Raw genomic sequence first — 55,309 nt, forward strand, 5'->3', positions numbered from 1 at the left:
AAGGTGCAGGCTGCCAATACCCGCCGCGTCGCGCAGCGCGACATAACCTGGGAAGACACGGTCTGGATCAGCTTTCGCGAGACCGCAGGCGTGGTCCTGACCGAATGAGGCGCGCGCTTCTCATCCTCGTGCCCTATCTGTGGCTGCTGGCGCTGTTCCTGGTGCCCTTTCTCATCGTGTTCAAGATCTCGTTGTCGGATATCGCGCTGGCCATTCCGCCCTATACGCCGACGCTTGACTTCTCGAACGGGTGGCAGGGGATCAGGGACTTCGTCACGCGCCTGGATTTCGAGAATTTCATCTTCCTGACAACCGACGATCTGTACTGGAAGGCCTACCTGTCATCCGTGCAGATCGCCGTTATCGCGACGGTGCTGACGTTGCTGGTCGGATACCCGATCGCCTACGGCATGGCGAGCGCACCGGATCACTGGCGGCCGACGCTGATGATGCTGGTCATCCTGCCGTTCTGGACATCGTTTCTCATCCGGGTCTATTCGTGGATGGGGATCCTGTCGACCGAGGGCTATCTCAACCAGGTTCTGCTGGGTCTCGGCGTGATCTCGGCCCCGCTGACGATCCTGAACACCAACGTCGCGGTCTATATCGGGATCGTTTACACCTACATGCCCTTCATGATCCTGCCGATATACTCGACGCTGGAGCGCATGGACGGCTCGCTTCTGGAGGCGGCCGAGGATCTGGGATGTTCCCGGATCAAGGCCTTCTGGCTGATCACCGTGCCGCTTTCGAAATCGGGCATCATCGCGGGCTGCTTTCTGGTCCTGATCCCGACCATCGGCGAGTTCGTCATCCCGTCGCTTCTGGGAGGGTCCGAGACGCTGATGATCGGCAAGGTTCTGTGGGAAGAGTTCTTCAACAACCGCGACTGGCCGGTCGCAAGCGCCGTGGCGATCGTGCTTCTGCTGATCCTGATCATCCCCATCGTGCTGTTCCAGCGCAACGTGGAAAAACAGCGGGAGACCGAAGGATGAGGCGGATCACATGGTTCAACGCGACCTCGCTGACGCTCGGGTTCGCCTTTTTATACCTGCCGATGATCATCCTGATCGTCTACAGCTTCAACGCATCGCAACTGGTGACGGTCTGGGGCGGGTTCTCGACGCGCTGGTATGTCTCGCTGGTCCAGAACGATGCCTTTCTCGATGCGGCCTGGGTGACGCTTCAGGTGGCCGTCGTCTCTTCGACAGTGGCTACGGTGCTGGGCACGATGGCGGCGCTTGTGCTGGTACGGGCGGGGCGGTTCGCGGGCCGCACGCTGTTTTCGGGCATGATCTACGCCCCGCTGGTCATGCCCGAGGTCATCACCGGCTTGTCGCTTCTGTTGTTGTTCATCGGCATCGGTGTGGATCGCGGCATCTTCACCATCATTCTGGCACATACGACATTTTCCATGTGCTTCGTCTCGGTCGTCGTCTCCTCGCGACTCGTCAGCTTCGATCTGTCGCTCGAAGAGGCCGCGCGCGATCTGGGCTGTTCGTCCTTCGATGCATTCCGTCTCGTCACCCTGCCGATCATCGCGCCGGCCGTCATTTCGGGCTGGCTTCTGGCGTTTACCCTGTCGCTTGATGATCTGGTGATCGCGTCGTTTACGGCCGGACCCTCTGCCACGACCTTGCCGATCAAGATCTGGTCGTCGATCCGTCTGGGTCTGAGCCCCGAGATCAACGCGCTGTCGACCATCATGATCGGGATCGTCGCCGTGGGGGTGGTCAGCGCCTCGCTGATCACCAAACGCGCCAGCCTGCGCCAGCAAGCCGACGAGCTGGGCGCGGCCAAGGGATGAGCCGTATCTATCCAGCCCATACCTACGGCAACGGCCCGCGGGCGGACTGCTACTGGCCGGACACGGTCACGGCGCCGGAATATCCGGCGGCCCGAGGCACGATATCATGCGACGTGGCGATCATCGGCGCAGGGTTCACGGGGCTTTCGGCGGCACTGCACCTTGCCAAGGCCGGTCAGGATGTGCGCGTGTTCGAGGCGCAGACCCCCGGCTGGGGGGCGTCAGGGCGCAACGGCGGCTTTTGCTGCCTTGGTGGATCTGCCGCGTCGGACACGATCCTGCGAAAGCAACACGGAGAAGAGGCGCGCCGCGACTACCGCCGCAGCGAGGTGGCAGCGGCCCGCTTTGCCCGCGACCTGATCGCGCGCCACGCCATAGAGGCCGATCTGCATTCCGATGGTGAAACACTGCTGGCCCATACCGAACGCGCCGCGCGCGGCCTTGGCGCCCGCGCGGCACGGATAAAGGCCGATTACGGGGTCACGCCACAGTTGACCCCCGGCCCGGAGCTGGCGCAAATGGGCATGAACGGGCCGTTTCACGCGGCGCTGACCACACCCGTCGGCGTGGCGCTGAACCCGATGAAATACACGGTCGGTCTGGCAGAGGCGGCGACGCGCGCAGGGACACGCATCCATGCGCAATCCCCCGTCACCGCGATACGTCAGGCCGGGAAGTTCCATCTTTCCACGCCAGAGGCACGGATCACCGCCCACCGGCTGATCGTGGCCACCAACGGCTATTCCTCGGACGACCTGCCGGACTGGATGCGCGCGCGCTACCTGCCGACGCAATCCAACGTCATCGTCACCCGGCCCATGACCGATACGGAACTTGCCGCGCAAGGCTGGACCAGCCGGCAGATGTGTTACGACGACCGCTTCTTTCTGCATTATTTCCGCCTGATGCCCGACAATCGGATGCTGTTCGGCATGCGTGGCGGGCTGTTCTCGTCACAGCACTTCGACGCCCGCATGCACCGGACCATCCGGACCCATTTCGACGCGATGTTTCCCGCGTGGCGCCATGTCGAAACACCACATAGCTGGAATGGCCTGTTGTCCCTTTCGCCCGACCTCACGCCCTATGCCGGGCCGATCCCCGACATGCCGGGGGCCTTTACCGGCCTCAGCTACCACGGCAACGGCGTGGCCATGGGCAGCTATTCCGGCGCGCTGCTGGCCGATCTGGCGATGGACCGGACCCCGCGACATCCCTACCCGCAGATCCTGCGCACCCCGCCGCGCCGCTGGCCCCTCGGGCGGCTGCGCCGCGCGATGCTGTGGCCACCTTATGCGCTTGCGACGCTGATGGGGGGATAGGGGTCTGACATTGGCCTTGAGCGGTCGTTGGAAGAACCGGAGAAACGCCGCGCAGTGGTGCCCATCCCCAACGCCCGCCAAAGATCGGTCCCGTCCCTATTCCGGTGTCCGGGCGGACCGTGCCTTGTTGCGCCGGATACCCAGTTGCCGCTCGCGCAGGATGATGAGGATGCCCGCCAGGATTACCAGCGTCGCCCCTGACAGCATCGCCACCGTCGGCACCTCGCCGAAGACGAAATACCCGATCCCGAGCGCCAGCAGGATCGAGGCGTAATCGAACGGCGCCACCACGCTCGCATCGGCAAAGCGGTAGGACGAGGTCAGGAAAATCTGTCCCAACCCGCCCAGCAATCCGGCCAGCATCAGGAACCCGATCTCGGGGGCGGTCGGCATCACCCAGCCGAACGGGATCGTCAGCAGCGACAGCCCGGCGGCGGTGATCGAGAAGAAGAACACGATGGCGCTGGTTTCCTCGGTCTGCACCAGCTTGCGGACGTAGATCTGCGCGAGGGCCGCGCACATCGCGCCGGTCAGTGCCAGCACCGCGCCAACGGCCTCGACGGTTTGCACGGTCGGCCCGCTCAGTGCCGTCAGTCGCGGGGCCAGCACGATCAGCACCCCCGCAAGCCCGAGCGCCACCGCGCCGATCCGGACCATGCCCACGCGTTCATCGAGGAACATCGCGGCAAACACCACGACCAGCAGCGGAGCGGCATAGCCGATCGCTGTAACGTCTGGCAACGGCAACAGGCCGAGGGCGGCAAACCCAAGCCCCATGGCCGCCGTGCCCACGAAGCCCCGCCAGAAATGGTTCATCGGCGACCGCACCTTGAGCCCGGTCCGCAGATCGCCGCGCAGCGCCAGCCAGATCAGGATCACCGGAAGGGCGAGGAACGACCGAAAGAACACCGCCTCGCCCGCCGGCACATGGCCTGACGTCGCCTTGATCAACGACGCCATGGTGATGAACAGCGTGACCGAGCAAAGCTTGAGCGCGATGCCCGTCATCGGTCGTGTGCGCTCTGGCGGCGCCATGGTTCAGGCGTCCGTCTCGGCCCCCTTGCGCGGCAGGACCCAGTCAGGGCGCGGGAAATGGCAGGTGTAGCCGTTGGGCACCTTCTTCAGGTAATCCTGATGCTCGGGCTCGGCCTCCCAGAAATCGCCCACGGGTTCGACCTCGGTCACGACCTTTCCCGGCCACAGGCCGCTGGCCTCGACATCAGCGACGGTCCGCAATGCCTCGTCCCGTTGCGCGTCCGAGCAATAATAGATGGCCGAGCGGTAGCTCATGCCCACGTCGTTGCCCTGACGGTTCCGCGTGGTCGGGTCGTGGATCTGGAAGAACACCTCTAGAATGCGCCGATAGCTGATCTTTTCGGGATCAAAGATGATCTCGATCCCTTCGGCATGGGTGCCGTGATTGCGGTAGGTCGCATTGGGAACGTCGCCGCCGGTATACCCCACGCGGGTCGAGATCACACCGTCGAGCCTGCGGATCAAATCCTGCATGCCCCAGAAACAGCCGCCGGCCAGTACTGCACGTTCGCTCATGTCACATCCTCCACCTGATCGAGATACGCGCCGTATCCCTCTGCCTCCATGTCGTCGCGATGAATGAAACGCAGGCTTGCCGAGTTGACGCAATAGCGCAAGCCCCCCCGGTCGCGCGGGCCGTCGGGAAAGACATGGCCGAGATGGCTGTCTCCATGCGCGCTCCGGACCTCGGTGCGCATCATCCCGAGCGAGGCGTCACGCAGCTCCTTCACATGCGCCGGCTCCAGCGGCTTGGTGAAACTCGGCCAGCCGCAGCCGGACTCGTACTTGTCCGCGCTCGCAAAAAGCGGCTCGCCGCTGACAATGTCCACATAAATGCCCGGCGCCTTGTTGCTCAGGTATTTACCCGTGCCCGGGCGCTCCGTCCCGTTTTGCTGGGTCACCCTGTATTCTTCGGGCGACAGGGCGGCGACTCGTTCGGGGTCCTTGCTATAGTCGGTCACGTCTCGACGTCTCCTTTTTGCCTCTACGTAACAGATGGGGCGCACGACGCGAAATCAAATAGGGCGCGAGAGTGATCCAATCCGCAGCGCCCGGCGTATTTTTTACATAATATTCGGAGGATAAAATGCGCTTTATCGTGATGCTTATAGCCAGCATGGTTGCGCTGCCCGCAGCCGCACTCGACCTTGCCACGCCATTCGGCAACATCGACGGGGGCGAGTTGCGACTGGACGACTGGCAAGGGCAGCCGGTTCTCGTGGTCAACACAGCGTCGCGTTGCGGATTCACCCATCAGTATGACGGATTGCAAACACTCTACGACACATATCGCGACCGCGGGCTGGTCGTGCTGGCCGTCCCCTCGAACGACTTCCGGCAGGAACTGTCCAGCGAAGAAGAGGTCAAGGACTTCTGCGAGGTCAATTTTGGCATCGATATGCCGATGACCACAATCACCTCGGTACGCGGATCACAGTCGCACCCGTTCTACGCATCGCTCGCCAGCGATGCGGGATTTGCTCCGTCTTGGAATTTCAACAAGGTGCTGATTGCCCCCGATGGCCGCGTGGCGGGCACATGGGGCTCAGCCGAGCGTCCCATGTCGCAGGCCATTACCACGAAGATCGAAGATCTCCTGCCCTGAGAAACGTGATCGCGCGGGCCTGATCTGCGATGCCACGTCTTTGCGCGGCCACCTTGGGACGTGCGCATGCCAAAGAGACAATGCGCGGCAGGCCCAGCCTTACCAATCCATGACGATCTTGCCGGAGTCGCCCGAGATCATCGCGGCGAACCCGGCCTCGAAATCATCAATGCCGATCCGGTGGGTGATCAGCTCCGACAGGTCGAGACCCGATTGCACCAGTGCGATCATCTTGTACCACGTCTCGAACATCTCCCGGCCATAGATGCCCTTGATATGCAGCATCTTGAAAATGACGGCGTTCCAGTCGACCGCGAACTCGGTCGGCGCGATCCCCAGCAGGGCCACCTTGCCGCCATTGTTCATTCGCGCGATCATCTGCTGCATCGCCGCCGAGGCCCCCGACATTTCGAGGCCGACGTCGAAGCCCTCGGTCATGCCGATCGTGTCCATCACGTCGCGCAGCTGCTCTTGGCCGACATCGACCACGTGCTGCACCCCGACACGCCGCGCCAGATCCAGCCGGTAGGGATTGATATCGGTGATCACCACCTTGCGTGCCCCGGCCTTCTGCGCGACCAGCGCCCCCATGATGCCGATGGGCCCCGCGCCGGTGACCAGAACATCCTCGCCCACCAGATCGAAGCTGAGCGCGGTATGCACGGCATTGCCCAAGGGATCGAAGATCGCCGCGATCTCGTCGGGGATATCGTCGGGAATGGGCACGACGTTGGTTTCGGGCAGGCGCAGGTATTCGGCAAAGCTGCCGGGCCGGTGGACACCGACCCCCTTGGTGTTGCGGCACAGATGCCCGCGCCCCGCGCGACAGTTGCGGCACGCCCCGCAGACGATGTGCCCCTCGCCCGAGACCCGCTGGCCGACGCGGTACTTGCGGGCTGCCGCACCGCATTCGACGATCTCGCCTGCGAATTCATGCCCGACGACCATGGGCACAGGCACGGTTTTGGCGCTGAACGCGTCCCACTTCCAGATATGCACGTCGGTGCCGCAGATCGCGGACTTGCGCACCTTGATCAGGACATCCGTCGGCCCCGGCTCGGGCACGGGAACATGCTCCATCCACAGCCCCGGCTCGGGCCGCGATTTCACCAGCGCCCTCATCTCGTTGGTCATCGGATCACCCCCAGGTCCCGGCCCACGACCTCGAACGCATTGATCGCCCGGTCCAGCATATCGCGCGTCACTGCCGCGCTCATCTGCGTCCGGATCCGGTCCTGCCCTTTCGGCACCACGGGAAAGCTGAACGCGGTAACGAAAACCCCATGATCGTTCAACCGCGCCGCCATTTCCTGCGCCAGTTTCGGGTCGCGCAGCATCACCGGAATGATCGCATGCGCGCCGGGCAACAACTCGAACCCGAGCGCCCCCATCCGTTCGCGGAAATAGGCCGCGTTGTCCCACAGCCTTTCGCGCCGCTCCGCGCCATCCTCGAGCATGTCGAACACCCGCAACGAGGCGCCCGCGATCACCGGCGCCAGCGTGTTGGAAAAAAGATACGGCCGCGAGCGTTGCCGCAGCCAGTCGACGACCCGGCGAGAGGCCGCGGTATAGCCGCCAGAGGCCCCGCCAAGGGCCTTGCCCAGGGTGCCGGTCAGGATATCGACACGGTCCGTCACCCCGAAATGCTCGGGCGTGCCGCGCCCCGTTGCGCCGACAAAGCCGGTGGCATGGCAGTCGTCCACCATCACCAACGCGTCGTACCGCGCCGCCAGGTCGCAGATTTCGTCCAGCGGCGCGTAATAGCCATCCATCGAGAACACGCCGTCGGTGGCGATCATCCGGTGCCTTGCGCCCTGCGCCTCGCGCAGGCACCGCTCCAGATCGGCCATGTCGCGGTTGGCATAACGGTACCGCTGCGCCTTGCACAGCCGCACCCCGTCGATGATGCTGGCGTGGTTCAGGGCATCGCTGATGATCGCGTCCTCCGGGCCCAGCAGCGTCTCGAAAAGCCCCGTATTGGCGTCGAACGCGGCGGCATAAAGGATCGCATCCTCCAGCCCGAGGAACCCTGCGATCCGCGTCTCGAGTTCCTTGTGCTCTTCCTGCGTGCCGCAGATGAACCGGACACTGGCCATGCCGAACCCGTAACGATCCAGCGCCGCATGCGCCGCCGCGATCACATCGGGATGATCGGCAAGGCCGAGGTAATTGTTGGCACACAGGTTCACCACCTGCGCCCCGCCTGCAAGCTGCACCTCACCCCCCTGTTTCGAGGCGATCACCCGTTCCGTCTTGTAAAGACCCTCGTCGCGCAAACCGTCGAGCCGACTGGCAAGATCCGTATCGAACCGATCCATCGCTGTCATGACAGCATTCCTTTCCTCGTTTGGGACCGCATCGCCTCGCATCCCGTTTCCATATGTCCGGGGGTCGACCGCGCCACCCGCGGCCCATCAGGTACCAAGCCGCATGACCGCCCACCGTGCCGCGTCCCGAACCGTCGCATCCGCGTCCTCGCAATGGCCTTGCGCCACCTCGCGCAGCGCCGGGTCCCCGGAATTCCCGATCGCGTACAGCACGTTGCGCACGAACCGGTCGCGCCCGATCCGCTTGATCGGGCTGCCGGAAAACCGTGCCCGGAAACCGGCGTCGTCCAGCGCCGCAAGCTCGGCCAGTGGCGGCGAGACCAGATCGGGGCGGGCGTGATACTTCACCTCGTGCGCCTCGACCGCGAACTTGTTCCACGGACACACCGCCAGGCAATCGTCACAGCCATAGATCCGGTTGCCCAAGCCGGGGCGCAGCGCCTCGTCCACAGGACCCTTGTGCTCGATCGTCAGGTAGGAGATGCAGCGCCGCGCATCCAGCTGATAGGGGGCCGGAAACGCGTCGGTCGGACAGACGTCGAGGCAGGCGCGACAGGACCCGCAATGATCGGCTTCGGCCGGATCGGTCTCAAGCTCCAGCGTGGTAAAGACCGACCCGATGAAGAACCAGCTTCCCAGTTCTCGGCTGACCAGGTTGGTGTGCTTGCCCTGCCATCCCAGACCCGCGGCTTCGGCCAGAGGCTTTTCCGGCACCGGGGCGGTGTCGACGAAAACCTTCACCTCGCCACCGGCCTCGGCGATCAGCCACCGCGCCAGCCGCTTGAGCCGTGTCTTGACCACGTCATGATAATCACGCCCGCGCGCATACACCGAAACGTTGCCTCTATCCCGCTGCGCGAGACCGGCCAGCGCGTCGCCGTCGGGCGTGTAGCTTTCGCCCAGCACGATCACCGTGCGCGCCTCGGGCCACAGGACCTGCGGTGCACCGCGCCACTGGCTGCGCGCCTCCAGCCAGCCCATCTGGCCATGATAGCCGCGCTCCAGATAGGCCGCCAGCCGCTCTGGCACGTGCCCTACATCCCAAGGGCGGCACAGGCGACAGGCATCGAACCCCTCGGCCCGGGACTGCGCCTGGAGTTTTTGTTTCAGCCCGTCTTTCATCTTTCCCAAAATACTCCGGGGTGAATTGGCCGCAGGCCAAGAGGGGCAGCGCCCCTTCGACCGGCCCGTCGCACATGTTCAAGACGGACCCACGCTGGTCCGGCCTTTGGGCACCCTAGCCTAGAAATCCAGATCCGCATAATGCGCCGGCGGCGGAAATCCGGGCACCTGGTCGGCCAGGATACCGCGGAACGCGGGCCGTGACTTGATCTTGGCATACCAATCCTTGACCACGTCGCTGCGCTGCCAGTCCACGTCCGAGATGTAATCCAGCGCGCTGAGATGTGCCGCGGCGGCGAAATCCGCAAGGGTCATCACATCGCCGGCAAGCCAGCGACGACGGTCCAGCAGCCACGCCATGTAATCAAGGTGATACTTGATGGCGCGCGCGCCGTCCTTGACGTTGCGACTGTCGGGAAAACCCTGCTTCATGACCTTCTTGTTGACCCGTTCATATAGCAGCTTCGACGTCACCTCGTGATGGAACTTGTCGTCGAACCACGCGACCAGCCGGCGCACCTCGTAGCGCGCGGTGGCATCCTGCGGCATCAGGGCGGGCTCGGGATATACCTCTTCAAGGTATTCGCAGATCGCCCCGCTTTCGGCCATGGTCCGGCCATCGACCCGCAGGACCGGCACCTTTCCGGCCGGGTTGCGGCGCAGGAAATCTGGGTCCTTCTCCCAATAGCGCTCCTCGGCCAGCTCGCACTCGATCTTCTTCTCCGCAAGGCTCAGCCGCACCTTGCGGCAGAACGGCGAGAGCGGAACGTGATAGAGCTTGGCCATCGTCTGCGGCATCCTTCGGTTTCCAGAACGATCCTTCAATGCCTCCTTTGACGGCGGGTTTCAATCCTCGAAACACGCGGCGCGCCCGTCGCGCGCGATGGTCGCCGCCCCGTCGAGAATGTCCGCGGCACGATTGCGCAACCACGCCGAGGGCTGACTGGCGGAACGCCCCTTGGGATCGGGCAGCACCGCGGCCAGCCTGGCGGCCTGCACCGCGCTCAGCCCTGCCGCGTTCACCCCGAAGTAATGCCGTGCCGCCGCCTCGATGCCGAAGACACCGGTGTCGAACTCCGCCACGTTGAGATAGACCTCGACGATCCGCCGCTTGGGCCAGAACGCCTCGACGACGGGCGTCATCAGCGCCTCCAGCGCCTTGCGCGGCCAGTTGCGCCCGTGCCACAGGTAGACGTTCTTGACCACTTGCTGGCTCAGCGTCGAGGCCCCGCGGCCCGATCCGTCCGCGATGGCGTCGCGGATGGCGGACATGTCAAAACCCCAGTGCTGGCAGAAATTCGCGTCTTCCGCCGCCACCAGCGCGCGGGCCATGACCGGCGCGATCTGCGTCATCGGCACCCAGTCGTGACGGATCTCCGTCAATCTGCGCGCCTCCTGGCCCATGTAGAAGGTGCGCGGCGGCTCGATCACGCGATGCGCGGCGATCACGCCGACCACCACAAGGGCCGAGATCACCACGATGCGCACGGTCCAGCCCCACAGGGCGGCCGGCACATCAACCCGCACCGCGCCGCGGGACGTCTTCGAAGATTTGCGCCCTTTTGCCATGACCCGCCTATAGCGCCGCAATCGGGGCGATAAAACCGATTTGGTGCCGCCATCCCCGCATCGCGGCGACATCCGGTTGTGCAAGAGTATCGCGGATGCGGCACAGCCTGGTCATTTCCCGCAGCAATTGCGCGGGTTCGACGTGACATGCAACCGGGGCCTTGTTACGGCACGCGGGTGGAAACAATACCGGAGGATGCGCGTGCAGGTTCTGACAACCGAATTGCCGGGTGTGCTGATCATAGAGCCGGCACGATTCGGCGACAGGCGCGGGTTTTTCAGCGAAAGCTGGAACCGTCGCCGCATGGCCGAGGCCGGGATCGACATCGACTTCGTGCAGGACAATCATTCACTGTCACACGAGGCGGGAACGCTGCGGGGTCTGCATTTCCAGACCCCGCCACATGCGCAGGCCAAGCTGGTGCGGTGCGGACGCGGCGCGCTTTACGACGTTGCGGTCGACATCCGTCAGGGCAGCCCGACCTTCGGGGTCTGGACGGGCACCGAGCTGAGCTTCGACAACGGCCGCCAACTGCTGATCCCCGAGGGGTTCCTGCACGGCTTCGTCACCCGCGAGCCCGATACCGAGATCGTCTACAAATGCTCCGATTACTACGCGCCGGACTGTGATGCGGGCGTACGTTTCGACGACCCCGATATAGGCATCGACTGGGGGCTGGACACGCCCCCGATCCTGTCGGACAAGGATGCCGCCGCCCCCCGGCTGCGCGACCTGCCGACGTATTTCGAATGGAAGGGCTGAGACCATGAAACTTCTCGTCACGGGCGGTTGCGGGTTCATCGGGTCCGCGGTGGTACGCCTTGCCGTGGCGCGCGGACACGAGGTTATCAATCTTGACGCGCTCACTTATGCGGGTCTGCCCGCCAACGTGGCCGAGGTCGCCGACGCCCCGCTCTACCGATTCGAGCATGCCGATATCCGGGACCGCACGGCACTCGACCGGATCTTTGCGGACCATGCGCCCGATGCCGTCATGCATCTTGCCGCCGAAAGCCATGTCGACCGCTCGATCGACGGGCCCGGCGATTTCGTCGAGACCAACATCACCGGCACCTACAACATGCTCGAGGCGGCGCGCGCCTACTGGGCCCGCGCAGGTCATCCCGACGACTTCCGGTTTCACCACATCTCGACCGACGAGGTCTACGGCTCGCTCGGGGCCGAGGGGCTGTTCACCGAGGACACGTCCTACGATCCGCGCAGCCCCTATTCGGCCTCCAAGGCGGCCTCGGATCATCTGGTGCGGGCGTGGTTTCACACCTACGGCCTGCCGGTGGTGCTGACCAACTGTTCCAACAATTACGGCCCCTACCACTTTCCCGAGAAGCTGATCCCCAAGGTCATCCTCAACGCGCTGCACGGGCTGGAGATCCCGGTCTACGGGCAAGGCGAGAACGTGCGCGACTGGCTGTATGTCGAAGACCACGCCGATGCCCTGCTGCTCGCCGTCACACGCGGCGTGCCGGGGCGCAGCTACAACGTGGGCGGCCATAACGAGCGGCGCAACATCGACCTGGTACACACGATCTGCGACCTCATGGACACGATGCGCGGCACCGCGGCGGGTGGCCACCGCGACCTCATCCGGTTTGTCAGCGACCGGCCGGGGCACGACGCGCGCTATGCCATCGACCCCGCGCGCATCAGCCGCGAACTGGGATGGCAGCCATCGGTCACGGTCGAGGAAGGGTTGCGCCGGACCGTCCAGTGGTATTTCGACAATCCCGAGTGGTGGACCCCGTTGCTTAAGATGGACGGGGTCGGCAGCCGGGTTGGCACCGCAACACGCGCAGGCACGGGCACATGACACTACTGGTCTTTGGTCGCACCGGACAGGTGGCCACGGAACTGGCCCGCCGCGCGCCCGACGCCGTCTGTCTGGGCCGCGAGCACGCCGACCTCGAGACCCCCGAGGCCTGCGCAGCGGCAATCGCGCAACACCGTCCCGAGGCGGTCATCAATGCAGCCGCCTTCACCGCCGTGGACCGTGCGGAGGCCGAGGAGCCGCTGGCCACCCGCATCAACGCCGACGCGCCTGCGGCGATGGCCCGCGCCTGTGCCGCCGCAAACATTCCGCTGGTGCATATCTCGACCGATTACGTCTTCGACGGCAGTGGCACCACGCCCTTCGCCCCCGATGACGTCACCGGCCCGCTTGGCGCCTATGGCCGCAGCAAGCTTGCTGGTGAAGCGGCCATTCGCGATAGCGGCGTCGCGCATGTGATCTTGCGCACGGCGTGGGTGTTTTCCGCACATGGCGGGAATTTCCTCAAGACCATGCTGCGCCTGTCGGAGACCCGCGACGCGCTGTCCATCGTCGACGACCAGATCGGCGGCCCGACACCGGCGGGCGACATCGCCGACGCGTGCCTGACCATCGCCGCGCATCTGCGCGACGACCCGGCGCGGGGCGGCACCTACCATTTTACCGGGGCACCGGATGTCAGCTGGAAAGGCTTTGCCGAGGCAATCTTCGACGCCGCCGGCCGCAAGGTCGCCGTGACCGGCATCCCGACGGCGGATTATCCCACGCCCGCGGCTAGGCCGCTCAATTCCCGCCTCGATTGCCGCAGTACCGAAGCGGCTTTCGGTCTGGCCCGTCCGGACTGGCGCACCGCCCTGCCCCGTATTCTCGACCAGCTTGGAGTATCAACGACATGAGCGATCGCAAAGGTATCATTCTTGCAGGCGGGTCCGGCACCCGGCTTTACCCGATCACCATGGGCGTGTCGAAGCAGCTTCTGCCGATCTACGACAAGCCGATGGTTTATTACCCGCTGTCTATCCTGATGCTGGCCGGCATCCGCGAGATCGCCGTGATCACCACGCCCCACGATCAGGACCAGTTCCGTACGGTTCTGGGCGATGGCAGCCAGTGGGGTCTCAGCCTGACATACATCACCCAGCCCAGCCCCGACGGCCTGGCACAGGCCTATACGCTGGCCGAGGATTTTCTTTGCGGCGCGGCATCGGCAATGGTGCTGGGCGACAACATCTTCTTCGGGCACGGCCTGCCGCAGCTTCTGTCCGGTGCGGATGCGCGGGCGACGGGCGGCACGGTCTTCGGTTATCACGTGTCGGATCCGGAACGCTACGGCGTGGTGGGCTTCGACGCCGAGGGCCGCGCCCGCGAGATCATCGAGAAACCGGCGAACCCGCCCTCGCGCTACGCCGTCACCGGGCTTTATTTCCTTGACGGGGATGCGCCAAGACTGGCGCGCGAGGTGCAACCCTCGGATCGTGGCGAGCTGGAGATCACGTCACTGCTGGAGATGTACCTTAAAGCCGGCACGCTGCACGTGGAGACGATGGGGCGCGGCTATGCCTGGCTGGATACCGGGACGCATGCCAGCCTGCTCGATGCCGGCAATTTCGTGCGCACGCTACAGGCACGTCAAGGGTTGCAGACCGGCTGCCTTGACGAGATCGCCTATGGCAAGGGCTGGATCGACGCGGGCACGCTCGCGGACCGGGCCGAGACGTTCGGCAAGAACGACTACGGCCGGTACCTGAAGACTCTGCTGGACTGACCGGCAGATCCGTCCCCGCGTCTCAGTGCCACTTGGCCAGCGGGGGCAGGCTCATCAGGACGGCATTGGCATCGTGGCCGGTGGCCAGCCCGAACTTGGTGCCCCGGTCATAAACAAGGTTGTACTCGGCATATAGACCGCGATGCACAAGCTGCGTCTCGCGGTCCGCGTCTGACCAGTCCTGCACGCGGCGTTTCTCGACCAGCGGCAGATAGGCCGGCAGGAAGGCCCGGCCGATATCCTGCGTCAGGGCGAAATCCGCCTCCCAGTCGCCGGTGTTGCGGTCGTCCATGAAGATGCCGCCGACGCCGCGCGCACGGTGACGGTGCGGGATATAGAAATACTCGTCCGCCCACGCCTTGAGCCGGGGATAGATATCCGCCCCGTGCGGCGCCAGATGCGCCTTTTGCGTGTCGTGGAAATGGCCCGTGTCCTCGTCATATTCGATGCACGGGTTCAGGTCCGAGCCACCCCCGAACCACCACGCGCCGGGGGTCCAGAACATCCGGGTGTTCATGTGCACCGCCGGGGCGTGCGGGTTCTGCATATGCGCCACGAGGCTGATCCCCGACGCCCAGAAACGCGGATCGTCCGCCATCCCCGGCACGCCGCGCGCCGCCATCGCCTTTTGAGCGGCCTCGCCCAGGTGTCCGTAGACCTGCGAGACGTTGACACCCACCTTCTCGAAGACGCGCCCACCACGCATCACGCTCATCAGGCCGCCGCCGGCATCCGATCCATCGTCGCTGGCGCGCGTGGTCTCGGTCACCTCGAACCGGCCGGGGGCCGCGTCCGATAACGGGCCGGTGGTGTGGCTGTCTTCAAGATTTTCGAAGGCCGCGACGATGTCGTCCCTCAACTGCCGAAACCATGCGGCGGCACGGGTTTTCTTATCGGTAAAATCTTCACTCATCGGTCATTCCTCGGCGCTGTCCGACCCCTTAATGCGCCGGGGCGGCGACAGGATCAAGCAGGGTGCGCCCACCATCCATGGTCAGGATCTGTCCGGTCATGAAGCTGGACCCCTCGCAGGACAGGTATTGCACCGCCTCTGCGAGTTCCGTGGCCGACGCGATACGCCCCAGCGGCGTATGGCATTCGATATCTTCACGGTAATCGCTGTGATCGCGCAGCGTATCCTTGAGAGACGCGCTCATGACCGACCCGAAAGCGACGGCATTGACGCGGATCCGGTGCGGGGCGAGCGCCACGGCAAGGCTGCGGGTCATCTGATCAAGAGCCGCGGACGAGATGGAATACGCCATCAGGTCCGGATGCGTGCGCCGCGCAGCGATCGACGACAGGTTGACGATGGTGCCAGCCACAGTGTCGGTATCCCCGTCGCTTTGCTTGATCATGCGCCGTGCGACCATCTGGCTCATCCGCAGCGAGGTCATCAGGTTCTGCTGCAACAGCATTTCGACCGCGTCATCATCGGGGTTGAGCGGATCCGACGGCACCACCTGGCGGCACGCGTTCACCAGGATATCAATCTGGTCAAAGGCGTCCAGCGTCGCCGACAACAGGTTGGCCTGCGCCAGCCTTTCGCGCAGATCCCCGGCGAAATAGCGGACGTTGTCGGCCTCGGCGGCCTTGCCCAGTTCCGCCTTGAGTTGCGCCTCGTCCTTGTCGGCGAACATCACGTTGGCGCCCTTGTCGGCAAAGTGCCGCCCGATGGCGAGACCTATCCCGTTGGCACCGCCGGTGACGATGGCTGTCTTTCCCGCGATGGTGAATGACATGACATGAGCCTTTCAAGCTGGTCTGTTGTGACAGTGGGCGATTCTACCGGGGCTGACGCGACGGATGACGCGCCCGCAGGATCTTGAAGCGGGTGTCGCCCGCGATCTCGTCGACATGCCTGAATCGCTGGGTCAATGTCGCCTCGTAAAGCAGATGGCGGTTGGCCACCATCCACAGCGTGCCGGATGGCTTGAGCGCGCCCGCCGCAGTGGCGATGAAGGCACGGCCCAGATCGGGATCGGCCGCGCGCCCGGTGTGAAACGGCGGGTTCATCACCACGGTGTCAGCGCGCGTGTCGGGCTGCCATGCCGTCGCATCCGCCCAGTAGAACGCGGCGCGCGGATCGGTGACGTTGCGGCGTGCGCAATCAAGAGCGCTGTGATCGGCCTCGACCAGATCCAGCCGGGCGAGTGTGTCCCGCTCAAGCGCGCGCGACGCAAGGTATCCCCAGCCGGCCCCGAGATCGATCACATGCGCGCCAAGCGCAGCCGGCAGACACTCGGCAAGCCACCGCGATCCGGGATCCACCCCATCGGCCGAGAAAGCCCCCGGCAGGGTGACGAACCCGCCTTCGGCCACGGCCCCGTCCCGTGCGCGCCAGTCGGAAAAATCGGCCCCTGACGTGACGGTGAAGATCTTGCCATGCGCCTTCGACAGCGGCGTGTCCGCCGCACCGCGCCGTCGGCATTCCTTCAATATCGATTCCACGCCGTCGGTCTTGTCGCCCTCCACGATCACGGGGCCATCCGTCAGCTCCGCCGCCGACGCGATCAGGGCACGTGCCAGCGGTTTTGCACGGGGCAGACAGACAAGCGTCGCCGCGTAGCGCCCGTCAGGCGCGACCGCACACTCATACCCGCGCGCCGCGAAATGGTCGAAATCGGGCTTGATCGGTGTGATGACCTGCACACGATCCGCGTGCAGGGCCGACAGGTCCATGCCGATACGCGGGTGAACCACGGCGATCCGCCCCGAGTGAGGCAGATCGACGGCTCGCGTCTCGACGGCAAGCGACAGGCGTGACGGCGCGGTCACGCTATTCCTTTTCCATCGTGCATTGCAGAGGGTGTTGATGCCGGCGGGCGAAATCCATGACCTGCCCGACCTTGGTTTCGGCGATCTCGTGGCTGAACACACCGACGACCGCCACACCCTTTTTATGCACGGTCAACATGATCTCGAACGCCTGCGCGTGCGACATGCCGAAGAAACGCTCAAGCACGGCGACCACGAATTCCATCGGGGTGTAATCGTCGTTGAGCAACAGCACCTTGTAAAGCGGCGGGCGCTGCGTCTTGGGACGTGTCTTTACCCCGACAGAACTCTGGCCGTCGTCATCCGCATCATCGCCCGGACCCGTCATCATGGGAACCTGCAGTGTCATCATTTACTGTCGTACTCTCGTTGCGGTTCGGACCATTTCGTCGCGTATCATATAACCGAAGCGGACCATGAGAAAAGGGGGGTGACAGAGGATTCAGCAGCGATGCGCCTCCCCGCGCCGACGCGGGCGCACACGCGTCGCGATAAGTCGCGCCAGTGCCCTGCCCTGCACCCCGAGATCGCGCGCACTCACACGTAAGTCATCTCACAGGATAGTTAGGTTCATGTGACCACACGCTCTGCCACACTTGTTTTCGTGAACACGTCGAATTTCAATCAGCAGACCGGAGATCGGCCATGACCTTGCGCGCCCTACTCACCATCGCGGCCCATTTTGCGGCCGGCCTCGCATTCACCGTCCCGGCCACGGCCGCATGCAATGTCGAGGCGGACACAGCGGCGGAGATGACGGAACACCAGATCACCGCATTCTATGACTGCATGCAGTCGGTGATGATCGAAGGATATACCACAGGCGACAATGACGTGGCACGGGCCTATCGCGACTGGACCGTGACCTCGACCCGTCCCGCCGTCGCCGGCGCGCACGGATCGCGCTTTCTTCAGACCTTCGCAAACGACGTCGCGGCGGATGACTACCTGACCTTCGCATCCGGGGGCGTGGACATGCCCGCCGGGTCGGTGCTGGCAAAGGAAAGTTTCTCGCTCAAGGATGGTGCGGGGGTTGTCGGACCGTTGTTCATCATGACCAAGCTGGGGGACGGCGACTCACCCGAAACAGGTGACTGGGCCTACAGCGCCGTCACACCCGCGGGCGCCATGATGGGCGTCAGCCAGAGTTTCTGTCACGATTGCCACGTCGCATGGGAGGCCCAAGACATGCTCGCCTATCCGCTGGACGAGGTGCGCGTGTCGAACTGAGCGGCCGTGGTCGTGCGGATGGCCTTTCGCCGCCGGTCGCATTTGATGCTTGCCCGGCCTCTTGCGAAAAGGGCCGGGTTTCCCTTTGCAAATTCGATCGCTTTGGGCCATTGACACGCGCATGACCGCTCATGCACGTGCCCTTCTCGTCCATCTTCTGACCGCCACCGGCGCGGTGTTCGCCATGCTGGCCATGCTTGCGGCGATCGATCGCGAATGGGAGATGATGTTCCTGTGGCTGGTCGTGGCCTTTGCCGTGGACGGCGTGGATGGTCCGCTGGCCCGCAAATACGATGTCGGGCAGTACGCACCCCGCTTTGACGGTGTGCTTCTCGATCTCATCATCGACTATCTCACCTATGTCTTCATCCCGGCCTTCGCGCTGTTCTCGTCCGACCTGCTGCCCGGATGGACCGGGTGGGTCGCCATCATCGTGATCACCTATGCAAGCGCCATGTATTTTGCTGATTCGAGCATGAAGACAAAGGACAATTCGTTTCACGGCTTTCCCGGCTGCTGGAACATGGTTGTCCTCGTGATGTTCGCCGTAAAGCCGGATTTCTGGTTCATTCTCGCGCTCGTCGCGGCGTTGTCGGTCGCGATGTTCCTGCCGTTGAAGTTCATCCACCCGGTCCGCACGAAACGCTGGCGGTGGGTGTCGCTTCCGGTCGCGTTCGCGTGGACATTCTTCGCGGCATGGGCGGCGTGGGTCAGTTTCGACCCGCAAAGCTGGGCACATTGGGGGTTGGTCGTGACCAGCATCTACCTGATTTTCGCCGGCATCGCACAACAGATCATTCCCGAGAAAAACGCGGGCACGTAATCGGCGTACCCGTGCGATCCGCTGTGCGATCCGGTATCAGTCCGCGCGGATAGCCTCGAATTCCAGCATGATGTCCACCGTATCGCCGACCATGGTGGGCAAGGCGTAGGTGCTGCCGAACTCGCTGCGCTGGATCTCGGCCGTCGCGGAAATCCCGAGCGTTTCCTTGCCGTGGCCGAACGGATACTCCGCGCGCTTGTTGAGCGTCACGTCCAGCGTGACGGGCTGTGTCACGCCCCGGATCGTCAGATCGCCGGTGACCGTGCCTGTGGTCTCGGACGTGGCCGTGCCGCCATCGGCGGTGAAGGTGATCATCGGATGATCGCCGGCATCGAGGAAATCCTCACCGCGGACATGATTGTCGCGCGCCTCGTGATCGGTATCCACGCTTCGCGCCCCGATCTCGACACGCACCTGCCCAAGCGACCGCGTGTCAGGATCGTAGACGAAGTTGCCTTCGATCTGCGAAAATCGGCCCAGAACCTTGGCATAGCCGATATGCATGATCGTGAAGGCCACCACGGTATGCTCGGGGTCGATCTGCCACGTGGCGGGCGCGGCCTGCGCGGGCTGTGCAAGGCCAAGGGTGGTCGCGGCGCACAGGCCGGCAACGGCTGTCAGGCGGTCGAGTTTCATGCGATCTCTCCTCTCTCTCGTTACGTCGTCAGGCGCTGTTGGCACGTATCGCCGCGGCGTCCGGTGCCGTCGGCTGTCGATCCTCGGGGATGTCGAACAGGCCACGTGCCATCGACCAGCGGCTCAGCGCAGGCATGGTCGAGACGACCGCGATCGGGATCGCGCCCACCATGGCCACAAGGATCGGCGCCGCGAAGACCAGCGCCCACGGCGCGACCGCGCCAAGCCACACAACCAATGCCAACCCGGTCAGGGTCTGCGGCCACAAGGCGCCCGCAGCGTCGTCCCACCGCAACCGGTCGCGGCTGCGCTGCTGCGCGTTCCAGCCGATGCGTTGTCCGACGCACAGGCCGATCGCGAACCGGGTAAGCGACAGGGCCACGATCGGGGCGACAAGCATCGACATCAGGATCTCGGCAAAACCGCCCAGGATCACACGTCCGCGCCCGCCATAGGCGGCACTGCGCCGATTGTCGGTGAGGACCTGGGCCAACCCCATCAGCTTGGGGCAGAGACTGAGCGTTATCAGTAGCACGAACAGCAACACACCCGCCGTCAACGACACCGCGCCGGGCTGCGCGGCGCCGGCCGCCAGGCCTGCACCGGTCAGGATGAACGCCATCCAGGCGGGCGCGCTGACATACATCAGGATAGCCAGCACCAATTGAATACGGCTGACCGGCTTCAGCCCCGGCATCCCTAGAAGGCGGACATATTGCAGATTGCCGTTCATCCACCGCAGCTCGCGCCGGATGAAATCCACCAGGCTGGGCGGGTTCTCCTCGTGGCTGTCGCTTTCCTCGGCCAGCACCCGCACCTCGTATCCGGCGCGCCGCATCAGCACCGCCTCGACCTGGTCATGGCTGAGGATCGGCCCCGAAAGCGGCCCACGTCCCGGCAGTACCGGCAGCATGCAATGCGCACGGAAGGGGGCCGTACGGATCAGCACGTTATGCCCCCAGTTCGGCCCGCAATCGGCTTGCCACCATGCCGATCCCAGTGTGTAGGACCGCATGCCGTGACGCATCCCGAACTGGAACGCGCGGGTGAAAAAACTGCGCGACGGCAGACCCGTCACAAGGCTTTGCAGCATGCCGGTCTCGGGGCTGGCCTGCATCACCCGGACAAGACGCAGGACGGTGTCCGCGCCCATCTCGCTATCGGCATCAAGCGGCAGGAAGAAATCACACTCGCCATCGGGGCCGTGCAGGAAGTCGGCGATGTTGCCGGACTTGTAGCCGGTATTCTCGGTCCGGCGGCGATAGTGTATCCGCGCCTGCGGCTGCTCGGCGCGCCACTGGGCGATCCGCGCCTCTTCCTTCAGGGCGATGCCTGCGTTGTCGGTATCGCTCAGGACATGGAACGAAAATCTATCCGCGTAGGGACCATGCGCAATTTCGCGCTCCAACCGGCGCAACCGCGCGATGGACGCGTCCGGGTCCTCGTTGCGCAGCGGCATGACGACCGCCACGCGCGCCGTGATCGGCTCGTCCCCACTGATGCGCGCAAGTGCGGGGGTCACGTGCGCGGCGGCGCGTTCGCCGTACCGGCGATCCAGAAGGAACCCCAGCACGCTGTTCCACACCCCGATCGACAACCATGGCAAGGTCAGGCTGAAGGCCACGAGCATTCCCGCCTCGCCCAGGGTGATCCCGCCCGGCGCGAACAGCGACAGCATTGCGCCGAACAGCGCACCCACGGTCACGACGTTGAGCGCGAGCACCAAGGTGCGCCGCGCAAAAATCGTCATGCCGGGCCGGCCGCTCAGGGCCGCTCCGTAGTGACGCTGGTCTTCAAGATCGCGTGTTGCCTCGATTGGTGCCACGTAATGTCCTTCCGTCGCAAGATCCGTCCGACGCGGGGACCTTAACGAACAATTCCGGTTCAATGAGGTAAACATATGGTCATTGCCGCGTGAGGCCAACCGAAGTTCCCGAATGTGCGGAGTTTCGCCTGCCCGCATGTGCCGCTTGACCGCATCCCGAAGCGTGATACCTCGCTGCGGATGGATAAATGAAAGGCTTAGAATGTTTGCCGTTGAAGTTCGCGATCACATCATGATCGCTCATTCCCTGCCGTCACCCGTTTTCGGCCCGGCGCAGGGGGTGCACGGGGCCACCTTCGTGGTCGATGCTGCGTTTTACACCGAAGACCTCGATTCCCATGGCTTGGTGGTCGATATCGGGCGTGCGACGGATGCGCTGGCACGCGCGCTGGAACCGCTGCGGTACGGCAATCTTGATGAAAATCCTGAATTCGAAGGCAAATTCACGACAACCGAATTTCTGTGCCACCACATCTGGACAAAACTGCGCGATGCGGCACAGACCGAGGGGCTTGGCGATGACGGACGCCTGCGCAGGATCCGCGTGATGCTTCATGAAAGCCATGTCGCGCGTGGCTGGTACGAGGCCGATCTTTGAGATGGGGTTCGATGCCGAATGGCTGACCCTGCGGGAAGGCGCCGATGCGCGGGCGCGCGACCCCGCGCTTCTTGACCGGGCCGTGCAGATCGTCGCACCACACGCAACCGTGCTCGATCTCGGATGTGGCACCGGGGCGTCGGTGCGCGCGTTGGCAAAAGGCGGCGCCCCGCATCTCGACTGGCGGCTTCTCGACAACGACCCGGCGCTTCTTGAAATTGCCGCGGACTACCATCCGCAGGCGGCGACATATCACGCCGATCTGGGCGACATCGACGCCTTGCCGTTTGATGGTGTGCATCTGGTCACCGCCTCTGCGCTGCTCGATCTGGTGTCGCGGGACTGGGTCGCGCGATTTGCCGAGCGACTGTGGCGCGCGCGCATCGCGTTCTACGCCGTCCTCAGCTACGATGGCCGGATGCGGTGGCACCCCGCCGATCCTGACGATGGCCGTGTGACCGATGCGTTCAACAGGCATCAGCAGGGCGACAAGGGGTTCGGCCCTGCCCTCGGACCCGATGCGGCCGACACCGCGGCAGGGCTGTTTCGCAAGCAGGGGTTCGACGTGACACTCGGCAACAGCCCGTGGCGTCTGACCCCCGAGGACGCGGCATTGCAGGATGCACTGCTGACCGGCATTGCCGGGGCCGCCACAGAGGCCGGGTGCGAGACGGCAAGCGACTGGCTGGGACGACGGCGACAGGATCTGACGCAGACTCACGCCGAGATCGGGCATGTCGATCTGCTGGCACGTCCGCCGGCATGACGTGTACGTGGATGACTTTTCCCGAATAGCGCCTATCTTTGCGGGATGTGCCGGCTTGAAAAGCGCCATCGACCAAGGACATCGTGAACGGAGTTGTGGATGCAGAGTGCCGATTTAACACCGAGGGTCTGGGAGCGGATCCGCGCCGCACGCGACGGCGCGGCCTGCCTGTGCTGCGGGACCTGGACACAGGGCGAGAGGGCCGCGCTCGGACTCTACGGGTCGATGATCGCCGCACCGGGCACCCAACATGTTGTTGCCCAGATCGGGCAGTCCCTCGATGGGCGCGTGGCCACCGTCTCGGGTGACGCGTCGGATGTCTCGGGGCCCGACGGGCTTGCGCATCTGCACCGGATGCGCGCGCTGGTGGATGCCGTGATCGTCGGGGTAAAGACGGCGCTGCATGACGACCCGCGCCTCAGCGTGCGACTGGTGCCGGGCCGGTCACCGGCCCGCGTGGTGATCGATCCGTCGGGACGCCTGCCGAATACTGCGCGACTTTTTGCCGAGGATGGCGCGCGCCGGATCGTTATCCAGACCGTTGACACGCCCCGCCCGTCGGGCGTCGAGGTGATCCGCCTGCCGCGCGGGACATGGATCGACCCTGATGCCATCGTCGCCGCGCTGCATGGCGTCGGCCTCGATCATCTGATGGTCGAGGGGGGCGCGATCACGATCGCCCGGTTCATGGAGGCGGACCTTCTGACCCGACTTCATGTGGCGGTCGCGCCGCTGCTGATCGGCGCGGGACCGCAGGGTCTGACCACGCGGCCGGTCGCGCGCCTCGCACAGGCAAGACGGCCGGAAACGCAGGTCTACGGGCTGGGGTCGGATGTCGTCTTTGACTGTCTGCTGGGGAAAGAATCCGTCAGTCATGTCTGGCCACACACCATGGCGGCCACCGCGCTGCACGGATCATGACATCAGCGACCGACACCCGCGCCCTGTGGATCACCGGCCCCGAACATGCGGAACTGCGCGCGACGCAGGTCGCCGCCACAACCGGAGATCTTGTCATCGACACCCTGTTTTCGGGTATCAGCCGCGGCACGGAACGGCTTGTCTTCGAAAACCGTGTCCCCCCGTCCGAGCATCAGACGATGCGCGCCCCGTTTCAGGAGGGAGAGTTTCCCTACCCCGTGAAATACGGCTATGGCGCGGTCGGCCGGGTCGCCGACGGTCCAGAAGCAGGACAGGTCGTGTTCGCATTGCACCCGCATCAGGCCAGGTTCGCCTGTCCGGCCACGGCCGCGGTTCCGGTGCCCGCCGATGTGCCGGCCGCCCGCGCCGTGCTGGGGGCCAACATGGAAACCGCCCTGAACATCCTGTGGGATGCCCATGTCCAGCCCGGAGACCGGGTTGTTGTCATTGGGGCCGGAACCGTGGGCGCATTGGCGGGATATCTCGCCGCGCGCATACCGGCCACGCAGGTAAGCCTCGTCGACGTCGATCCGGGTCGTGCCGCGCTTGCCGCGCGCCTCGGCTGTGATTTCGCGGCGCCGGACAATGCGCCGGGCGACGCGGATGTCGTCATCCACGCCTCTGCCACCGATGCAGGTCTTGCCACCGCGCTATCACTTGCCGGGCGTGAGGCCACGGTGATCGAGGCCAGCTGGTTCGGCACCGGACACAGCCGCATCCCGCTTGGCGGCGCATTTCACCAAAGGCGCCTGCGCCTTGTCGCGTCGCAGGTCGGGGGTATCCCCGCCGATCATGCCGCCCGCTGGACGCATCGCCGGCGGCTCGCGACGGCACTGGGACTGTTGGCCGATCCGGCGCTTGACGTGATGATCTCGGGCGAAAGCGCGTTTGATGACCTCGCGCGCGATTACGCATCCATCCTGCGCGCGCCGGACACGTTGTGCCACCGGGTCCGATATGACCACCGGGATTGACATGTGGCCGGGGACGGATGCCGGCGTGACGCGGACCGCGACCATGGCCTTCGCGGTGCCCGGCGATCTCGACATGATGACGGGCGGCTACCTGTATGACCGCCGATTGGGCAGCGCCTTGTCCGACGCGGGGTACGCCGTGCGGCATCTGCGCCTTGGCGACAGCTTTCCGCACCCCACACGCGCGGACATGGTCGACGCGCTCGACCAGATTCACGCGCTGCCACCGGAGTGCCCGGCACTGATCGACGGGTTGGCCTATGGCGCGCTTGACACGGCAGGTCTGTCGCAGGCGCGTGCGCCGCTTGTGGCGCTGGTGCATCACCCCCTCGCGCTGGAGCCGGGCCTGCGCCCTGATACCGCGCGCGCCATGGCCGCACGCGAGACCGCCAACCTGGGGCTGGCGCGGCACATCGTCGTCACCAGCCCGCACATCGCGGGGCTGCTACAGGCGCATTACGATGTCGCCGCGCATCGCATCAGCGTCGCCAGGCCGGGCTTCGCCCCACCCGCCCCATCCCGCACGCCGCGTGCCACGCCGCCCCTGATCCTGTCGGTGGGCCTGCAGGCGCGGCGCAAGGGCCATGACGTCCTGTTGCGGGCGCTGTCACACCTGACCGATCTGGACTGGCAGGCCGAGATCGTCGGCCGCGCACACGAGCCCGACACGGCCCGCGCTCTGGCGGATCTGCGCGATGCGCTGGACCTCGGGGCGCGTGTCACCATCGCCGGCGAGGTAGACCAGCCGGTTCTCGACGGGCTATATCGGCGCGCCAGCATCTTCGCACTCGCCACCCGCTACGAGGGGTACGGCATCGTCTTTGCCGAGGCCATGGGTCACGGCCTGCCCATCGTCAGCACGCGGGTCGGGGCCGTGCCGGGAACCGTGCCCGACACGGCCGGGTTGCTTGTTCCTTCGGACGACCCCAAGGCGATGGCCGGCGCCCTTCGCCGTCTGCTGACAGACACCACGCTGCGCGCGCGGATCGCGAATGGGGCCTTGACGGCCGCGGGCGATCTGCCGAACTGGGATGCGGCGGCAAGGGTGGTAGCACACGCCCTGTTCGCGCCCGGACCGCCTGCCCCGACAGAATAGACACACGCGCCGTCCGATCAGCACGCGCGTGATCGCACGGCACCATGACTGGAGGACCAACGTGACACTCGACAACGATACGCAAACCGACGCCCCGGTTCTTGTTCTGGGGGCCACATCCGGCATCGGCGCACTGACGGTGGACGAGGCGCTAGGCCGTGGTCTGCACGTGCGCGGGTTCGCGCGCGGCGCGGACGCCATGGGCCCGCGCGATGGTTTGAAACCATTCGTCGGCGATGCACAGAACCCCGAGGATCTGACCCGCGCCCTGCAGGGGGTATCGGCGGTTATCTACGCGCTCGGGATCAAGGAACGGCCAGCGATGATCTGGCAGACCGAGACGCTGTTCTCGCGCACCACCGCGGCGCTGATCGACGCCATGCAGGCGACCGGCGTGTCCCGGCTGGTCGCGGTCACGGGGTTTGGCGCCGGACGCAGCCGCGACGCGATGAGCAAGCTGGAAAAGCTGGGGCACAACGCCGTTCTTGGCCGGGTCTATGATGACAAGTCCCGGCAGGAATCGCTGATCATGGAAAGCGGCCTTGACTGGACCATCGCGCGCCCGGTGATCCTGACCAAGGGCGCACGCACGGGAACCGCCCGTGTGCTGCGCGATCCGGACGAATGGCGCAACGGCCTGATTTCGCGCAGCGATGTGGCCGCCTATCTCGTGGACGCGGTGATCGAGGGGCTCGACATTCAGCGCGACGTGGTGCTGGCGCGGTAAGGGGGCCTTTCACGGTCACCCGGCCCGCTCAGTTGCGGACGAAGCGCAACAGCACGACCGCCGCGATGGCCAGAAGCAGGATCGCGCCGGCCTCTATCGCGATGCTGTAGGGGTCCATTTCCTTGCTTTGCAGCACGATCAGACGCGACAGCGCGGTGATCGCGATGAAGATCGGGAACACGAAGGGCTGGCCACGCCCGGTATAGAACACGGCGACCATCGCGATGACCTCGGTATAAAGGAACATCAGCAACACGTCGCCAAGCTGGACGCTTCTTGCTGCTATCACGATGCGGATTTCCTCGTAGGCGGCGAATAGTGTCAGCACGACGACCAGGAACAGCATTCCCCGTTCGAGGTATTTCAGGGCAGTTTCGACCGCCCATTCTTCTTGATCCTGCTCTGCGCCGGGGTCTGGCGAAACTTTGCTGTCGTTTCGGTCTTGGGCCATGATTTTCGCGTCCCGTCATCTTGGATAGGTTGGATCGGAAATTCCGGGTTACATCTCTGTCACATTGCCACGATGCGCGGCTATGCGGCGAAGGTGCTTCGGCGGCTTGCCGGCGGCCGCATGACGAAATACTGCATAAAGGTCGCGTCGCGCGGTCACGGGGCGAATTGCCGCGCCAAATCGCCTTTGTCCGGCCGTGCGTTATGTCCCGTTCATGCGCCGGATATTTTCTCCCCTCTTGCCTAGCTTTCCCAAGCGGACGCGGCGTCTTTTGCTGATCGGGCTCGCCCTGTCGTTTCTGGCCGGCCCGATGGCCGCCCAGATCCTTGTCGTGATCCTCACCAGACTGATCTGACCGGGCGTGGCGCCGCGTCGCGGTCAGACCGCACTCAGAACCACGATCATCGCGAGCACGTAGATCAGTATCCCGCCCCCGATCAGGAAATAGTGGAACTTGCCGATAAAGGTCGCCTTGGCCAGTCCGCGTGCCTGATCGAAGAGGTCGGGCCACGTGTAGCTGACGAAGTCGCCTTGCGTGAAAAGCGCCTGGATACGACCTTCGGAATCGACGACGGGCAGTCGCCGGAACCGCTCGTTGGACATCATGCGCAACCAGTCGAGCACGTAATCCGTTTCCTTCGCCATCCGGATTTCGCGGGTCATGATATCGGACAGCTTGACCTTGTCGGGGTCATTGCCATGCACCACAAGCTTGTACATGATATCGCGTTCGGTGACGATGCCCTCGACCCGATTGCTCTCATCGACGATCACGATGCAACCATAGTTGCGCTCCTGCATCGCCGCGGCGGCATCCCTGACGGACATGTCGGCCGGCCCGGTCAGCGGGTGAAACTTGTTGGTGTATTCGGGCCGGTCCATAAGACGCGCGCCCTTTCTCGGTTCATCCGTTGCCACTGTCGCTTACCTCTCTTTTTTAGGTCGAATATTCGAGTCACTGCGACGATTTCACTCGTCTGCCTGTCAATATGGTAAATCGACCGGCGACGTGATCAAGCGCCGCGGGCGCCTGTGCGAAAATTGCCCCCTGCCCTGCCATGCCATGTCGCCGCGTGAAAAGCGCACGACGCGGCGCGGCCTTTGGTCCACCACGGCCGACGACGTTTCAAAAAATTTTGTGGCTCAGGACGCAAAGCCATCGTTTCCACCCGCGACGGCCATGCGCCAAGGTGGGCGAAACGTATCAGTGAAAGGCAAACCTCATGCATGTAGGATTCATCGGGCTCGGCAATGTCGGCGGCAAGCTGGCCGGCAGTGCGTTACGCAACGGCTTCGAGTTGACCGTCTGCGATCTCGACGCGGCGCGGGTGCAGGGGTTTGTCGAGCGTGGTGCGCATGCCGCGCATGAGTCCGCCGAGGTGATGCGCAACTGCGATGTCGTGATCACCTGCCTGCCCTCGCCGGCCGCCTCTGCCACCGTTGTCGAGGCGATGCTGCCCGAGGTGACCGCAGACAAGATCTGGCTGGAGATGTCGACCACCGACGCGGCCGAGGTCAAAAGGCTGGCCGCGCTGGTCACCGAGCGGGGCGGGGCCGCGGTGGAATGCCCGGTCTCGGGCGGATGTCACCGTGCGGATACCGCGAACATCTCGATCTTCGCGGGATGCGACCGCCCCACGTTCGAGCGGATCCTGCCGCTGCTGACCACGCTGGGGCGGCGCGTGCTGCATACCGGCGAGATCGGCACGGCCTCGGTTCTGAAGGTGATGACCAACTATCTGGCAACCGCGAACCTGCTGACCTGCTGCGAGGCGCTGGTCACCATGAAGGCCGCCGGCATGGACATGAACACCGCCTACGAGGCGATGAAGATCAGTTCCGGCACCTCCTTCGTGCACGAGACCGAAAGCCAGGTGATCCTCAACGGCTCGCGCGACATATCGTTCACCATGGACCTGGTGAAAAAGGATATCGGCCTGTTCCAGGGCATCGCCGCGGCCGGCAACGTGCCGCTCGAGATCAGCCCGCTGCTGCTGCAGATTCTCGAGGACGGTATCGCGCGCTATGGCGAGCGCGAGTTTTCGCCCAACATCATCCGCCGGCTGGAGGATGCGACCGGGCTGACAATCAGCGCACCCGGCTTTCCCGCCGAGATGGTCGACGACGAGCCCGAAGAGCCGGGATACGAGGTGACGCCGACCGGCCTGTCGAAACCGCTTTTGGCGGGCTGAACCCGCCCCGACCCGACCACCAAGGAAAAGGAGGCAATGACGATGCCCGATATCACCGCGGACCTGCACGAGAACGGCATGACGATCGCGCTGCCGCAGGGTGCGACATATTTCAACTATTATTGGCTGCGCGATGCCAGCCTCGACTGTTTCGACCCGCAGACGCGCGAACGGGTGTTCGACTGTTCGTCCCTGAAAATGCCGCCGCGGGCGGCATCGGCACGGGTCGCCGAAGACAGCCTGGTGATCGACTGGCAGGCCGAGGATGCCCCCAGTCACGTGCCGCTGTCCCTCTTGCGAGAGGTGGCCGAGACAGGCCGGCAGGCCGACCCGGCCGACCTGCCGCGCACATTATGGTACGGCGACCACTTCGACCGGGTGCTGCGGGTTTCGCAAGACGCGGTGCTGACATCGGATGATGCACGCGCCGCCCTGACCCGCGCGCTGATCGAGGACGGGATCGCCTTCGTCACAGACATGGCCGAGGACGAGGGCAGCCTGCCGCGTCTGGTGAACGCGATCGGGCCGATCACGCCCTCGGCCGAGGGGCTGTTTTTCAACGTGAGGGTCGAGATCGATCCCACCAACCTCGCCTTCACCGCCGGCCCGCTGGAGATGCACACCGACCTGCCGGGCGAAGAGATGGCGCCAGGCGTGCAGTTCCTGCACTGCATCGACAATACCGTCGACGGCGGACGGTCGCTGTTTCTCGACGGAGCGGCGGTTGCGATGGCACTGAAGGCCGAAGACCCCGAGGCGTTCGATCTGCTGGCCGGTCACGACATCCCGTTCTTCTACCGGCACGACAACTGGGATTACCGCGCGCATCAGCGGGTGATCGAGACCGATGTCGACGGCAACGTGACCGGCCTGACCATGTCGCAGCACCTTCAGGACTACATCGATCTGCCGCAATCGCTGCTGGATCGCTATTACCCGGCCTTGGTGAAATTCATCCGCATGTTGCAAGAAGATCGCTTCGTGATGCGCTGCCGCGCACGGGCCGGAACCTGCGTCGTGTTCGACAATCACCGCATCGTGCATGGACGCGAGGGGTATGTCGCCGATAGCGGCCAGCGGTACCTGCGCGGCTGCTACACCGACCGCGGCGCTCTGCGCAGCACCTACCGTGTTCTGGCCAAGCGCGGCGCGTCGGGGGCCTCGTACTTGCCTCGCAAGGATGTTGCCTGATGTGACGTGCAAAGGTGGCGCGGCGGGGTTGGTCCCGCCGCGCCAATGGCTGGATCAGGCGACGAACGGCGTGCGCAGCTTGATCTCCTGGTAATCCTCCAGCCCGTGCACGCCACCTTCGCGGCCATTGCCAGACTGCTTGAACCCGCCAAAGGGCGATCCGTAATTGGCCGCCTGCCCGTTGATGTTGACGCTGCCGGCGCGCAGCCGCCGCGCGACACGCCGCGCGCGCGCCTCGTCACCGGTCTGGATGAAGGCCGCAAGGCCGTATTCGGTGTCATTGGCCAGACGGATCGCGTCGGCCTCGTCCTCGAACGGGGTGATCACCAGCACCGGGCCGAAAATCTCTTCGCGCGAGATCCGCATGGCAGGGTCCACATCTGCGAAGATCGTGGGCCTGACATACCAGCCCTCGTTGAACCCCTCGGGTTTTCCCGGCCCGCCGATCAGCAGGCGCGCGCCCTCGTCAATGCCGACCCCGATCATCTCTTGCACGCGGTGATACTGGATCTCGTCGAAAAGCGGGCCGATGTGATCGCCCTCCTGTGCGGGATCGCCAACCTTCTGCGCCGCCGCGGCCTCGGTCGCCAGCTCCAGCACCCGGTCGTAACAGCTGCGCTCGACCAGCATGCGGGTGGGCGCGTCACACGACTGGCCGCAATTGTCGAAACAGGCGCGCACGCCCTCGGTCACACGCGCCGGCAGATCGGCATCGGCAAACACCAGGTTGGGCGATTTGCCGCCCAGCTCCAGCGTCACGCGCTTGATCGTGTCGGTCGCGTCATGGCTGACCGCCTTGCCGCCGCGCGCCGAGCCGGTGAAGGACATCATGTCGATACCTTCGTGCCGCGACATCGCGGACCCCACCGTGGGGCCGTCTCCCTGCACAAGGTTGAACACACCCGGCGGATAACCCGCCTCGTGGACCATCTCGGCATAGATCTGCGCCGAAAGCGGCGTATGCTCGGACGGTTTCAGGATGCAGGTCGCCCCCGTCGCAAGCGCCGGGATCACCTTCAGCGCGATCTGGTTGATGGGCCAGTTCCACGGCGTGATGAGGCCGCAGACCCCGACCGGCTCGCGGCTGAGGATGTCACCGTTGGGCAGCACCTCTTCCTCGGGCTGGGCCTCCAGCGCGGCGATGAAAGCGTCGAGATGACCAAGGGCCGCATCGGCCTGCACCTCGCGCGCCATGGTCATCGGCGCGCCCATCTCTGTCGACATCGCCTTTGCCATCTCTTCCATCCGGGCGACAGTGACCGCGCGCAGGCGTTTCAGAAGGTCCAGCCGTTCGGCCTTGGGGGTCAGCGAAAAGCTGTCGAACGCGCGCTGCGCGGCCGCGACGGCCCGGTCCACATCCTGCGCATCGCCAAGCGACAGCGTGCCGATTGCGGTGTTGGTGGCCGGGTTCATGATCGGCATGGTGGCATCCGACGCCGGCGCGACCCACGCGCCATTGATGTAGAACGTATCGAGTAGGATCATTGTCTTCCCCATTCCTGTCAGTGGTTATCGCATGCATTTCATGCGGCGCGCCTTACCCTGCATCCTCCAAGATAAGATCGGCGGCGCGCATCGCCAGCATCATCGTCGGCGCGTTTGTATTGCCCGAGGTGACATTCGGAAAGGCCGACGCATCCACGACCCGCAGCCCCGGCACGCCGTGCACCCGCAACCGCGCATCCAGCACCGAATCCTCGGGTCCGTGGCCCATCCGGCAGGTGCAGGACGCGTGATAGACGGTCGAGGCACGGGCGCGGAACACCTCCATCAGCCCGGCATCATCAAGGCGCGTCAGATCGGGGGCCTTGGCCGCGCGGGTGACCGCGCGCAGGCTGGGGGCCGCGGCCAGCCGTTGCAGCAGCCGGCTGGCGCGCAGCGCCGCGTCGCGATCGGCCTCGGTCGCCAGCGAATTGGCCTCGATCATCGGCGCGGCGTCCGGATCGGCCGAGGCAAGGCGCACCGCACCCCGGCTGGTCGGGCGGCAGGGCTGGGCCGAGATCAGGTAGCCCTGCGCCCGGTCCAGCACGGGGCGGCCCGCGGGCGACATCTCGTAGCTGGCCGGATTGCAGAACAGTTGCACATCCGGGCCGGCCCGGTCGGACGCGGACCGCACGAACCCGCCCACCTGGTTGACCGGCACGGCCAGCGGCCCTTGTCGCCGCAGCGCGTAGCGCAGCCCCGCGCGAAGCCGTCCGGTCAACGTGCCCAAATCACCGTTCAAGGTGGGCTGTGTTGCGTGAAATTGGTAAGAGACCGCAAGGTGATCCTGAAGCCCGCGCCCGACCTGCGGCAAATCCCGGCGCACGGGGATGCCAAGTGATTGCAAGACCGCCCCCGGCCCCACGCCCGATAGCTGCAACAGTTTCGGCGTGTTGATCGCCCCGGCGCTCAGGATGATCTCGCGGCGCGCACGCACGGTGCGGTCGCGGCCCCTGTGGCGGTAGCGCAGGCTGTTGCCCTGCCCGGTCAGCCCCTCGATCCGCTGGACATCGGCGCCGGTGCACACCGTCAGGTTCGCCCGGCCCCGCGCCTTGCGCAGGAACGCATCCGCCGACGACCAGCGGCGGCCGTCGCGCACGGTGCTGCGGTAATAGCTCACACCCTCGCCCACGTTGATGTCGTCCGATAGCGGCAGGCCGGCATCGCGGGCGGCGTCCAGGAAGCTGCGCGAAAACGGGTGCATCTGGTCGGACAGATCGCTGACCCAGACAGGGCCATCGCCCTGCGCGGTCCTGTGACCGGTCGCGTCGGGGGCGTGCCGTGTCTCCATGCCGTCATAGACGGCGCGCACCGTGTCCCAGCCCCAGCCCGATGCACCCGCCGCGGCCCAATCATCGAAATCGCGCGGCAAGCCCCGCACATAGGCCATGGCATTGATCGAGCCAGATCCACCGATCACCCGCCCGCGCGGCCACGAAATGCAGCGCCCGGCCAGACCCGCATCGGGCTGCGTCGAATAGCCCCAGTTCAGCGCCGGGTTGGCGACGTTGAAGGCATAGCCGATCGGCACCTTGATCCAGACCCGCGCATCCGAGCCACCGGCCTCGAGCAGAAGCACGCTGTGACGGCCGTCGCGCGACAGCCTGTCGGCCAGAACGCACCCCGCCGATCCCGCACCGACGATCACATAGTCGAACTCATTGGCTTGCATGACGGATACCTGCATCGGATAGTGTCAGCCACACACCAGACAGCAGACCGGGCGACATCACAAACAACGGCTTTGACCGCTATGGGCCAAGATTATTTACCACGCGTCGGGGGCCCGGGGCGTTGACGGGGCGGCGATTGGGCCGGATACCGGCAGGCGGCACGCTGGCCGCGCGCCCGCATGGACCAAGGAGACCAGCATGACCCGCCTGCCCCATGTCATCTGGCTGCGCGCGTTCGAGGCGGCCGCGCGGCACAGCTCGTTCAGCGCGGCCGCAGACGAGCTGGCGCTGACCCCGGCGGCGGTCAGCCAGCAGGTGCGGATGCTCGAACAGCATCTGCGGGTTCAGTTGTTCCACAGGCTGCCGCGCGGGGTCGAGCTGACCGACCTGGGCCAGGCCTATGCGCAACCGATCCGCAAGTCGTTCCGGGACATGCAATCGGCGACCGACGGGCTGTTCCGGGTGCCGCGCCGGAAGGCGCTGCGCGTGCGCGCGTCCATCTCGTACGCGGCGCTGGTTCTGGCACCGTCGCTACAGGCGTTTCGCGCCCTCAACCCCGATATCGACATCCAGCTTTCGACCGCGGTCTGGTCGGACCGCATGGACGATGCCTCGATCGACGTGGATATCCGCTATGGCACGGGCGACTGGCCGGAAACGCGGATCTGGTCGCTCGGGATCGAACGGGCCACGGTGGTCTGTCATCCCGATTATGCCGCCAGCTTCGAGGGCGGCCCGACAATCGAGGCATTGGCGGCCGCGGACGTCGTTCAGGTCACCGGGTCCGAAGCCGACTGGGACCGGCTTTCGGCCCGTTTCGATCTCGACCTGCCGATCCCCGCACAGCGGATAAAGGCCGACTCGTCGTTGATCGCGTTGCAGATGCTGGCCAGCGGTCAGGGGTCCGCGATCATCATGCGGCGCTTTTCGCAACGCTACCTTGAACAGGGATTGGTCATCTCGCCGTCGCGTTACGAATTGCCGATGGACCAGGGGTTTTACCTGATCGCGCGCGAAGACACGCAACACTCGGCCGAGATCGACCGCTTCCGCGAATGGTTGACATCGCTGGCGGCAACACCCTGACAGATGCCGGGCGTCCCGGACGCATGTCGGCGCTGCATCGCGGCCCGCGCGCTTGCAATTTGCCTTGGACGGATATCTAAGGAGCTCAGCGGTGGCCCGTCCACCGGGACAACCACCATTGCCGCAGCGTGAAGGGGCGTGTCATGGCTATAGCCGTAAGGTTCATATCTATCCTCGTGGCCGCGGCCGGGCTGATATCCGGCCCTGCACAGGCGCAACAGTCGCAGGACCCGGTACCCGTCACCGTCATTCGCGTCTCGCCCGAGGATGTGACGCTGACCTCGCTGCTGCCGGGGCGCGTCGCCGCATCCGCCGAGGCCGAGGTGCGCCCGCAGGTCAATGGGATCGTCACCGAGCGCCTGTTCGACGAGGGCGCGGATGTCAGCGAAGGCGATCCGCTTTACCAGATCGACACCGCGACCTATGAGGCCGCGGTCATGCAGGCGCGCGCGTCCGTGGCGCAGGCCCAGGCGCGACTGCGCGCCGCACAGCGCGACGCCGACCGCCTTCTGGAACTTCAGTCTCGGAATGTGGCCAGCCAGCAGGCGCTTGACGAGGCGATCTCGGCACGCGATTCCGCAGAGGCCGGTCTGGAACTGGCCGAGGCCCAGCTCAACTCCGCCGAGATCGAACTGTCGCGCACCACGGTGCGCGCGCGGCTTTCGGGGCGCATCGGCCTGTCGCAGACGTCTCAGGGCGCGCTCGTCACCGCCAGCCAGGCGCAGCCCCTGGCGGTGATCCGCAACATCGATCCGGTCTACGTGGACGTCACCCAATCCGCCGCCGACCTTCTGCGCTGGCGCCGCGGCGAGACCGAGGAAGAGCTGGAAGGCGTGGACACGACAGTCAGCCTGCGGCTTGCGGACGGGTCCGACTACTCCGAGACCGGCCAGCTCAAGGCCGCCGAGCCGAATGTCGATCCGCAAACCGGCGTGGTGACGCTGCGCATGCAGTTCGACAACCCGGACCTGTTGCTGTTGCCAGGCATGTACGTGCAGGTCGAGATGCCTGTCGAGGTGGCCGAGGCGGTTTTTCTGGTACCGCAGGAAAGCGTAATACGTGACCGGCGCGGGCAGCCGATGGCATGGGTGGTGAACGCCGACAACGTGATCGAGGAACGCAGCATCGATATCGTGCAGGATCAGGGCAATGCGTGGGTCGTCGATGGCGGCCTCGAAGCCGACGACAGGATCGTCGTAGCCGGATTTCAAAAGACCGGGCCGGGCGCGACCGTGGCCCCCGAGAACCGCGCAGAGTAACCCGCGCAGAGCAATCAGGCCGAGGACACAGGCGCATGGCACGTTTCTTTATCGACCGCCCGGTCTTTGCCTGGGTCATCTCCATTCTCATCATGGGCATCGGAGTGCTGGCGATCCGGCTTTTGCCGGTGTCGCAATACCCGGCCATCGCGCCGCCGTCGGTTACGGTTTCGGCCAATTATCCCGGTGCCTCGGCCGATACCGTCGCCAACACCGTCACCCAGGTCATCGAACAGCAGATGACCGGGCTGGACGGGTTGCGCTATTTCTCGTCACGCTCGACCTCGCAGGGCAATGCCGAGATCACCCTGACCTTCGAGACCGGGACCGACGCCGATATCGCGCAGGTCCAGGTTCAGAACAAGCTGGGCCAGGCCACGCCGCTTCTGCCCGAGACGGTGCAGCGGCAGGGCATCACCGTCGAGAAATCCTCGGCGGGATTCCTGATGGTCGTCGGCATGATATCGACCGATGGCAGCCTGCAACAGGTCGACCTGTCGGATTACATGTCCACGAACCTCGTCGATGAACTCAGCCGGATCGAGGGGGTGGGGTCGGTTCAGGTCTTTGGTGCGGAATACGCGATGCGCATCTGGCTCGACCCGTCGAAGCTGGCCGCGTTCGGGATGACGCCCTCCGACGTGGTGGCAGCCGTTTCGGCGCAGAACGCGCAGATCTCGGCCGGGGCATTCGGCGCACGCCCGGCGGTGGACGGGCAACAGCTCAACGCCACGATCACCGCGCAATCATTGCTGAGCACGCCCGAGGATTTCCGCCAGATCGTGCTGCGCGCCGAAACCGATGGCGGGCTGGTGCTGCTCGACGATGTGGCGCGTGTCGAGATCGGGGCGCAGAACTATGCCACCACGGCCCGGTTCAACACCGATCCGGCCGCGGGCATGGCGATCACCCTCGCGCCGGGAGCGAACGCGCTGGATACCGCCCGCGCGATCAAGGCCCGGATGGCCGAATTCGAACAGTTCTTTCCCGAGAACGTGGAATACGTAATTCCCTACGATACCACGCCCTTCGTGGAAATCTCGATCAAGGAAGTGGTCAAGACGCTGTTCGAGGCTATCGGCCTCGTGTTCCTCGTGATGTTCCTTTTCCTGCAGAACCTGCGCGCGACACTGATCCCTACGCTGGCCGTGCCGGTGGTCCTGCTGGGCACCTTCGGGGTTCTGGCCGCGGCCGGATTCTCGATCAACACGTTGACGATGCTGGCGATGGTGCTGGCCATCGGCCTGCTGGTCGACGACGCCATCGTGGTTGTCGAGAACGTCGAACGGATCATGGAGGAAGAGGGCCTGCCCCCGCGCGAGGCCACGCATAAATCCATGGGCCAGATCACCGGCGCATTGGTGGGCATCGCCATGGTCTTGTCGGCGGTCTTCGTGCCGATGGCATTCTTTCCCGGCTCTACCGGGGTGATTTACCAGCAATTCGCGATCACGATCGTTTCGGCCATGGCGCTGTCGGTGGTGGTGGCGCTGACGCTGACCCCGGCGCTCTGCGCGTCGCTGCTAAAACCGAAAGGCCATGCCGCAAGGCGCGGACCCTTCGCGTGGTTCAACAAGGGATTCGGCGCACTGTCCAACGGCTATGCAGGCACCGTGGGCTGGTCGGTGCGTCGCCCGGTGCGGGTTTTCGTGGTGTATCTCGCGCTCGCGATCGCGATGGCGTTCCTGTTCGTGCGCACGCCGACAGGGTTCCTGCCAGAAGAGGATCAGGGCATCCTGTTCACCCTCATCCAGACCCCGACGGGATCCAGCGCCGAGCGGACTCTCGATGTGCTGAAGCAGGTCGAGGATTACTATCTCGAAGAGGAATCCGACGTCGTGGAATCGATGTTCGGCGTGGTCGGGTTCAGCTTTTCGGGCAACGGCCAGAACATGGGCCTCGGCTTCGTGCAGCTCAAGGACTGGGACGCGCGCACGGATCCCGGTCAAAGCGTGCAGGCCCTTGCCGGGCGGGCCTTTGGCGCGTTCAGCCAGATCCAGGATGCGCAGGTCTTTCCCGTGGTGCCGCCGTCGGTCATCGAACTGGGCAACGTGTCGGGCTTCGACTTCTATCTGCAGGCCCGCGGCGGTCAAAATCACGCGGATCTGATGGCGGCGCGCAATCAGCTTCTGGGGGCGGCGGCGCAAAGCGATCTCATCGGATCGGCGCGCCCGAACGGGCTGGAGGATGCGGCGCGGTTCAATCTCGACATCGACTGGCGCAAGGCGGGCGCGATGGGGCTGACACCCACCGATGTCGGTCAGCTGCTTCAATACGCGTGGGCCGGGACATATGTGAACGATTTTCTCGATCAGGGAAGGATCAAGCGCGTCTATGTCCAGGGCGAGGCCGAGGCCCGCGCCACCCCGACGGATATCGAGAAATGGCGCGTCCGCAATGCCAGTGGCGGGCTGGTCCCGTTCTCGAACTTCGCGGAGGGCACATGGGATTACGGGGCGCAAGGGCTTTACCGCTACAACGGCATTCCCTCGGTGCAGTTGCAGGGCTCTCCGGCACAGGGCGTCACCACAGGCGAGGCTATGGCCGAGATGGAGCGCCTGGTCGCCCAGCTCGGCCCCGGATTCGACCTGGCCTGGACCGGCCTTTCGCTGGAGGAACGCGAATCCGGCAGCCAGGCCCCGCTGCTTTACGCGCTCTCGCTGGCCGCGGTGTTCCTGTCGCTCGCCGCGCTCTACGAAAGCTGGTCGATCCCCTTCGCGGTGATGCTTGCCATGCCCATCGGCATCGTCGGCGCGCTGACCGGCGCCTGGATCGGCGGCTTCGAGAACGGGGTGTTCTTTCAGGTGGGTCTGCTGACGGTGATCGGCCTGACCGGCAAGAACGCGATCCTGATCGTCGAGTTCGCGCGCGAGCGTTACGATGCCGGTGACCGGGTGATCGAGGCCGTGGCGGTCGCCGCACGCCAGAGGTTCCGGCCGATCATCATGACGTCGATGGCGTTCTCTCTGGGTGTTCTTCCACTGGTGCTGAGTTCCGGCGCGGGCTCGGGCGGGCGCAACGCGATCGGGTCGGGCGTCCTGGGGGGGACGATCTCGGGCACGGTTCTGGGCGTGATCTTCGTGCCGCTGTTCTTCGTGATCGTGACGCGCCTGTTCCGGCGCGCGACGGGCGGCAGGTAAGGTAAAGCACCGCATCGCACCGGCTGGAGGCGCACCGCCTGTCAGTCTGTGACAGAAACCAGATGCCAGCGCAGCGCATCGTTGGGAACGGGGTCGAACCGTGTCACACGGTTCGACAGGACCACCAGCTGGGTGACGTGAAACGGGATCAATGTGCCCGACGTCTTGGCCAGATGCTTTTGCGCCGCGATATACAGATCCCGTCGTGCCGAAAATTCAAGCTCGGCCCGTGCCGCCTCGAGAAGGCGGTCGAACTCGGCATTGGCATACCCTGTCTCGTTCCACTTCGCCGATGAATGGAACGCCTCGTTCAGGGCCTGATCGGCCGGCCGTTCGCCCCAGCTTGTGGTGAAGGCCGGTTTCTTCATCCAGACCATCGACCAGTACCCGTCCGCAGCGGCGTTGACGACATTGACGCGGATACCGGCGCGCGCCGCCTGCTCTTGATAGGTGACGCCGATCACCGGCCAGCTTGGATCGAGCGACGAGACGAAGACATCTATATCGATCCCGTCGGGATATCCCGCCTCGGCCAGAAGATCGCGCGCCCGTTCGGGATCGGGCGGGCAGCGCATCTCGGCACGGTACTGGTCGTCGGGGGCGACAGGGGTGTCACACGACACGATGCCACCCCCGTCAAGCGCCAGATCGAGCATCTCTTCACGGTCCACAACCAGCCGCAGGGCACGGCGCACGCGCGGGTCGTCGAACGGCTCCAGGTCCGTTCGAAAGGCCAGCCCCATCCAGTTGCCCGTTGGAATCTCGTGCAACTGGTACCGGGGCGAATCCTCAAGCGCGCGGCGTAGCACCGGGGCGATGCCGCGTTCCATGTCCAGTTGCCCGGCCAGAACCGCCTGTAGCCGCGCCTGCGCATCCGGCACACCGATCACCTCGATCCGCGCGAGGGACGGTGCACCTTCCCAATACTGCTCGAAGGCCGTGAGGACCGTGATGCCGTCGGGATCGAATGTCTCGACCCGGAACGGCCCGGTCCCGATCCCGGTCTGACCGACCGTGTCGCCCGACCCCGCGGGAACGATTCGAAGGCGCGGGTCCATGAGTTGCAGGGGCAGATCCGCAAAGCTGGAATCGAGCACCATGCGCACGGTCATGGGACCGGTCGCCTCGACCCGGTCGATCATCTTGACGGCGGCGCGCGCGGGACTGCCAAAGTCGGGATCTATCACCCGCTTGATGGAATAGACCACGTCATCGGCCCCAAGCAGGCTGCCATCATGAAACCGCACATCGTCGCGAATGTGAAAGGTCCAGACCGTGCGGTCGGCGTTAGGCTCCCATGCGGTTGCCAGATCGGGTGCCGGACTGCCGGAGGCGCCGGGACGCACAAGGCGGCTCTGGATTTTCTCGATGATCTGCAGGACGCGCCCCTTGGAGGCCGGATCGAGGCTGGATTGCGCGCCAAACCCGACATTATGCGCATGCCGGAACGTCCCCGTCGGGGCCGCCACCGCCTGGGCGGCGCACAATCCGAAAAGAATGGTTGCCAGAACCGGGCGCATCATCATGTCCATGCCGTGCTCATGCCCCGGTTCTGACAAGGGCCGCGCCGAAACGCAATCCGTTCATCGGGCAAGTCGTATGGGCACGCCCCGTCGCGGCGCAAGCAAACGTCATACCGGCTCGCCGCCCACCTCAGGCGTCGGGCGTGGCCACGACCTGCACACCGCGCACCGACCAGCCCCAGAACCGCACCAGCATGAACACGCCCGCCAGCGCCAGCCCCGCCGCCATGCCCAGCCAGACGCCGGCCCCGCCATACCCAAGGACAAAGCCCAGACCGTAGCTCAGCGGCACCCCGACGGCCCAGTAACTCAGCGCGGCGATGACCATCGGCACGCGGGTGTCCTGCACGCCGCGCAACAGGCCCAGGGCCATGACCTGCGCCGCGTCCACAAGCTGAAACAGCGCCGCAGCCGCAAGCAGCACGCGCCCGATGGCGATCACCTCGGCACGGGCCGGGTCGTCGGGGTCAAGGAAGAGACCGATCAACGGGTCGGGCACCAGAAGAAACAGCGCCATCGTCGACAGCGCCACCGCCCCCGACACCCCCAGCACCACACGCGCCCCGTCGCGCAACCCCTGCCCGTCGCCGCGCCCATGCGCCTGTCCCGCGCGCACGGTTGCAGCGTTCGACAGCCCCACATGCACCATGAACACAACCGACGTCACCTGCAGCGCGATCCCGTGTGCGGCCAGCGGCAGGGTGCCCAGCCAGCCCATCATCACCGAGGCGGCGGCAAACAACCCGACCTCGGCGAGGTTGGTGATCCCGATCGGCCAGCCCAGCCGGAACACCTGCGCCAATGCGGTCCAGTCGGGGCGCCACAGGCGAGTGAACAGCGCATGTTCAGGCGCGACAAGCCGGACATAGATCATCAGCGCGCCAAGCGATCCGAGATGCACGAACAACGACGCGATCGCGGCACCCCGCATGCCCAGTTCGGGAAATCCCAGATTGCCGAAGATCAGCAGATAGTTGATGATGACATTCACCCCGACCGCCGCCACCGTCACCCAGAGCACCACCGCGGTACGCTCCAGCGCGGCGAGATAGGATTTGAGCACCATCACCATAAGCGCCGGCAATATGCCCCACCCCGCGATGATCAGGTACTCGGCGGCCAGGGCCGAGGTACTGGCCTCTTGCCCCAGAAGACCGAACACCACCTCCGAGCCCAGCATCAGCGGCAGCGACACCAGGCCGAACAGTACAGACGCCCAAAGCCCCATGCGCGTGACACGACGCACCTGCGCGCCCTCACCCGACGCCTCGGCAGAGGCCACCAGCGGCATCACCGCCCAGGCCAGCCCGGATCCCATGATGAAGATCACGAAAAACAGCGTGCCGCCAAGTACCTCGGCGGCGAGCGCCTCGACCGAGTACCAGCCGAGCATAAGCGCATCGGTCAGGTTGATGGCGAACTGTGCAACATGGCTGCCGATCAGCGGCAGTCCGAGACCCAGCACGGCACGGGCGTGCTGACGATATGTGAGGCGCGGTTGCATGACCCGGCGTTAGCCGTGCGGACGACCCCGCGCAAGCCCGTGTTACAAGGCCGCGCGCATCAATTGCAGCGCAAGCGCTGCAATGATCACGCCGACGGTCAATTCCAGCAGCGGCAACGCGCGCGCCATCGCGCTGCCCTGCCCTGTCGCAGCGATGCGGGCCAGCGCCCCCTCGCGCAGCGTGACCGAGGCGAGCGCGACGGCAAGCGTCACGCTTGCCGTGCCAAGACCCATCGCGAAAGTGCCCAGAATGCCGGCCACCTCCAGCCCCATGCGCCATGTCAGGATCAGCAGGAACAGCGCGCCGGTGCAGGGCCGGATCGCCACGGCCGCGACAAGCGCCGCGGCGTCGCGCCAGCCCGTGATGGCCTCGGCCTGGGATGGTGTGGGGCCGTGGTGATGACCGCAGGTGGCGCAGGCGGCGTCTTGCACCGTCGCCGCGCCGATGGCGCGCCGCAGCCGACGCAGACCGCGCAGGGCAAGCCACGCGCCCACGGCGGCAATCGCGGCATAGCTGGCCGGCGCCATGATATCCTCGGCCAGGCCGGTCATGCGCTGTCGCGTGAGGTCCAGCACCAGAACCCCCGCATAGACCAGCAGCACCGCAGAGGCCGCCTGCGCAAGGCTGGAGGCCAGCGCCAGGGCCGACAGGCGCAGCGCGCTTACCCGCGCGGCCATGCCATAGCCGCCGATCAGGATCTTGCCGTGACCCGGCCCCGCCGCGTGAAAGAACCCGTAGGCAAAGCACAGCCCCAACAGCGCCGTCAGCGCGCCCGGATCACCCGTCCGCAGCGCCCGCAGGATTCGGGCCATGGCCTGTTGCGTCTCGGCCTGACCGGCCTTCGCCCATGCGGCGACCGAGCTGGCGCCGCCAAACCCCCACAGCCAGATCACCAGGGCCGCGAGGACGAGCGCGGCAAGGCTCAGGACCGGCCGTATCAGGACGGGGCGGCGCATGAGATGACCATCACGTCGGAAAAGAGGTTGCCCACTTCGATCCCGGTGAACTCTTCCTCGGCGCTCAGCTCGCTCAGCATTTCGCGGAACGCGCGCTGCGACTCGTCCAGATCGGGCTCGGCGATCCTGTGATCGCACCCGTCAGGCAGACTGATTGGCCCGGTCAGTGTGTAGTCCACATAATATGTCGGATCATACGGCTCGACCCGGACACCGTCCGCAGGCACGGGGCCAAAGCTGCGGCGATGCGTGGCAACGATGCGCCCCTGCTCGAGGGCGACACCAGTCGGCACCGGATGGTCCAGCGTGATCTTCTCGTCGCCGCGATGAATGTAGAGATCACCCTCGAACCCCTCGGGCCATTCCTCGAGATCGAAACCTTTCAGGCGGGCCCGTTCCGCATCGGTCAGGACGCCGTCGCCATCCGCGTCCATTCCCATGTCGCTCAGGATCAGAAGCGAAAAGAAGTCGTCATAGCGCCACGTCACCTCGACACCGGTCAGGTGGCCGGCGCCATCGGACTCGAACCGCAGCGCGACATCGACGAAGACATGCGGATGCGCCGCTGCCCCGCCAACCGGCAAGCAAAGGACGAGTCCAAGGAACAGTCTGGATATGTGTTTCATGCCCATCGTTCTACGCAGAGGACGGCCCGCGAACAAGCGCCCGCGCCACCGCGCCAGCGGCCATGTGCGAAAATCGGCGCGCTTGCCGTGCCGGGGCGCGGACGCATCGGGGCCGGCGCGCGGTCTCGTGGCGCCAGCAGGCGGTCCTGTCGGTTGAACGGTGACTGTCGCCTATCCGCAGTATCGCGACCGCACGTCACGGCGCGGCATCGTCGAAAACCGATGAGGGCCCTTGAAAACGTCCCGCCCGTCACGCGCATCGCGGTCCTCGTCCGCCGCGTGGCGCGGGTCACGCGCGTCTTGCGAGGCGAAAAGCGCGGGCGCGGGAAAATCAGGCGCGAAAGACTGGCAGATCAGCTGGTCTTTCCGGGTGATGCCGGCGCGTTGGCCGGGCTGGTGGCGCAGCAGGTTCACGACATGCCCGGCCTTCGTCCCCAGCCCGCGCGTCTCGAAGGTCAGGGCCTTGCCCAACTCGAATACATGCGTGGCCGCTCCGAACAGATCCTCTTCGCCCTGCCAGACGTCGCCGGTGGCGAATGTCACGCGGAACGTACCGGGCGGCACGAGCACCCGGAAGAACGCGCCACCCGTTATGTAGGCGGCAAGGGCGGGCGTGCCGGTGTCGTCATCGATCAAGGTCAGGAAATAGTCCTGGCCCGGCGGCGTCTTGACTTGAAGGGGAAACACCGCGGGCAACCCTGTCCGGTTCCACATCAATCCGGCGGGCTGGGGCGGATTGGGACCCGCGCTGGTGCCCGCACTTGGCGATGGTGCCATGACCAAGGCCAACAGCAGCACCGCTGCAATCCCCGTGATGCGCACCGGATTCCCCATTGTTTACGGATACCACTTTCTGCCAACAACTTCCATCCGGCGCATGCGGGACCAATCCCGTAGATCCCTGCCCGACCTGCGCCCCGCACATATCCATCTGACACCGTGCAACGCCAAAGGCCGGCCCGCGCGAAATATTGAAAATGCGCCCGAATACCATATTCTATTTATATCCGCACTTTAGTCACGGAGGACCAACAATGACGTGTAGCCCGCCAAATCGCCGGACCTTTCTCGCTGCCGGGGCCGCTACCGCGGGGGCGGTGCTGACGACGGGCGTGTCCGGTCTTGTTGCTCCGGCGCGTGCAGCCGGGCTTGCGCCGACGCAGACGATGCGCGGCGGGTCCAACAACTACATTCCCGGCGCGCCGGTCGTCGAGCGTATCGGCGGTGGCGGCTTCTGGATGACCGGAACCGTGCGGCGCGCGGGCGATGGGGCCCCGATCAAGGGCGCACGCATCCAGATATGGGCACATACGACCGAGGGGCACGAACGCGACGAGCGCAGCCACGGCGCAACCCTCAGCGCCGCGGATGGCACCTTCCGGCTTGAAATGCCACAGATCGTGCCCGCCTTCGGGCAGGCGCATGGCCATCTGGCGTATGACAGCGGTGACTTCGCGACGGTCTTTCTTCGGCCCGTGATGTCCAGCCCGAATGACACACGTCTCAGCGCGGAATTCGTTCTTCAACCGGTCTGATCGCAATGCGGCTGATCCGGACCCTGCTGATCTGGGCGGCGCTTGGCGCGGCCATCGCCGTGCCGATTGTTGTCGCCGCGTCCAGCCCGCTTCTGGCGTGGCGCGAACCGGTCTATATCGCCTCGGGTCTTGCGGGGGTGATCGGGATGGCCCTCATCCTCGTGCAACCCCTTCTCGCGGCGGGATATTTGCCGGGTCTACCGATACGGCGCGGACGGCACGTGCATCGTTGGGTCGGAACCGCGCTGGTGACGGCGGTGGTGGCGCATGTCGCCGGGCTGTGGGTGACAAGCCCACCAGACGTGATCGACGCGCTTCTTTTTGCGTCGCCCACGCCGTTTTCCGCTTGGGGTGTCATCGCCATGTGGGGCCTGTTCGCGGCGGCGGCCATGGCCGCGGTCCGCCATTCGCTGCGCCTCCCGCCACTGCAATGGCGCCTGGGGCATTCCGCGCTGGTCACGGTCGTCGTCGCGGGCAGTGTCGTCCACGCGATGCTGATCGACGGCACGATGGGGACGGCGTCCAAGGCAGTGCTCTGTGCGCTGGCCCTTGCCGCGACCGTCAAGGCCCTGATCGACCGCCGCGCCTGGACAGCCCTGAGACGGCGGCGGTCCTGAAGATCCGGTTGACCACGAAGCGTCACACAGTGTCGCCGAAGAAAGGCCCAAATACCGCCGACGTCAATGGCTCAGGATCAGCAACTGAAACGCCATCATCACCGTGAACGCGACGGCAACAGCGGTCGCGGCCGAACCGCTTTCGACCTTTTCGAGGGCATCGGGGTAAAGTTCCGAAAAGACCATCCAGATCATGGCCCCCGCAGCAAGACCCAGACCGACAGGCAGGAAGGGTCTGAACGCCTCGACGAACAGGAATGCAGGTGCCGCCATCAGCGGCTGAGGCAGGCTGGTGAAGATCGCCCAAAGGCCCGCTTTCCACACCGGCGTGCCGCGCGGCACCAGCACAAGGGCGATCGCCAGTCCTTCGGGTACGTTATGGAACGCGATTGCCGTCGTGATGAAGGCGCCAAGCCCATCCGATCCGGCAAAGGACACGCCCACCCCGACCCCTTCGGCAAAGGAATGGGCGGTCATGATCCCGAGGATCAGCAGCGCCTTGGTCGCGCTCGCCCCCTGCAGGTCGGCCACCTTCACCTCGCCCGCGCCAGCCAGTGCATGGTCCGCAAGAACGATCAGGCCGATACCCGCCAGAACGCCGACCAGGACAAGGCCGGCGTCAAGGGCAACCCCCTCGGCCACGAGACTGTGACTGGCGGCGAGCATCAGACCCGCCGCGGCCGCATTCGACCAGCCCACCGTGCGGTTCCCAAGCTTCTTGACCAGAAGGAACGGCAACGCGCCGACGCCTGTCATGACGGCCGTGACGAAAGCCGCTGCAATCACGATCAAAAGGGACGTTTCCATGGAATGCTCCGAATCCTGCGTTGCGAACGGGTGACGTGCGACCCTGCGTTTTCTGTATCGTGGCGGCCGCGCCGGGGATCAGCGCCGACGCGATTTTCACGACCGGTCCAACGTGAAAAGCCCGTGGGATGGTCCGGTCAGAATCGACCGATCTTGCGCCCGGCCCGCAACGCCCGACGCGCCCGCCGCGCGGTCTTTTGACCATCCGGGCCTGTCCTGTCCTGTGCGTCCCCCTTGTCCTTGCCTTGTCCGAGGGCACCGATGCCCTTTTTCAGGCCGCCCCGCATCATGCGACGGGTGACCATGCGGATGACCATGTTGATCAACTGGTTGGCATTCATTGCTGTTCTCCTGAAGATGGCCTTGGACAACGCGTATCATCAAAGCGGGCGCATTTCAGCACCCGTCCGCAGACAGGCCTGTCAAAGATCAACCCATGCGGGGCCGCGGCCTGTTGCGACGCGATGACCCGCGTGCACGCGCATCAATCCTCGAACAGTTCGTTCTGGCCCGGCGCGGCCTCCGCTTCGTCATTTTCATCACTTTCGTCGCGGACACTGTCGGGCATGTGTCCCGGCGGCGGTCGGTTTTCCAGCAGACCGGCCGCGCGCAATTCCTGAAGCCCCGGAAGATCACGTGCGCTTTCAAGACCGAAATGATCGAGGAATTCCTGCGTGACCACGAAGGTCACCGGACGCCCCGGTGTCATCTTGCGCCGGCCGAACCGGATCCATTCCATTTCAAGCAGTTGATCGACCGTGCCCCGGCTGACCGAGACGCCCCGGATCTCTTCGATCTCCGCGCGCGTGACGGGCTGGTGATAGGCGATGATCGCGAGTGTTTCGATCGCGGCACGGCTCAGCTTGCGGGTCTCGACGGACTCGACGCGCATCAGGTGGCCCAGATCCGGTGCCGTGCGGAACGCCCAGCCATCACCGACCCGCACGACGCAAACTCCGCGTCCCTCGTAGCGTTTGCGCAGATGCATCAGCGCCTCAGCCGGATCACAGCCCTTCGGCATCCGCGCGGCAAGATCCCGCGTGCCGAGTGGCGCAGCACTGGCAAAGAGCAACGCCTCGACCATGCGTTCCTGTTCGGCGATCGGTGGAATGTCGAGATCTTCCTGTCTGTCTTCATCCATATCTTGCGGCACGTCAGTCATCCTTTCGCCGCAACTCGACCGGTCCGAACGTCTCGGCCTGCCGGATCTCGACACGGCCCTCCTTGACCAGTTCCAGCGAGGCCGCAAAGGTCGAGGCCGTCGCGGATCGCCGCCGCGCGGCATCGGTGCCGAACCCGTCCGGCAAATAGCTTGCGATATCCGTCCACGAGCCGGCGAAGCCGATCAGCCCGCGCATACGCTCAAGCGCCTGTTCGATGGTGAAAATCGCGTCGCGATCCATGACAAAGGGACGGAATTCATCGCGTGTTCGGATGCGCGCATAGCCCTGCATGAGATCCAGCAGGCTGGCCTTGTAGCGGACGGTGCGTTGGCGTGTCACGTCATCCGGCCGACCGCGCGCAAAGAAATCCCGCCCGAGCCTGTCACGCGCCATCAGCCGCGCAGCACAATCCCGCATGGCCTGCAGACGCTCCAGCTGAAACGCAAGATGCGCCGCCATCTCTTCGCCTGACGGGCCATCCTCGGCCGGGTCGGGCGGCAGAAGAAGGCGCGATTTCAGAAAGGCCAGCCACGCCGCCATGACAAGGTAATCGGCCGCCAGTTCCAGCCGAAGTGCCGTGGCGCGGTCCACGAATGCCAGGTACTGCTGCGCGAGTTGCAAGACCGAGATCTTGCGCAGATCCACCTTCTGCGTCCGCCCGAGGCTCAGCAACAGGTCAAGTGGCCCCTCGAACCCGTCCACATCGATGATCAACGCCTCGGCGGCAAGCCGATCGGCCACATGCGTCGACGTCTCTGGTGTCTCGAAATCGGTCTCAGCCATTCCCATGCTCGCGCATCAGCGCACCAAGTTCGGCCGAAAGGGTCTCGATGTCAACGGAAACGGGCGCGGTACGCCATGTCAGCGCCCGCCCGGCCCGGCGCTGCGCCTCGTCGGTCATCTCTCCGGCCGCCTCGGCCACCGCGCGTCGTTCGCCCAGTGTTCCGTTGCAATGCAGCACCACGTCACACCCCGCCGCAAGCGCGTCGCGCGTCAGCGCCGGCAGGTCACCGTCAAGCGCCTTCATCGAGATGTCGTCGGTCATGATCAGCCCGTCAAAGCCGATCTCGTCACGAATCATCCGCATCACCTTGGGCGACAGCGTGGCGGGTCGGGTGTCGATCGCCGAATAGACAAGGTGCGCGGTCATGCCCATCGGCAGATCATTGAGTGCCCGAAACGGTTTGAAATCAGCCTCGTGCAGGACGATCTTCGCGTCTTGGATCACCGGCAGATCGTGGTGACTGTCGGCTTCGGCACGGCCATGACCGGGGATGTGCTTGACCACCGGCAAGACACCCCCATCGAGCGAGCCTTGCGCGACGGCCCGACCAATCGCGGCCACCGCCGGCGCAGCCTCACCATAACAGCGATCCCGCAGGAACGGATGCGTCCGCGGACCCGCGACATCGACCAGTGGCGCGCAATTGCTGTCGATCCCGAGCGCGTGAAGCTCTGCGGCGATAAGGCGGTAGCGCAGGTACATGGCGCGCTCTGCCTCTGCACCGGCCTGCCGGGCCAGATCCAGCGGCGCGATCCAGTCGCGCCATTTCGGTGCGCGCAGCCGCTGCACGCGCCCGCCTTCCTGATCTATGGTGATCACGGCGTCATGTCCCGCGGCCTCGCGCATCTCGGCGCACAGGGCGCGAATCTGGTCGTGGGTTCCTATGTTGCGCGCGAACAGGATGAAACCGAAGGGGCGGGTCTCGCGGAAAAGCGCCTTTTCCCCCGGCGTCAGACGCAGCCCCTCGGCGTCGAGGATCGTTGCACCGAAACGGCTCAACGGGCCATGACCGGGATGCATTCGGCGTCTTCGGCCGACAGCGCCGAGCAAAAGCGCCGCGCCTCGCCGAGATCGGCGAACCCCATCGCGCGCAGCCTGTAAAATGTTCGCCCACTACTTTCAGCGCGCTGAATAACGCGTTGCTTTCCCTCAAGGAAATCTTCGAACCGTGTTGTCATGCGTTGCCACTCCGCGCGCGCGACATCGGCCGAGTCGAAAACCCCAAGCTGCGCAAGGCGCGTTCCCTCGGGGATCGCCTCGGCGTCGACCTCTTCGGCGGGCGCGGTTCTGCTGCGCACGGAGGCAACCGCGAACGCGACGGCCTCGGGAATGTCCGGGCGCAGTCTGGGCCGCAACGAGCGCCGCACCCCGTCCTTGGCCGCTGGCTGTTCCGGCGTCTCGTCGATGGCCCCCTCCAGCGGAAGAGAGGCGTTTTGCAGCGTCTCGGACGCCGCGCGCGACGCAGCGTCGGTGGTCGGGCTGATCTCTGCCGCATCCGCGGTTCGCGGAACGTCATCGGAGCTAAGATCCAGGGGGTCCGGTGCAAGGATCAGACGATCGGCCGGGTCGGCCGCCATCCCGTCCGCCGCGATCGCATTGACCGTCAACCCCTGATGGGCGGCGGCACGACCGCCCGGTTCGACGGGCTGCTCGCGCATCGGTCCTTCGACCGCGCGCACGACCGGCACCCCCGACACGTCCCGCATGACAAGCTTGTAGCCCCACACACCGATCCCGACGATCAGCGCAACCGACAGGACCGCCCCGGTGATATTGGTAAATGTCGCCAGACCGGCCACACCCTCGTGCGCGGCATCCAGCCGGGCACCCTGCATCTCAGCCATGTTCGCCTCTCGATTTTCCGGCGAACCGCATCCGCCGGGGAGTCATGAAATCTGCCTCGTCCCCGGATGGCGCGATCTTTGTCACATTTCCTCGACCGGGGTGACGCCAAGGATACCAAGACCTGCACAAATAACAACGGTCACGGCCCGCGCGAGCGCGATTTTCGCCTGCGATGTGGCCGGATCACCCTCTTGCAGGAAGCGCAGCGCGGGTTCGTCATGCCCGCGATTCCACAGCGCGTGCAGATCGCTGGCTAGATCGTACAGGTAGAATGCCACGCGGTGCGGCTCGTTCGCGCGACCGGCGGTTTCCACGAGACGCGGCCATTCGGTGATCTTGCGGGCGACCGCGATCTCGGCATCGTGCGTCAGGACCGACAGATCCGCCCCGGCCAGCGTGGCATCATCCACGGCGATGCCGGCGTCACGCGCCTTGCGCAGCACCGAATTGACCCGCGCGTTCGCATACTGGACGTAGAAAATCGGATTATCCTTGGACTGTTCCAGCACATGCGCGAAGTCGAAGTCGAGCGGTGCGTCGTTCTTGCGCGTCAGCATGACAAAGCGGGTGACATCCGCCCCGACCAGATCGACGACGTCGCGCAACGTGACAAAGGTGCCCGCGCGCTTGGACATCTTGAAGGGCTCGCCGTTCTTGTAAAGCCGGACCAGTTGGCACAGCTTGATGTCGATCGGCACGCGCCCGTCGGACAGCGCCGAGACGGCGGCCTTCATCCGCTTGACGTAGCCGCCATGATCGGCGCCGAACACGTCGATGAGAAGGTCGTAACCGCGCGAGATCTTGTCATAGTGATAGGCGATGTCGGGGGCAAAATACGTCCAGCCGCCATCCGATTTCATGATCGGGCGATCCACGTCATCGCCATGCGCGGTGGACTTGAACAGCGTCTGTTCGCGCGGCTCCCAGTCCTCGGGGCGCTTGCCCTTGGGCGGCTCAAGCACGCCGCGATAGATCAGATCCTTGCCGCGCAGGTCCTCGATCGCCGCCTCGATCAGCCCGGTGCCGTAAAGCGACTTTTCCGAAAAGAAATGATCCATCTCGACGCCGAGCGATGCCAGATCCTCGCGGATGCGGACCATCATCGCATCGGTCGAGAAATCGCGCACGGCCTCCAGCCAGACCTCTTCGGGCTGGTCCACATAGGCCGCGCCCACCTTGTTCTTGAGGGCCTGCCCCACCTCGATCAGGTAATCGCCGGGATACGTGCCGTCGGCGAACGCGACCTCCTGCCCGTGCGCTTCGAGATACCGCAAATACACCGAACGGGCGAGCACATCCACCTGCGCCCCGCCATCGTTGATGTAGTATTCGCGGGTCACCTCGTGGCCGGTGAAATCCAGCAGCGAGGCCAGCGCATCACCGAACACCGCGCCCCGCGTGTGGCCCACATGCAAGGGACCGGTCGGGTTGGCGCTGACATATTCGACATTCACGCGCCGCCCCCGCCCGATCTCGGAGCGGCCGAACCCGGCCCCGGCCTGCAAGGCGGCGCGCAGCACGTCATGCCAGAGATCCGAGGCAAGCCGCAGGTTTATGAAACCCGGGCCGGCGACCTCTGCCGAGGCGATGCGCGCGTCCGTGGCCAGCCGCTCTGCCAGCGGGGTGGCGATATCACGCGGCTTGACACCGGCAGGCCGGGCCAGAACCATCGCCGCATTGGTCGCCATGTCGCCATGCGACGGATCGCGCGGCGGCTCGACGGTGATACCGGCCGTGTCGAGACCGTCGGGCAACTGCCCGGCCGCCTGCATCTCGGCGAGGGCGTCGAGGACCGCGTGGTGAATGTCGGTAAAGAGGTTCATGTCACGCCTTTCGTGCTGCGATGCGCGCCGGTGTACCACCGCGACCCCGCGCGTCAATCACTTGAGGGTCCCGGCATCGCCGCCGATCACCCGCGCATGGCTTTGCAGGGCAAACCGATCGGTCATTCCCGCGATATAGTCACTGACGAGACGCGCAAGCGCCGTCTCGTCCGCGGCACGGGCCACGTCGCTGCGCCATTCGTTGGGAAGATACTGGGGCTGTGCCATGTAGAACGGGAAAAGATCGCTGACCACGCCATGCACCCGCGCGCGCATCTCGTTGACCGAAGGCGCCCGATACATCCGGGTGAACAGAAAGCCACGGATCGCCTGCAGATCGGTCCACATCGGGGCCGAGAACCGGATCACGGGCGCACCGGCATTGCGGATATCCTCGACGCGTTCGGGCTGCAATTCGGCCAGCGTGGCGCGCGATTGCGCGATCACGTCCCCCACCATGGCCCCGAAGACACGGCGCAGCGCCTCGTGGCGGCGGCGCTTGCGATCAAGGCCGGGATGAAGGCGGTCCACCTCGGCAAAACAGTCGCCGACGATGGGCAGGTCGGCGATCTCGTCATCGGTGAACAGCCCCGCGCGCAGACCGTCATGCAGATCGTGATTGTTGTAGGCGATGTCATCCGACAGCGCCGCGACCTGCGCCTCGGCCCCGGCATGAGTATGCAGTCCCAGATCGTGGCGCGCGGTGTATTCGGCAAGCGCATAGGGCAGTGCCCCGGTCAGCGGTCCGTTATGCTTGGCAAGGCCCTCGAGGGTTTCCCAGGTCAGGTTGAGACCGTCGAAGGCGGCATAGTGGCGTTCCAAGGCGGTGACGATGCGCAAGGCCTGCGCATTGTGATCGAACCCCCCATAGGGGGCCATCAGGGCCGCGAGCGCCTCTTCACCCGCATGTCCGAACGGCGTGTGCCCCAGATCATGGGCAAGCGCCACGGCCTCGGTCAGCTCGGCATTGAGCCCGAGCGCCCCCGCGACCGTGCGCGCCACCTGCGCCACCTCGATCGAGTGGGTCAGGCGCGTCCGGTAATAGTCCCCCTCATGCGCGACAAAGACCTGCGTCTTGTGCTTGAGCCGGCGGAACGCGCTGGAATGGATGATACGATCGCGATCGCGCTGGAACGGCGAGCGAAAGGTGCTTTCCTCTTCCGGAACCAACCGGCCGCGCGTGCGCTCGGGATCTGTGGCATGGGGGGCATTGGGGGCCATCGTGCTGCACGTCCTTGTCGCCTGTTGCCTCGGGTCTTATGTTGCAGATAGATTGACGATGTTAAACACCACGCAGGTTCAACCCCGGAGAGACGCCATGCAATTGCCCCCCAAGGTAACCCCCCGTGCGTTCGCCCGACTGGCCGAGATCGATGCGGGCGCGTCAAACAAGGCGCTGCGCGTTGCGGTCGAGGGGGGCGGCTGTTCCGGATTCCAGTACGACATCAAGCTTGACGTGCCGGTCGAGGACGATCTCGTGCTTGAAAGTGACGGGCAGAAAGTCGTGGTCGACAGTGTCTCGTTGCCGTTCCTGTCCGGGGCGACGATAGATTTCAGCGAGGAGCTGATCGGGGCCCGGTTCGTGATCGACAACCCGAACGTGTCAAGCTCGTGCGGGTGTGGCACCTCGTTCTCGATGTAGGTGCAACGGCGCACCCGCCGCGCACAGCCTACCACATACCCGACATTGCCCGCGTGAAAAGTGTCGCCTTGCTGCGTGCCGGCGACACGGCAAGCGCACCCTCGCCCACGGCACGCGGCAACCGCACGACCTGTCGCAAGATCGGCCCAACCTCCCACAGCGGCAACATCGCGGGGCTCGCGGCACGCGAGACGCGGGCGCGGCCAGACCTTGCGCGCGCCAGACATCGCAACCCCTCCTCGGCCCACGCGCGGACCGCATCGGGCCGCCCGTCTGGCAGGGGGCGCCGTCCCGCCGCCTCCAGTGCGGGGATCGCCCGGAACCAGTTGGCCAGCCCAAGCGCGAACCCGGCATCGCGAACAACATCATCCGCCACAGGCCCGAGCGCGCGGGCGCCCACCAGCATCAGGTTGCCCGAGGTAGCGGCAAGGTAGCGGGAAAAATCGGCGTCGCTGTCGAAAGGGACACGCTCTATATCCCGACGCCGCGCCGCGATCAGCTCGTCGAGCAGGTCCGCCCTTTCCGCATCAAGAACCCGCGCGAGCGGTGTCACCACTTCGTGTCGCCGGGCGCCATCGCCGCTGCGGATCTGCTCCAGGGCATCGCGCCACCATTGCAGCCGCATCTCGGCGATCATCGGCTCTTGCGTGACCCAAGGGGCGCGCGCCACCTCGATGTTGAAGGCGTAAATGGGAAACAGCACGTGGCGCGCCGCGACGGGCGCCGCCATCGCCGCCTGAAATCGGGCCGGATCGCCGCGCCGCACCAGATCGCCACAGGCGACAAGATCGGTATCCGAGGTCAGACTCATGCTGCACCCTCGTGCGACGGTTCGCCGTTGATCGCATGGCGTGGTGTCGATGCGGCCCTGCGCGCCTTGCTTGGCCTAGACCAGTTCACAGTGCAGGTGATACTCGACATGGCACGCCCCCGTACGGGTGGGCGCTGAACGAAGAGGCACGTCAAGTCAGCCCCTCAAGTACCGACCGAAGTCCCTCAAGGTACTCCACATCACTCATTCCAGTGGTTTTAAATTCGACTCCGACAGATTTGTCAGGAAGAACTTGCAAGTGAATGCCATATGACTTGGCCCTGTCCCGAATTGTATCCGCTGTCTGGAAGTCTCGGTTTTCTCGTGCGTGAGCGTATGCGGAACAAATCGCTTCGATTTCAATTTGCAGAGGATGGGTGCTTGCGCGCGGTTTTGTCCAGTCACCCATTCCGGGTTCAAGCAATCCAAGAAGTTTCATACCGGCTTTGACAGACGCCATGTCTTCTTTCACAGCCGCCCTGTG

General features: G+C 65.2%; 58 protein-coding genes (2 of these 58 only partly in view). 25 read left to right on the plus strand and 33 right to left on the minus strand.

Features of this window, described 5'->3' with window-relative positions; genetic code table 11:
- The 4 genes in view from ACROSR_RS03515 to ACROSR_RS03530 are tightly spaced (each overlapping or abutting the next) and all read left to right on the plus strand, a layout consistent with a single transcriptional unit that may run on beyond the window.
- Nucleotides 1-108, plus strand: partial view of an ABC transporter ATP-binding protein gene (locus ACROSR_RS03515; RefSeq protein ID WP_432682385.1) — the final stretch only. The gene continues 1,242 nt to the left of window position 1, outside the view; the window shows 108 of its 1,350 coding nt (coding positions 1,243-1,350); its start codon lies off the left edge, out of view; its stop codon occupies nt 106-108.
- Nucleotides 105-995, plus strand: coding sequence for an ABC transporter permease subunit (locus ACROSR_RS03520; RefSeq protein ID WP_432682386.1), 891 nt, complete (start codon nt 105-107; stop codon nt 993-995). The genes ACROSR_RS03515 and ACROSR_RS03520 overlap by 4 nt, the downstream gene beginning before the upstream one ends.
- Nucleotides 992-1,807 carry an ABC transporter permease gene (locus ACROSR_RS03525; protein ID WP_432682387.1) on the plus strand — a complete coding sequence of 272 codons (816 nt, stop codon included), beginning with the start codon at nt 992-994 and terminating at the stop codon, nt 1,805-1,807. Before ACROSR_RS03520 ends, ACROSR_RS03525 begins: the two co-directional genes overlap by 4 nt.
- Nucleotides 1,804-3,129 (plus strand): NAD(P)/FAD-dependent oxidoreductase, encoded by a 1,326-nt coding sequence (locus ACROSR_RS03530; RefSeq protein ID WP_432682388.1) that lies wholly within the window; start codon nt 1,804-1,806, stop codon nt 3,127-3,129. Before ACROSR_RS03525 ends, ACROSR_RS03530 begins: the two co-directional genes overlap by 4 nt.
- 96 nt (nt 3,130-3,225) lie before the next feature.
- Here ACROSR_RS03530 and ACROSR_RS03535 read toward each other — a convergent pair whose 3' ends face one another.
- The 3 genes from ACROSR_RS03535 to msrB are packed head-to-tail and all read right to left on the minus strand — an operon-like array spanning nt 3,226 to nt 5,126.
- The gene (locus tag ACROSR_RS03535) at nt 3,226-4,164 is read right to left on the minus strand and encodes a DMT family transporter (protein ID WP_432682389.1); all 939 of its coding nucleotides are present in this window, start codon (nt 4,162-4,164) and stop codon (nt 3,226-3,228) included.
- Nucleotides 4,165-4,167: 3 nt separating this feature from the next.
- Nucleotides 4,168-4,680, minus strand: a complete 513-nt coding sequence (gene msrA, locus ACROSR_RS03540) for a peptide-methionine (S)-S-oxide reductase MsrA (RefSeq protein ID WP_432682390.1) — start codon at nt 4,678-4,680, stop codon at nt 4,168-4,170.
- A complete protein-coding gene (gene msrB, locus ACROSR_RS03545) occupies nt 4,677-5,126 on the minus strand; it encodes a peptide-methionine (R)-S-oxide reductase MsrB (RefSeq protein ID WP_432682391.1) in 450 nt (149 codons plus the stop codon). Before msrB ends, msrA begins: the two co-directional genes overlap by 4 nt.
- A gap of 125 nt (nt 5,127-5,251) precedes the next feature.
- Here msrB and ACROSR_RS03550 point away from each other — a divergent pair, with 125 nt between their 5' ends.
- Nucleotides 5,252-5,770 (plus strand): glutathione peroxidase, encoded by a 519-nt coding sequence (locus ACROSR_RS03550; RefSeq protein ID WP_432682392.1) that lies wholly within the window; start codon nt 5,252-5,254, stop codon nt 5,768-5,770.
- Nucleotides 5,771-5,869: 99 nt separating this feature from the next.
- Here the strand turns inward: ACROSR_RS03550 and tdh are convergent, their stop codons facing one another.
- The 5 genes from tdh to mtgA form a co-directional block, all read right to left on the minus strand.
- A complete protein-coding gene (gene tdh / locus ACROSR_RS03555) occupies nt 5,870-6,892 on the minus strand; it encodes an L-threonine 3-dehydrogenase (protein ID WP_432682487.1) in 1,023 nt (340 codons plus the stop codon).
- A gap of 8 nt (nt 6,893-6,900) precedes the next feature.
- Nucleotides 6,901-8,097: a glycine C-acetyltransferase gene (locus tag ACROSR_RS03560; RefSeq protein WP_432682393.1), complete on the minus strand. Its 1,197-nt coding sequence runs from the start codon at nt 8,095-8,097 to the stop codon at nt 6,901-6,903.
- A gap of 87 nt (nt 8,098-8,184) precedes the next feature.
- Nucleotides 8,185-9,219 (minus strand): tRNA epoxyqueuosine(34) reductase QueG, encoded by a 1,035-nt coding sequence (gene queG, locus ACROSR_RS03565; RefSeq protein ID WP_432682394.1) that lies wholly within the window; start codon nt 9,217-9,219, stop codon nt 8,185-8,187.
- Between the two features lie 120 nt (nt 9,220-9,339).
- A complete protein-coding gene (fzlA, locus tag ACROSR_RS03570; protein WP_432682395.1) occupies nt 9,340-10,005 on the minus strand; it encodes an FtsZ-binding protein FzlA in 666 nt (221 codons plus the stop codon).
- Between the two features lie 60 nt (nt 10,006-10,065).
- Nucleotides 10,066-10,788, minus strand: a complete 723-nt coding sequence (mtgA, locus tag ACROSR_RS03575) for a monofunctional biosynthetic peptidoglycan transglycosylase (protein WP_432682396.1) — start codon at nt 10,786-10,788, stop codon at nt 10,066-10,068.
- Nucleotides 10,789-10,984: 196 nt separating this feature from the next.
- On the opposite strand from mtgA, the gene rfbC reads away from it, so the two are divergent.
- From rfbC to rfbA, 4 genes are read left to right on the plus strand one after another with little or no spacing between them, the layout of a single operon-like run.
- Complete coding sequence (rfbC, locus tag ACROSR_RS03580) at nt 10,985-11,551, plus strand: dTDP-4-dehydrorhamnose 3,5-epimerase (RefSeq protein ID WP_432682397.1); 567 nt, start codon at nt 10,985-10,987, stop codon at nt 11,549-11,551.
- A 4-nt stretch (nt 11,552-11,555) separates the two neighbouring features.
- A complete protein-coding gene (gene rfbB / locus ACROSR_RS03585; protein ID WP_432682398.1) occupies nt 11,556-12,617 on the plus strand; it encodes a dTDP-glucose 4,6-dehydratase in 1,062 nt (353 codons plus the stop codon).
- Nucleotides 12,614-13,471, plus strand: coding sequence for a dTDP-4-dehydrorhamnose reductase (gene rfbD, locus ACROSR_RS03590; protein WP_432682399.1), 858 nt, complete (start codon nt 12,614-12,616; stop codon nt 13,469-13,471). Before rfbB ends, rfbD begins: the two co-directional genes overlap by 4 nt.
- Nucleotides 13,468-14,340, plus strand: a complete 873-nt coding sequence (gene rfbA, locus ACROSR_RS03595) for a glucose-1-phosphate thymidylyltransferase RfbA (protein ID WP_432682400.1) — start codon at nt 13,468-13,470, stop codon at nt 14,338-14,340. The genes rfbD and rfbA overlap by 4 nt, the downstream gene beginning before the upstream one ends.
- A 22-nt stretch (nt 14,341-14,362) precedes the next feature.
- Here the strand turns inward: rfbA and hemF are convergent, their stop codons facing one another.
- The 4 genes from hemF to clpS are packed head-to-tail and all read right to left on the minus strand — an operon-like array spanning nt 14,363 to nt 17,467.
- On the minus strand, nt 14,363-15,253 hold the full coding sequence (hemF, locus tag ACROSR_RS03600) for an oxygen-dependent coproporphyrinogen oxidase (protein ID WP_432682401.1): 891 nt from the start codon (nt 15,251-15,253) through the stop codon (nt 14,363-14,365).
- A gap of 28 nt (nt 15,254-15,281) precedes the next feature.
- Nucleotides 15,282-16,082 (minus strand): SDR family NAD(P)-dependent oxidoreductase, encoded by an 801-nt coding sequence (locus ACROSR_RS03605; RefSeq protein WP_432682402.1) that lies wholly within the window; start codon nt 16,080-16,082, stop codon nt 15,282-15,284.
- 43 nt (nt 16,083-16,125) lie between these two features.
- The gene (locus tag ACROSR_RS03610) at nt 16,126-17,118 is read right to left on the minus strand and encodes a class I SAM-dependent methyltransferase (protein ID WP_432682403.1); all 993 of its coding nucleotides are present in this window, start codon (nt 17,116-17,118) and stop codon (nt 16,126-16,128) included.
- A 1-nt stretch (nt 17,119) separates the two neighbouring features.
- Nucleotides 17,120-17,467 (minus strand): ATP-dependent Clp protease adapter ClpS, encoded by a 348-nt coding sequence (clpS, locus tag ACROSR_RS03615; protein ID WP_432682404.1) that lies wholly within the window; start codon nt 17,465-17,467, stop codon nt 17,120-17,122.
- Between the two features lie 296 nt (nt 17,468-17,763).
- Here clpS and ACROSR_RS03620 point away from each other — a divergent pair, with 296 nt between their 5' ends.
- Together ACROSR_RS03620 and ACROSR_RS03625 are read left to right on the plus strand one after the other, a co-directional pair.
- Nucleotides 17,764-18,348, plus strand: coding sequence for a cytochrome P460 family protein (locus ACROSR_RS03620; protein ID WP_432682405.1), 585 nt, complete (start codon nt 17,764-17,766; stop codon nt 18,346-18,348).
- 121 nt (nt 18,349-18,469) lie between these two features.
- Nucleotides 18,470-19,171: a CDP-alcohol phosphatidyltransferase family protein gene (locus ACROSR_RS03625; protein WP_432682406.1), complete on the plus strand. Its 702-nt coding sequence runs from the start codon at nt 18,470-18,472 to the stop codon at nt 19,169-19,171.
- A gap of 36 nt (nt 19,172-19,207) precedes the next feature.
- On the opposite strand, the gene ACROSR_RS03630 is transcribed toward ACROSR_RS03625, so the two are convergent.
- Nucleotides 19,208-19,807: a YceI family protein gene (locus ACROSR_RS03630; protein ID WP_432682407.1), complete on the minus strand. Its 600-nt coding sequence runs from the start codon at nt 19,805-19,807 to the stop codon at nt 19,208-19,210.
- Between the two features lie 28 nt (nt 19,808-19,835).
- Nucleotides 19,836-21,632: a glucans biosynthesis glucosyltransferase MdoH gene (mdoH, locus tag ACROSR_RS03635; protein WP_432682408.1), complete on the minus strand. Its 1,797-nt coding sequence runs from the start codon at nt 21,630-21,632 to the stop codon at nt 19,836-19,838.
- Nucleotides 21,633-21,834: 202 nt separating this feature from the next.
- On the opposite strand from mdoH, the gene ACROSR_RS03640 reads away from it, so the two are divergent.
- From ACROSR_RS03640 to ACROSR_RS03665, 6 genes are all read left to right on the plus strand, one after another.
- Complete coding sequence (locus tag ACROSR_RS03640) at nt 21,835-22,230, plus strand: 6-pyruvoyl trahydropterin synthase family protein (protein ID WP_432682409.1); 396 nt, start codon at nt 21,835-21,837, stop codon at nt 22,228-22,230.
- A 1-nt stretch (nt 22,231) separates the two neighbouring features.
- Nucleotides 22,232-22,996, plus strand: a complete 765-nt coding sequence (locus tag ACROSR_RS03645; RefSeq protein ID WP_432682410.1) for a class I SAM-dependent methyltransferase — start codon at nt 22,232-22,234, stop codon at nt 22,994-22,996.
- A 99-nt stretch (nt 22,997-23,095) separates the two neighbouring features.
- On the plus strand, nt 23,096-23,917 hold the full coding sequence (locus tag ACROSR_RS03650; protein WP_432682411.1) for a RibD family protein: 822 nt from the start codon (nt 23,096-23,098) through the stop codon (nt 23,915-23,917).
- Nucleotides 23,914-24,891 (plus strand): zinc-dependent alcohol dehydrogenase, encoded by a 978-nt coding sequence (locus ACROSR_RS03655; RefSeq protein ID WP_432682412.1) that lies wholly within the window; start codon nt 23,914-23,916, stop codon nt 24,889-24,891. The genes ACROSR_RS03650 and ACROSR_RS03655 overlap by 4 nt, the downstream gene beginning before the upstream one ends.
- The gene (locus tag ACROSR_RS03660; RefSeq protein WP_432682413.1) at nt 24,875-25,987 is read left to right on the plus strand and encodes a glycosyltransferase family 4 protein; all 1,113 of its coding nucleotides are present in this window, start codon (nt 24,875-24,877) and stop codon (nt 25,985-25,987) included. Before ACROSR_RS03655 ends, ACROSR_RS03660 begins: the two co-directional genes overlap by 17 nt.
- A gap of 61 nt (nt 25,988-26,048) precedes the next feature.
- Nucleotides 26,049-26,714, plus strand: a complete 666-nt coding sequence (locus ACROSR_RS03665) for an NAD(P)-dependent oxidoreductase (RefSeq protein WP_432682414.1) — start codon at nt 26,049-26,051, stop codon at nt 26,712-26,714.
- Nucleotides 26,715-26,742: 28 nt separating this feature from the next.
- On the opposite strand, the gene ACROSR_RS03670 is transcribed toward ACROSR_RS03665, so the two are convergent.
- Both ACROSR_RS03670 and ACROSR_RS03675 read right to left on the minus strand, forming a co-directional pair.
- Nucleotides 26,743-27,165 (minus strand): phosphate-starvation-inducible protein PsiE, encoded by a 423-nt coding sequence (locus tag ACROSR_RS03670; RefSeq protein ID WP_432682415.1) that lies wholly within the window; start codon nt 27,163-27,165, stop codon nt 26,743-26,745.
- A gap of 378 nt (nt 27,166-27,543) precedes the next feature.
- Nucleotides 27,544-28,047, minus strand: coding sequence for a CBS domain-containing protein (locus tag ACROSR_RS03675; RefSeq protein WP_432682416.1), 504 nt, complete (start codon nt 28,045-28,047; stop codon nt 27,544-27,546).
- 341 nt (nt 28,048-28,388) lie between these two features.
- Between ACROSR_RS03675 and ACROSR_RS03680 the strand changes: the two genes are divergently transcribed.
- Together ACROSR_RS03680 and ACROSR_RS03685 are read left to right on the plus strand one after the other, a co-directional pair.
- Nucleotides 28,389-29,357: an NAD(P)-dependent oxidoreductase gene (locus tag ACROSR_RS03680; RefSeq protein ID WP_432682417.1), complete on the plus strand. Its 969-nt coding sequence runs from the start codon at nt 28,389-28,391 to the stop codon at nt 29,355-29,357.
- A 42-nt stretch (nt 29,358-29,399) separates the two neighbouring features.
- Entirely contained in the window at nt 29,400-30,548 is a 1,149-nt protein-coding gene (locus ACROSR_RS03685; protein ID WP_432682418.1) for a TauD/TfdA family dioxygenase, read from the plus strand.
- A gap of 54 nt (nt 30,549-30,602) precedes the next feature.
- Here ACROSR_RS03685 and ACROSR_RS03690 read toward each other — a convergent pair whose 3' ends face one another.
- Both ACROSR_RS03690 and ACROSR_RS03695 read right to left on the minus strand, forming a co-directional pair.
- Complete coding sequence (locus ACROSR_RS03690) at nt 30,603-32,033, minus strand: aldehyde dehydrogenase family protein (RefSeq protein ID WP_432682419.1); 1,431 nt, start codon at nt 32,031-32,033, stop codon at nt 30,603-30,605.
- Between the two features lie 52 nt (nt 32,034-32,085).
- A complete protein-coding gene (locus tag ACROSR_RS03695) occupies nt 32,086-33,702 on the minus strand; it encodes a GMC family oxidoreductase (RefSeq protein ID WP_432682420.1) in 1,617 nt (538 codons plus the stop codon).
- Between the two features lie 199 nt (nt 33,703-33,901).
- Here ACROSR_RS03695 and ACROSR_RS03700 point away from each other — a divergent pair, with 199 nt between their 5' ends.
- The 3 genes from ACROSR_RS03700 (at nt 33,902) to ACROSR_RS03710 (ending at nt 39,188) form a co-directional block, all read left to right on the plus strand.
- Nucleotides 33,902-34,789 (plus strand): LysR substrate-binding domain-containing protein, encoded by an 888-nt coding sequence (locus tag ACROSR_RS03700; RefSeq protein ID WP_432682421.1) that lies wholly within the window; start codon nt 33,902-33,904, stop codon nt 34,787-34,789.
- A gap of 143 nt (nt 34,790-34,932) precedes the next feature.
- Nucleotides 34,933-36,048 (plus strand): efflux RND transporter periplasmic adaptor subunit, encoded by a 1,116-nt coding sequence (locus tag ACROSR_RS03705; RefSeq protein ID WP_432682422.1) that lies wholly within the window; start codon nt 34,933-34,935, stop codon nt 36,046-36,048.
- A gap of 35 nt (nt 36,049-36,083) precedes the next feature.
- Nucleotides 36,084-39,188 (plus strand): efflux RND transporter permease subunit, encoded by a 3,105-nt coding sequence (locus ACROSR_RS03710; RefSeq protein ID WP_432682423.1) that lies wholly within the window; start codon nt 36,084-36,086, stop codon nt 39,186-39,188.
- Between the two features lie 41 nt (nt 39,189-39,229).
- Here ACROSR_RS03710 and ACROSR_RS03715 read toward each other — a convergent pair whose 3' ends face one another.
- From ACROSR_RS03715 to ACROSR_RS03735, 5 genes are all read right to left on the minus strand, one after another.
- Nucleotides 39,230-40,720, minus strand: coding sequence for an ABC transporter substrate-binding protein (locus ACROSR_RS03715; RefSeq protein ID WP_432682424.1), 1,491 nt, complete (start codon nt 40,718-40,720; stop codon nt 39,230-39,232).
- A 121-nt stretch (nt 40,721-40,841) separates the two neighbouring features.
- Nucleotides 40,842-42,215 (minus strand): MATE family efflux transporter, encoded by a 1,374-nt coding sequence (locus tag ACROSR_RS03720; protein WP_432682425.1) that lies wholly within the window; start codon nt 42,213-42,215, stop codon nt 40,842-40,844.
- A gap of 42 nt (nt 42,216-42,257) precedes the next feature.
- The gene (locus ACROSR_RS03725; RefSeq protein ID WP_432682426.1) at nt 42,258-43,172 is read right to left on the minus strand and encodes a nickel/cobalt transporter; all 915 of its coding nucleotides are present in this window, start codon (nt 43,170-43,172) and stop codon (nt 42,258-42,260) included.
- Nucleotides 43,154-43,798 (minus strand): DUF1007 family protein, encoded by a 645-nt coding sequence (locus ACROSR_RS03730; protein ID WP_432682427.1) that lies wholly within the window; start codon nt 43,796-43,798, stop codon nt 43,154-43,156. The genes ACROSR_RS03725 and ACROSR_RS03730 overlap by 19 nt, the downstream gene beginning before the upstream one ends.
- 171 nt (nt 43,799-43,969) lie before the next feature.
- Complete coding sequence (locus ACROSR_RS03735) at nt 43,970-44,575, minus strand: hypothetical protein (protein ID WP_432682428.1); 606 nt, start codon at nt 44,573-44,575, stop codon at nt 43,970-43,972.
- Nucleotides 44,576-44,832: 257 nt separating this feature from the next.
- On the opposite strand from ACROSR_RS03735, the gene ACROSR_RS03740 reads away from it, so the two are divergent.
- Nucleotides 44,833-45,333, plus strand: coding sequence for a peptidase associated/transthyretin-like domain-containing protein (locus ACROSR_RS03740; protein ID WP_432682429.1), 501 nt, complete (start codon nt 44,833-44,835; stop codon nt 45,331-45,333).
- A 5-nt stretch (nt 45,334-45,338) separates the two neighbouring features.
- Nucleotides 45,339-45,950 carry a ferric reductase-like transmembrane domain-containing protein gene (locus ACROSR_RS03745; RefSeq protein WP_432682430.1) on the plus strand — a complete coding sequence of 204 codons (612 nt, stop codon included), beginning with the start codon at nt 45,339-45,341 and terminating at the stop codon, nt 45,948-45,950.
- A 63-nt stretch (nt 45,951-46,013) separates the two neighbouring features.
- Here the strand turns inward: ACROSR_RS03745 and ACROSR_RS03750 are convergent, their stop codons facing one another.
- The 8 genes from ACROSR_RS03750 to ACROSR_RS03785 all read right to left on the minus strand — a co-directional run bounded on the left by ACROSR_RS03750 (nt 46,014) and on the right by ACROSR_RS03785 (nt 53,593).
- On the minus strand, nt 46,014-46,757 hold the full coding sequence (locus ACROSR_RS03750; RefSeq protein ID WP_432682431.1) for a ZIP family metal transporter: 744 nt from the start codon (nt 46,755-46,757) through the stop codon (nt 46,014-46,016).
- 137 nt (nt 46,758-46,894) lie between these two features.
- Nucleotides 46,895-47,098: a hypothetical protein gene (locus ACROSR_RS03755; RefSeq protein WP_432682432.1), complete on the minus strand. Its 204-nt coding sequence runs from the start codon at nt 47,096-47,098 to the stop codon at nt 46,895-46,897.
- A 143-nt stretch (nt 47,099-47,241) separates the two neighbouring features.
- Nucleotides 47,242-47,898: an SMC-Scp complex subunit ScpB gene (scpB, locus tag ACROSR_RS03760; RefSeq protein ID WP_432682433.1), complete on the minus strand. Its 657-nt coding sequence runs from the start codon at nt 47,896-47,898 to the stop codon at nt 47,242-47,244.
- Between the two features lie 13 nt (nt 47,899-47,911).
- Nucleotides 47,912-48,703: a segregation and condensation protein A gene (locus ACROSR_RS03765; protein WP_432682434.1), complete on the minus strand. Its 792-nt coding sequence runs from the start codon at nt 48,701-48,703 to the stop codon at nt 47,912-47,914.
- Nucleotides 48,696-49,724, minus strand: coding sequence for a beta-N-acetylhexosaminidase (gene nagZ / locus ACROSR_RS03770; RefSeq protein ID WP_432682435.1), 1,029 nt, complete (start codon nt 49,722-49,724; stop codon nt 48,696-48,698). The genes ACROSR_RS03765 and nagZ overlap by 8 nt, the downstream gene beginning before the upstream one ends.
- Nucleotides 49,700-50,548: an SPOR domain-containing protein gene (locus ACROSR_RS03775; protein WP_432682436.1), complete on the minus strand. Its 849-nt coding sequence runs from the start codon at nt 50,546-50,548 to the stop codon at nt 49,700-49,702. Before ACROSR_RS03775 ends, nagZ begins: the two co-directional genes overlap by 25 nt.
- An 81-nt stretch (nt 50,549-50,629) precedes the next feature.
- Nucleotides 50,630-52,372 (minus strand): arginine--tRNA ligase, encoded by a 1,743-nt coding sequence (gene argS / locus ACROSR_RS03780; protein ID WP_432682437.1) that lies wholly within the window; start codon nt 52,370-52,372, stop codon nt 50,630-50,632.
- 57 nt (nt 52,373-52,429) lie between these two features.
- On the minus strand, nt 52,430-53,593 hold the full coding sequence (locus tag ACROSR_RS03785; RefSeq protein ID WP_432682438.1) for a deoxyguanosinetriphosphate triphosphohydrolase: 1,164 nt from the start codon (nt 53,591-53,593) through the stop codon (nt 52,430-52,432).
- A gap of 97 nt (nt 53,594-53,690) precedes the next feature.
- Between ACROSR_RS03785 and ACROSR_RS03790 the strand changes: the two genes are divergently transcribed.
- Entirely contained in the window at nt 53,691-54,014 is a 324-nt protein-coding gene (locus ACROSR_RS03790) for a HesB/IscA family protein (RefSeq protein ID WP_432682439.1), read from the plus strand.
- Between the two features lie 28 nt (nt 54,015-54,042).
- On the opposite strand, the gene ACROSR_RS03795 is transcribed toward ACROSR_RS03790, so the two are convergent.
- Together ACROSR_RS03795 and cysS are read right to left on the minus strand one after the other, a co-directional pair.
- Complete coding sequence (locus ACROSR_RS03795; protein ID WP_432682440.1) at nt 54,043-54,825, minus strand: squalene/phytoene synthase family protein; 783 nt, start codon at nt 54,823-54,825, stop codon at nt 54,043-54,045.
- Nucleotides 54,826-54,976: 151 nt separating this feature from the next.
- Nucleotides 54,977-55,309, minus strand: the 3' end of a protein-coding gene (cysS, locus tag ACROSR_RS03800; protein ID WP_432682441.1) for a cysteine--tRNA ligase. It continues 1,077 nt past the right edge of the window; only the last 333 of its 1,410 coding nucleotides appear in the window; its start codon lies beyond the right edge, outside the window — the gene reads right to left on this strand; the stop codon is at nt 54,977-54,979.

This window comes from Roseovarius tibetensis (assembly GCF_050896375.1).
Classification (GTDB): Bacteria; Pseudomonadota; Alphaproteobacteria; order Rhodobacterales; family Rhodobacteraceae; genus Roseovarius; species Roseovarius tibetensis.

Coding starts and splice junctions, on each gene's coding strand:
- ACROSR_RS03775 (WP_432682436.1), bottom strand. CDS start 50,548: ATGGCTGAGATGCAGGGTGCCCGGCTGGATGCCGCGCACGAGGGTGTG.
- ACROSR_RS03745 (WP_432682430.1), top strand. CDS start 45,339: ATGCGGCTGATCCGGACCCTGCTGATCTGGGCGGCGCTTGGCGCGGCC.
- rfbA (WP_432682400.1), top strand. CDS start 13,468: ATGAGCGATCGCAAAGGTATCATTCTTGCAGGCGGGTCCGGCACCCGG.
- nagZ (WP_432682435.1), bottom strand. CDS start 49,724: ATGCATCCCGGTCATGGCCCGTTGAGCCGTTTCGGTGCAACGATCCTC.
- tdh (WP_432682487.1), bottom strand. CDS start 6,892: ATGAGGGCGCTGGTGAAATCGCGGCCCGAGCCGGGGCTGTGGATGGAG.
- clpS (WP_432682404.1), bottom strand. CDS start 17,467: ATGACACTGCAGGTTCCCATGATGACGGGTCCGGGCGATGATGCGGAT.
- rfbB (WP_432682398.1), top strand. CDS start 11,556: ATGAAACTTCTCGTCACGGGCGGTTGCGGGTTCATCGGGTCCGCGGTG.
- ACROSR_RS03700 (WP_432682421.1), top strand. CDS start 33,902: ATGACCCGCCTGCCCCATGTCATCTGGCTGCGCGCGTTCGAGGCGGCC.
- hemF (WP_432682401.1), bottom strand. CDS start 15,253: ATGAGTGAAGATTTTACCGATAAGAAAACCCGTGCCGCCGCATGGTTT.
- ACROSR_RS03690 (WP_432682419.1), bottom strand. CDS start 32,033: ATGATCCTACTCGATACGTTCTACATCAATGGCGCGTGGGTCGCGCCG.
- ACROSR_RS03715 (WP_432682424.1), bottom strand. CDS start 40,720: ATGGACATGATGATGCGCCCGGTTCTGGCAACCATTCTTTTCGGATTG.
- ACROSR_RS03660 (WP_432682413.1), top strand. CDS start 24,875: ATGACCACCGGGATTGACATGTGGCCGGGGACGGATGCCGGCGTGACG.
- ACROSR_RS03605 (WP_432682402.1), bottom strand. CDS start 16,082: ATGTCATTCACCATCGCGGGAAAGACAGCCATCGTCACCGGCGGTGCC.
- ACROSR_RS03705 (WP_432682422.1), top strand. CDS start 34,933: ATGGCTATAGCCGTAAGGTTCATATCTATCCTCGTGGCCGCGGCCGGG.
- ACROSR_RS03755 (WP_432682432.1), bottom strand. CDS start 47,098: ATGAATGCCAACCAGTTGATCAACATGGTCATCCGCATGGTCACCCGT.
- ACROSR_RS03530 (WP_432682388.1), top strand. CDS start 1,804: ATGAGCCGTATCTATCCAGCCCATACCTACGGCAACGGCCCGCGGGCG.
- ACROSR_RS03620 (WP_432682405.1), top strand. CDS start 17,764: ATGACCTTGCGCGCCCTACTCACCATCGCGGCCCATTTTGCGGCCGGC.
- ACROSR_RS03535 (WP_432682389.1), bottom strand. CDS start 4,164: ATGGCGCCGCCAGAGCGCACACGACCGATGACGGGCATCGCGCTCAAG.
- argS (WP_432682437.1), bottom strand. CDS start 52,372: ATGAACCTCTTTACCGACATTCACCACGCGGTCCTCGACGCCCTCGCC.
- rfbD (WP_432682399.1), top strand. CDS start 12,614: ATGACACTACTGGTCTTTGGTCGCACCGGACAGGTGGCCACGGAACTG.
- ACROSR_RS03725 (WP_432682426.1), bottom strand. CDS start 43,172: ATGCGCCGCCCCGTCCTGATACGGCCGGTCCTGAGCCTTGCCGCGCTC.
- msrA (WP_432682390.1), bottom strand. CDS start 4,680: ATGAGCGAACGTGCAGTACTGGCCGGCGGCTGTTTCTGGGGCATGCAG.
- rfbC (WP_432682397.1), top strand. CDS start 10,985: ATGCGCGTGCAGGTTCTGACAACCGAATTGCCGGGTGTGCTGATCATA.
- ACROSR_RS03525 (WP_432682387.1), top strand. CDS start 992: ATGAGGCGGATCACATGGTTCAACGCGACCTCGCTGACGCTCGGGTTC.
- ACROSR_RS03630 (WP_432682407.1), bottom strand. CDS start 19,807: ATGAAACTCGACCGCCTGACAGCCGTTGCCGGCCTGTGCGCCGCGACC.
- ACROSR_RS03785 (WP_432682438.1), bottom strand. CDS start 53,593: ATGGCCCCCAATGCCCCCCATGCCACAGATCCCGAGCGCACGCGCGGC.
- ACROSR_RS03675 (WP_432682416.1), bottom strand. CDS start 28,047: ATGGACCGGCCCGAATACACCAACAAGTTTCACCCGCTGACCGGGCCG.
- ACROSR_RS03650 (WP_432682411.1), top strand. CDS start 23,096: ATGCAGAGTGCCGATTTAACACCGAGGGTCTGGGAGCGGATCCGCGCC.
- queG (WP_432682394.1), bottom strand. CDS start 9,219: ATGAAAGACGGGCTGAAACAAAAACTCCAGGCGCAGTCCCGGGCCGAG.
- ACROSR_RS03550 (WP_432682392.1), top strand. CDS start 5,252: ATGCGCTTTATCGTGATGCTTATAGCCAGCATGGTTGCGCTGCCCGCA.
- ACROSR_RS03640 (WP_432682409.1), top strand. CDS start 21,835: ATGTTTGCCGTTGAAGTTCGCGATCACATCATGATCGCTCATTCCCTG.
- ACROSR_RS03750 (WP_432682431.1), bottom strand. CDS start 46,757: ATGGAAACGTCCCTTTTGATCGTGATTGCAGCGGCTTTCGTCACGGCC.
- ACROSR_RS03655 (WP_432682412.1), top strand. CDS start 23,914: ATGACATCAGCGACCGACACCCGCGCCCTGTGGATCACCGGCCCCGAA.
- ACROSR_RS03710 (WP_432682423.1), top strand. CDS start 36,084: ATGGCACGTTTCTTTATCGACCGCCCGGTCTTTGCCTGGGTCATCTCC.
- ACROSR_RS03685 (WP_432682418.1), top strand. CDS start 29,400: ATGCCCGATATCACCGCGGACCTGCACGAGAACGGCATGACGATCGCG.
- ACROSR_RS03735 (WP_432682428.1), bottom strand. CDS start 44,575: ATGGCACCATCGCCAAGTGCGGGCACCAGCGCGGGTCCCAATCCGCCC.
- scpB (WP_432682433.1), bottom strand. CDS start 47,898: ATGGATGAAGACAGACAGGAAGATCTCGACATTCCACCGATCGCCGAA.
- ACROSR_RS03560 (WP_432682393.1), bottom strand. CDS start 8,097: ATGACAGCGATGGATCGGTTCGATACGGATCTTGCCAGTCGGCTCGAC.
- ACROSR_RS03670 (WP_432682415.1), bottom strand. CDS start 27,165: ATGGCCCAAGACCGAAACGACAGCAAAGTTTCGCCAGACCCCGGCGCA.
- mtgA (WP_432682396.1), bottom strand. CDS start 10,788: ATGGCAAAAGGGCGCAAATCTTCGAAGACGTCCCGCGGCGCGGTGCGG.
- ACROSR_RS03645 (WP_432682410.1), top strand. CDS start 22,232: ATGGGGTTCGATGCCGAATGGCTGACCCTGCGGGAAGGCGCCGATGCG.
- ACROSR_RS03790 (WP_432682439.1), top strand. CDS start 53,691: ATGCAATTGCCCCCCAAGGTAACCCCCCGTGCGTTCGCCCGACTGGCC.
- ACROSR_RS03795 (WP_432682440.1), bottom strand. CDS start 54,825: ATGAGTCTGACCTCGGATACCGATCTTGTCGCCTGTGGCGATCTGGTG.
- ACROSR_RS03740 (WP_432682429.1), top strand. CDS start 44,833: ATGACGTGTAGCCCGCCAAATCGCCGGACCTTTCTCGCTGCCGGGGCC.
- ACROSR_RS03730 (WP_432682427.1), bottom strand. CDS start 43,798: ATGAAACACATATCCAGACTGTTCCTTGGACTCGTCCTTTGCTTGCCG.
- ACROSR_RS03765 (WP_432682434.1), bottom strand. CDS start 48,703: ATGGCTGAGACCGATTTCGAGACACCAGAGACGTCGACGCATGTGGCC.
- ACROSR_RS03520 (WP_432682386.1), top strand. CDS start 105: ATGAGGCGCGCGCTTCTCATCCTCGTGCCCTATCTGTGGCTGCTGGCG.
- ACROSR_RS03720 (WP_432682425.1), bottom strand. CDS start 42,215: ATGCAACCGCGCCTCACATATCGTCAGCACGCCCGTGCCGTGCTGGGT.
- ACROSR_RS03625 (WP_432682406.1), top strand. CDS start 18,470: ATGACCGCTCATGCACGTGCCCTTCTCGTCCATCTTCTGACCGCCACC.
- fzlA (WP_432682395.1), bottom strand. CDS start 10,005: ATGGCCAAGCTCTATCACGTTCCGCTCTCGCCGTTCTGCCGCAAGGTG.
- ACROSR_RS03695 (WP_432682420.1), bottom strand. CDS start 33,702: ATGCAAGCCAATGAGTTCGACTATGTGATCGTCGGTGCGGGATCGGCG.
- ACROSR_RS03680 (WP_432682417.1), top strand. CDS start 28,389: ATGCATGTAGGATTCATCGGGCTCGGCAATGTCGGCGGCAAGCTGGCC.